Genomic DNA, 55,895 nt, shown 5'->3' on the forward strand with positions numbered 1-55,895 from the left:
TGGCGGTACCATCGAACTGGGCTCGCGGCGCGATGGTGGCTTTGCCTTCGACAATGAATGTCCGCCGTACGCCTGTTACGTGCCGCCGTTCGCCATCGATTCCGTGCCCGTGTCGAACGCCCAGTTTGCGGAATTCGTTGCCGACGGCGGCTACCAGAACCGCCAGTACTGGAGTGCTGCCGGCAGCGCCTGGCTGATGCAGCAGGAACGTTCGTCGCCGCTGTACTGGCGGCGCGACGGCATGCGCTGGCGCACGGTCAGGTTTGGCAAGCCGATGACCTTGCCGGCGCAGGAAGCCGTGCGCCACATCAACCTGTATGAGGCGCAGGCCTATTGCGCCTGGGTGGGCCGCCGCCTGGCGACGGAGGCGGAATGGGAGTATGCTGCGCTGTCCGGCCATCCGCTGTTCCAGTGGGGCCAGGTGTGGGAATGGACGGCGACGCCATTCGAGCCGTATCCGGGCTTCGTGCCCGATGCCTGGCGCGAGTATTCGGCGCCGTACTTCCTGCAGCATCAAGTGCTGCGCGGCGCTTCGTTCGCCACGCCGCCGCGCCTGGTTTCGCCGCGCATGCGCGCCTTCCAGGCCCCGGCGCACGGCGCGGGCTTCACGGGCTTGCGCACCTGCGCCTGGTAGGACCGCAACCATTTCAGGATTTCTTTTGAGTATAGATAACGCCCCGCAATTCATTCCCAAGCGCATCACGCCCACGGCCGAGCAAGTCGCCATCCAGACGGCGCAAAAGAAAGTCGTGCTGATCGATGCGAATGCGGGCGCGGCCAAGACGACCACCCTGGCCCTGCGCCTGGCCGAAGCCTTGCACCGGGGCCGCGCGCCCGAGCGCATGCTGGCCCTGGTGTTTACGGAAGCGGCGCGCGTGGCCCTGCGCCAGCGCCTGCTGGAGGTGGGCGTGCCGCTCGGCGTCGTCAAGCGGCTGACCGTCGACACCTTCGACGCCTTTGCCGCCAAGGTGCTGTTGCAGCTGGAAAACATGCAAGTGGCGTTCATGCGCAGCGATGAAGAGCTGCGCCCCGTGGCCTGGGAAGCGCTGGAAGTGGTTTCCGAGAAATACGCTCACCGTTACCCGCTGGAAATCAACACGACCAACGGGGCCATCGCCGAATTCTTGAAGTTGCAATTGCGCACCAAGGCGCGCCTGGACTTTCAAAATCCCGACTTCGAGAGCAATTCCCTCGATGACAACTTGGAGCTGCTGGGCATGTCGCGCACGCATTATCTGTGGCTGCGCGAATACGAAGGCTTGCGCGGCGCCGACACGGGCGACATCCAGTTCCGCGCCCCGTTCGACGCCACCTACGACCTGGTGCGCATGCTCGACGGCGACGAGCCGCTGCGCCAGCAGTTGCCGGCCTTCCAGATCATCGTGGCCGATGAATTGCACGACTTGAACGAAGCGTCGTTCCGCCTGCTGACCATGTTGATACGCCGTGGCAACGCGTTTTTTTGCGGCGCCGGTGACAAGGATCAAGTCATTTACACCTGGTCGGGCGCCGACCACCGCTTTTTGCGCCAGCGTTTCGAGCAGGAATTTCCCGCCCTGCAGCGCCTGCCGCTGACGGCGTCCTACCGCTACGGCCCGCAGCTGGCGCAGGCCGTGGGCGTGCTGAAGAACAAGGCCAGCGTGTCGGCCCTGTCGCGCGCCACCCACATCGAGCTGTTCGAATATGACCATGCGCAGCCGCAGGCCTGCAGCGCCCAGCTGATCGCCGCGCTCGAACACGCGCATGCGGGCACCACGGCCATCTTGCTGCGCGACCGCGACCAGGCCATCCGCGTGGAAACGGCGCTGTTCCAGAGCGGCATCGCGTATGGCCTGGTGGACATGAACAGCTATCTGCTGAGCCAAGAAGTGCTGATGCTGCGCGGCATGGTCGCCATCGCCCGCAAGGATTTACATGCGATCAAGAGCGGCCCGCGCCGCGGCGAGATACTCGAAGCCCTGGTGGCCTTCGCGGAAATCCCGTTTACGCGCACGGAGTTGCAGCAAGCCAAGGCCGACGTGGCCAACTATCCCGACTTGCTGGAAGGCTTCTTGACGAACCAGCTGGCCAAGTCGCACAACCAGGACAAGGCGGCGCTGACCCTGGCCGCCGTCGACTACCTGCGCGCGCTGCCGCCCGATGCCCTGGCGGGTGACGCGCTGCAGCACATCTTTGGCCGGATGCAGCTGGAACAGACGGCGCGCCGCATCTATGTCGATCCGGCCCAGGCGCGGGTGGTGGCCCGTTCCCTGCACGGCTTCATTGCCGTGTGCCGCGAGGCGGGCGTGGCGCTGGGCGGCTTTGCCGGCTGGCTGGGCGAGATGGAAGAGGCCGTTACCGTGACCAGCGGCAAGGCCAAGCTGGTGATCGCCTGCATCGACCAGATCAAGGGTCTCGAATACCACCACGTGATCTTGCCCTACTTGGCTGTCGATGAATTTCCGCGCAGCAAGACCGACCCGCTGGAAGAGGAAAACCGTTTCTATGTGGCCGCCACGCGGGCGCGCGACAGGCTGACCTTGCTGACGCCGCAAGACCCCGCCTACCAGAGCCGCTACATTGCCGCCCTGCAGCTGAAAAGCAATATTGTTGCGCCCAAGTCATAAATCTTTTGCCATGCGGCTGCTTTTTGTGAAAGACGAAAGCGGGCATACTGGGCTGGTGTGATTGACAGCAATCTAACCAGACAGGAGCAACTATGAAAGTGTTTTTAACGGGCGCAGCAGGTTTCATCGGCAGTTCCATCGCGGCGGGCCTCGTGCGCGCCGGCCATCAGGTCACGGGCCTCGTGCGCAAGCCGGAGCAGGTGGCCGAGCTGGCCACCATCGGCGTGCAAGGCATCGTCGGCACGCTCAATGACCGCGAACTGCTCATCGAGCAGGCGAGGGCGGCCGACGCCGTCATCAATGCGGCCAGCAGCGACCACCGGGGCGCCGTGGAAGCCATGCTCGACGCGCTGGCCGGCACGAACAAGCCGTTCTTGCACACCAGCGGCTCGTCCATCGTGGGCGACGCCTCGGGCGGCGAGGGCACGGAACGGATCTATGAGGAAGACAAGCTGCCGGCGCCGACGGCCGACAAGGCGGCCCGCGTCGCCATCGACGAGCTGGTGCTGGCCAGCGCCGACAAGGGCGTGCGCGCCAGCGTGCTGTGCAATACCCTGATCTACGGTCACGGCGCCTTGCCGCGCGACAGCGTGCAATTGCCCCGCTTATTGAAACAGGCGCGCAAGAGCGGCATCGTGCGCCACGTGGGGCCGGGCCGCAATATCTGGTCGAACGTGCACATCGGCGACGTCGTCAGCCTGTACCTGCTGGCGCTGGACAAGTCGCCCGCCGGCACGTTTTACTTTGTCGAATCGGGCGAGGCGGCCTTCCGCGACATGACGGCGGCCATCGCCGGGGCGCTGGACCTGGGTCCGGCCCAGGACTGGCCGTTGCCGGAAGCGATTGCCGAATGGGGCTACGAGATGGCGTCGTATGGCCTCGGTTCGAACAGCCGCGTGCGCGGCGAGCGGGCGCGCACGTTGCTGGGCTGGCAGCCGCAAGGGCCTTCCGTGCTGGCCTGGATCGAGCACGATATGCTCAACCCGCCGCACGCCATCGCCGTTTGATGCAGCTCAGCAAAACCGCATCTGTGTGCGCTAGCGAACGGTGCTATTGGGCGATCGGGAGTATGATGTCCTTGCTTGGTTGAGACGCACTGCCGTGAAGTTGGCGGCATGTTCGATCTTCCAGCAGGTCAGCCGGTCGCCTCAAGGATCGGCACCAGATTCTCCCGCATGGCATCCGGGCCGGCAGCACGCCCGATACCCTGCGCAGCAGCAGTTCTCCGGCGTTAAATCTTGTATTAACCCCTTGCGGGCCGGCGTTTGCCGGCCTTTTTTTTCGCCACCGCCTGCGTGCCCGCCATTGACCGTTCCCCAGCCGCCATTCGCCGAACAGGCGTTTCCCCGCGCGGCGATTGCGCGTATCTTTACGATCAACCAACACCAAGAGGGGCTCTCGTGAAACCTGAACATGCGTATTGCCGCCGCACCCAGCTCCTGTGGGGGCTGTTGCTCATCGCCCTGGGCGGCGTCATCCTGCTGGACCGGCTCGATGTGATCATACTGCGCGATTATTATTCCTTATGGCATTACTGGCCGCTGCTGCTGCTCGTCTTCGGCTTGAACAAATTGCTGGCACCGGTGTCGGCCAGGCAAATATTAAGTGGCTTGTGGCTGATTTTCTTCGCCGCCTGGTGGTATGTTTCGTATGAGGAACTTTGGGGCTTGAGTTTCTATTCCAGCTGGCCCGCCCTGTTGATCGCCTGGGGCGTGGGGCTGGTGCTGGAACCGCTGTTGAACAAGCATTTTATTGCTTACCGGGAGTCCGAGCATGAAAAATAAACCGCAGCTGCATTCGCCCTCGCAGATCGTGCTGGGCGTGATCGTCATCGGCCTGGGGCTGCTGTTCCTGCTCGACAACCTCGGCTTCATCAATGTGCGCTACACCTTCCGTTTCTGGCCCACGGCCCTGATCGTCTTCGGCTTGCTGAAGCTGTCGCAAAGCCGCAGCGCCAACGGTTACCTGCTGGGCGGCATGCTGGTGCTGCTGGGCGTGGCCTGGAGCCTCAAGCACATGGGCATCTTCTACATGAACTGGGACATGCTGTGGCCCTTGTTGATCATTGCCGTGGGCGTGGCGGTGGTGTCGAAGTCCTTGCCCGGCGCGCAGCAGCGCCAGCGGCGCCGGCGCTTTGCGGCGCGTGGCCCGCAGGCCGCGCCGCCGGACCAGTCCCGCCAGGCCGGGCATGGCCCCGTTTCGCTGGACAAGGGCGGCGAGGCGGCCGGGCCCGATGCCGCGGGCGCGGGCGCGGCCGACGACGACAGCATCATCGAGGTGACGGCCATCCTCGGCGGCTACGTACGGCGCGTGTCGTCCAAGCTTTTCAAGGGGGGCGACATCAATGTCATCATGGCCGGCTGCGAGATCGACTTGCGCCAGGCCTCGATCGAAGGCGAGGCCGTGCTGAACGTGTTTGCCATGTGCGGCGGCATCACCATCAAGATTCCGCCCGACTGGAGCGTGATCCTGCAGGGCACGCCCATCCTGGGCGGTTTCGAGGAAAAGACCATCGTGCCGCCGAACCAGGACAAGCGCCTGTACGTGACGGGCTACGCCATCATGGGCGGCCTGGAAATCCGCAACTAGGCGCGCATGCCGGGGGCCTTGTCGAGGCGGCGCGGCGCCGTCGTGTTATTGCTGGTCTGCCTCGCGCTGGGCCTGGCCCTGGCTTTTGTTTTGGCCAGGGTGGCCCATGCGCCCTGGCTCAATGCCATCCTGCTGGTGGTGCCCGCCACCCTGGTGTATGCGATCGGCACGGGCTTTTCCGCCTTTTACCTGTGCCGCGCCTATCCCTTGCACGCCCGCCATCCGCTGGCGATTGCCGGTGTGATGGCCGTGGCGGCCCTGTTCGCGGGCTTGCTGTGGGCCACCTTGCTGCAGTTTCTCAACAGCGTCAGCCTGCTGCCCGACGTGCACTGGCTGGGCGTGCACCTGGGGCCATCGCTGCTGGCCCTGTTCTTCGGCCTGGGCGTGCTGCTGTATTGCCTGGCCGCCGCCGTGCATTACCTGTTGCTGGAATTCGTGCGCGCCAGGATGGCCGAGCAGCGGGGCCTGGAAGCGCAGCTGATGGCGCAGGAAGCGCAGCTGCGCATGCTGCGCACGCAGATCGATCCACATTTCCTGTTCAACAGCCTGAACTCCATCAGCGCCCTGACGTCCATCAATGCGGCCGGTGCGCGCCAGATGACGGTGCAGCTGGCCAGCTTCTTTCGCCAGAGCCTCAGCATGGAGGCGCACAAGAACATCACGCTGCGCCAGGAACTGGCCCTGATCCGCCACTTCCTGGCTATCGAGCAGGTGCGTTTCGGCGAGCGCCTGCAGGTCGAGGAAACCGTCGCGGACGACGCGCTCGACTGCCTGCTGCCACCCATGCTGATACAGCCGCTGGTGGAAAATGCCGTCAAGCACGGCATTTGCGGCTTGACCCAGGGCGGCCTGATCGCCATCGAGGCCCGGCGCGTGGGCAGCCTGCTGCAGATCGCCGTGCGCAATCCCGTTGACGCGGATCAAGGACTGGCCCGTGGCCAGGGGCTGGGCCTGGAAAATGTGCGCCAGCGCCTGGCCAGCGCCCATGGCCACGAGGCCAGCGTGCACTGGGCCAGGCGCGGCGCGCGCTTCGAGGTGATGATTTCCATGCCGGCGCAGACCGGTCACGTGGAGGAATGAGTATGCAGGCAAGAATGCGGGTCGCCATCGTCGACGATGAAGCGCTGGCGCGCAGCGTGCTGCGCGAATACCTGGCGCGCCATGACGATATCGACATCGTGGCCGAATGCGCGAACGGCTTCGACGCCGTCAAGGCCATCGCGGAACTGGAACCGGAACTGGTGTTCCTCGACATCCAGATGCCGCGCCTGGACGGTTTTGAAGTGGCCGAGCTGATCGGCGCGAAGACAAGGTTGATCTTTGTCACGGCCTACGACCAGTACGCCTTGAAGGCGTTCGAATGCCATGCGCTCGATTATCTGCTGAAACCGTTCAGCGAACAGCGCTTCGAGCAGGCGCTGGCCCATGCGCGCGCCAACCGCAGCGCGCCCGCGCAGTTGACTGCTGTGCAAACGCTGGCGCGCGAGGCGGCCACGCGCGCCGCGCCCCTGGACCGCGTGCTGATACGCGACGGCGCCAAGGTCCACGTGATCGCCTGCGCGCGCATCGACTATGTCGAGGCGCAGGACGATTACATCAGCATCCGTTCCGAGGGCAAGTCCTACCTGAAAAGCCAGACCTTGGCGGAACTGGAAAGCCAGCTCGACCCCGCCAAGTTCCTGCGCGTGCACCGCTCGTATCTGCTCAATATCGACGGCATCCGCCGCATCGAGGCGGCGACGAAAGACAGCCACGTGGCCATCTTGCGCGATGACACGAGGATACCCGTGAGCAAGGCGGGCTACCAGAAGCTGAAGTTACTGGTTGGCTAGCTGCACATCCCACCACGTGGGCAGGAGCTGGCGGATTTCCGGGCGCGAAAAACGGTCGTCGATCAGATAGACGACGCCCTTGTCCGACTGGGTACGGATGACCCTGCCCGCCGCCTGCACCACCTTTTGCATGCCCGGATATAAATACGTGTAGTCGTAGCCGGAACCGAAGAGTTCGCCCATGCGCTGGCGGATCTGCTCGTTGACGGGATTGATCTGCGGCAAACCGAGGGTGGCGATGAAGGCGCCGATCAGGCGGGCACCGGGCAAGTCGATGCCTTCGCCAAAGGCGCCACCGAGCACGGCAAAGCCGATGCCGCGCGTGTCCAGGCCGAAACGGCCCAAAAATTGCGCGCGCGCCGCGTCGTCCATACGGCGCGGCTGCTGCCAGAGGGGCACGTCCGGATAGTGCTGGGCGAACAGATGGGCCGTCTTTTCCATGTAATCGAAGCTGCTGAAGAAGGCCAGGTAGTTGCCCGGCGTTTCCGCGTATTGCTTCGCCATCAGTTGCGCGATGGGCAGCAGCGAAGCGGCGCGGTGCTGGTAGCGCGTGGAAATGCCGTCGGCCACGCGCACCGACAGTTGTTCCGCCTGGAATGGCGATTCCACGTCGACCCAGGCCGTGTCGGCCGGCATGCCCAGCGTGTCGCTGTAGTAATTCCACGGACTCAGGGTGGCGGAAAACAGGGCCGTGCTGTGGCTGGCCGCGAAGCGTTCCTTGAGAAACGGCGCCGGCACGATGTTGCGGATGCAGACGGTGGAGCCCGTGTCCGTTTTGCTGACGTCGAACAGCGAATGCGCGCCAAAGCTTTCCGCCAGGCGGTTGATCAGCAGCACGTCGAAATAAAAGCGCTGCAAGTCTTCGTCCAGCGCGGCGGCGTGCTCGGCCATGTAGTCGCCGATGGCCGTCGCCACGCCTTGCAGGGCGCCAAAGAACTTGTCGGGCAAGGCCGCATGCACGTGGTAGTCGCCAACCTGCTCTTTTAGTAATGCTGTCCACTGGCGCGACAGGCGGTCCAGCGGTTTCTTCAACGCTTCGGGGGCGAACTTGCGCAGCATTTTCAGGTCGATCTGCGCCAGCTCGGCCGAATACATGCTGCGCGCGCGCGACACCATATTGTGCGCTTCGTCGACCAGCACGTTGACTTTCCAGTCGTGGGCCAGGGTCATGCCGTACAGCATGGCGCTGAGGTCGAAATAATAATTGTAGTCGCCGATGACGACGTCGCTCCAGCGCGCCAGTTCCATGCCCAGGTAATATGGGCAAATACCCTGCTGCAAGGCGATGGCACGCACGGCTTCCTTGTCCAATATCAAGCCGCTGGCCAGCGCCACTGCGCGCGCCAGCGGCAAACGGTCGTAGAATCCCTTGGCCAGCGGACACGATTCGCCATGGCAGGCTTTGTCGGGATGCTCGCAGGCGCTGCTCTTGGCGCTCAGTTCGAGCACGCGCAGCGGCAGCAGCGGCGCGCTGTTTTTCAGGATGGCGCAGGCGTCGAGCGCCATCTGCCGGCCCGGCACCTTGGCGGCCAGGAAAAACAGTTTGTCGAGGCCATGCGCGGCCGTGGCTTTCAACATGGGAAACAGGCTGCCCACCGTCTTGCCGATGCCGGTCGGCGCCTGCGCCAGCAAGCCGCAGCCGCGGCTGCTGGCCTTGTACATGGCCTCGGCCAGCTGGCGCTGGCCCGGGCGGAAGTTGGCATGGGGAAAGGCCATGGCCGTGAGCTGCGCGTCGCGGCTGGCGCGGTGCGCCATTTCCTGTTCGGCCCAGTCGAGGAACAGGGCGCAATGCTGCTCGAAGAACAGACGCAGCGCCTCGGCCGTGCATTCCTCGTGCATCAGCGTTTCCTTCTGGCTCACGATGTCGAAATACACGAGCGCCACGCGCAGCATGGGCAAGTTCAGTTGCTGGCACAGCAAATGGCCGTAGATGCGCGCCTGCGCCCAGTGCAGCTGGCGGTGGTTGGCGGGCATGGCGTCCAGGTCGCCCCGGTAGGTCTTGATTTCTTCCAGCTGGCGGCGTGCCGGGTCGTAGCCGTCGGCGCGCCCGCGCACATGCAGGGAGCCGAAGTCGCCGCACAGGCTGATTTCGCGCTGGTAATCGTCGTCGCGCCGGCCCGTGACAGTGGCGTGGCCGGCCATGCCTTCCTGCGCCGTGGGCGAGGGGGTAAAACGCAAGTCCAGGTCGCCCACCTTGGCGGTGAACTCGCACAGGGCGCGCACGGCGATCGTGTATTTCATGCGCCCTCCCATTGCAGGTAGCACACGCTGACGGGCATGGTGTGCTGGGCGCAATAGGCGATCCAGCGCAGCTGGTTGTCTTGCAGGCGGTCGCCCGGACCCTTGACTTCGATCATGCGGTAGCGCCGTTCCGCCGGCCAGAACTGGATCAGATCAGGCAAGCCGCTGCGGTTGCTTTTGATATCGAGCAAGATGCGTTCGAATGCGCGTCGCAGGTGGGCGGCCGGCATGCAGGCCAGCGCCAGGTCCAGCAAGCCGTCGCCCAGCACATCCCAGCTGACAAACGGCGAGACGATGCCGTGCTTGGCGGCCAGCGTGGCGCGGATGGCGGCGTGGTAGCTGCCGTCGTCCAGCCGCGCCAGACAGGCGGCGAAGTCCTTGCTGCGGCGCAAATGAAAATCCGCGCTGTGCAGGTCAGCCGGGCCACGGTGGAACGGGTGGAAGAAGGCGCCCGGTATGGCCTTGAAGATGGCGGGCCAGCACAGCAGGCCAAACAGCGAGTTGATCAGGGTGTTTTCCACGTAGTACACGGGCGCGTCGTCCTGCATCAGATGCTGCTGCACCACGCCTTCCACGTAGCATGCTTCGCCGGGATATGGCAGCCGCAGGTCGATGCGCTCGACGCTGGCGGGGGCGCTGGGCGCCTGTTTTGCATGGCCCAGCTTGCGCCGCAAGCGCGGGGCCATGCGCAGCAGCAATTGCTGTTCCGCCTCGCTTTCCGGCGCGGCCAGGGCGAGCGTCAGCCGGTCGTAGGCCGCCTGCGGCTGCTCGTCTTTCTCCAGCACGCGGATGGCGCGGCCCCGGGCGCCCGGATAGCGGCAATCGGCATAGGCGCGGTAGGCGGCCGGCCAGTCCTGGCATTTTTCCAGGTGCTGGGCGATCTGGAAGCGCAGCTTGTCGCGCCGGCCAGCCAGCCAGGTATTGTCCTGGGACAAGGGGAGCGCGGCCAGTTCCTGCAGCACCTCGTCGGCCGGCGCGCTGTCGTTGTAGCGTTCGCGGCACTGGTGCAGCACTGCATAGTGCTCGACATCCTGGCGCGTGCGAAAACCGCGCGAGGCGGGCGAGAATTCCACTTTTTCATACTGGTACACACCGAGGTCGGACAGCACGAATTCCGACCAGTCCTGGTGATAGTTGCCAAAATAAATCAGGCGCAATCGGTCGCACAGGGCCTGGTTGGCGATGCGGTACAGCACGTCGCCGGAGGCAGGGTGCCAGGCGGAGAACGGTCTGTTTTCCGTATGCTGCTCGCGCAAGGCATGCAATTGCTCGGCCTTGCGCGCCGCCTTCAGGGGGGCGGCGAGGTCGAATGCCTGGGCGATTTCCGCTTTCAGCAGTTGCTCGAACAGCTCGTCGAGCGCAATGACGGGATCGGCTTCCACCCATGCCAGGGCCAGCAAGGGCAGGGCGGCCGCGCGCGTGTCGCCGATTTCCGGATAATTGAGCTTGCTGGCGCGAAACAGACAGCCCTTGCGCATGACGAGGCGCACGAACAGCGCGCGCGAGGCCTGCGGCAGGGCGCCGAAGTCGGCGATGAAGCGCGTTTCCTCAAGACTCAGCAGATCGGCGTAACGCGCGGCTATCCAGCTCAGCACGTCCTGGAAATTATCCAGATAGTACAGGGGATTTTCCAGGACTCTCAGCATGGGAATATCAATAGGGCAAATTGCAAGGTGATGGCTTTTACTGTGTTTATATACAGTTTAAACCTTCCGCCGCCGCTTGCCCAGCGGTTTTATCTTCCGCCAGCCGTGCTGTAGGCAAAACAGCTGTCGAACTTTTCGTAAGGAATGCATTCCGCGCGCAGCCTGGCCAGTTCCATATCGGTCAGCAAGCCCCGGTGCGCTTGCTTGCGTCCTTTCGGCAGCACCACCTCGTAATCGACGATATCCCTGGCCAGCAGCGTGTGCAGTATCTGCGCCTGTTCCGGCGGCAGGTAGCGCGCATGGGTGAGCAGGGTTTTTTCCAGCTGTTCCCTGAATTCCTCGTCGCTGACCTCGTTGTAGGTATCCTGGTCGGCCATGCTATTCAATAACATGTGAAACAGGAAGTCCTGCAGGTTCTTCGCCAGGTACTGGGCTGCATCCTGGTCGTGCCACAGCAGCACGACGGGCATCTCGCCGTTCTGTTCGCCTGACGCGAAAAAGCAGTAGTGGTCGCCCGCGCCCGTTTGCGCGAACGGGATGAAGCGGAGGGCGGGATCGACCTGCCGGTAATCGTCCGCATCGTGCAGCGCCGCCAGTTCGTCGGCAACGGCCTTGATATTGAGCAATTCGAAATCATCGGCATGCAGCAGCAGGGTGGGTTGATCCTTCAATGTGGGATAGACCAGCTTGTACCAGTCGGTACCGTATTCGCCCACGTCCAGCATGCCGTCGCGCTCCAGCTGCCGGTACAGCGCGGGATAGGCGAAACCGTGTTGCCGTTCAATTTCTGACAGTGTCATGTGTGTCCTGTTCAACGTGATTCATGCGGGCATGATAGCCGAGGCGATGGCGCGTCCGGCAGCAATGATGGCGGTAATTAATAAACATTTCAGTTTACTTATCTGGCATGAGCACGTAGTCTTGCCAGACACTATCGATCGAGTTCGCATGAAAAACATCATCCTGATTTCCGCCGCCTGCCTGCTGGCGCTGCTGTCGACCATCGGCGCCTCGCTGCCTTACCCGATTTTGCCGCCCCTGTTCGCGGCCGAGGCGCCGAACGCCTTCAACAATTTCCTCGGCTTGCCGTCAAAATTGCTGTTCGGCCTGGCGCTGACCATCAACCCGCTGGGCTTGCTGATCGGCTCGGCCCTGCTGGGGCCCTTGTCCGACCGCTACGGCCGCCGCCCCTTGCTGATGCGCACGGCCGTGGGCGCCGCCATCGGCCACGCCATCACGGCCTGGGCGCTGGTGATCCAGTCGTATCCGCTGTTCATCGTCGCCCGTTTCATCACCGGTTTGCTGGAAGGAAATGGCGCCGTGGCGCGCGCCATGCTGGCCGACCAGCTGACGGGGCCGCTGCGCCTGCGCGCCATGTCCTGGCTGAACGGGGCGTTTTACCTGGGCTGGCTGGTGGGACCTATCCTGGCGGGCGCGACCCTGGGCTGGGGCGTGACGGTGCCGTTCTGGATTGCCGCCGCCGCCCTGATGCTCGTCGCCGTGCTGGTGGCCGTCGGCTTGCCGCGCGAAACGCCTTCGCTCTTGACGACGTCGTGGTGGCAGGTGGCGCGCGACCGCCATTCGCTGAACCTGCTGCGCCACGAGGAGCTGCGCACCCTGTTCATCGTGCAGCTGGCGCTGACCTGCGGCGTGGCCAGCTTCTATGAGTTCTATCCGCTGTGGCTGGTCGAGACGGCCAACTACGATGCGCAAGCGATCGCCTGGGTGAACGTGGGGCTGTGCGGCACGATGACGGTCACATCCCTGCTGGCGGGCGGTCCCAGCCGCCATGCGCCGCTGCTGCGCGCCAGCTGGTATGCCTGCGGCGTGGCCTTGGCCGTCGGGATTTTGGCGCTGGGTAATATCTGGGTGGGCATCGCCGCCATTGTGCTGTTCGGCATCCCGAACGCGCTGTACAACACGGTGATACAGGGCTGGTGCGCCGAGCGCTTCAGCGCGCACGGCCAGGGTGCCGTGATGGGCTTGCTGGCCACCACCTTTTGCATCGCCAACATTGTCGTGGCCTTGAGCGGCTCCGTGCTGACCCTGATCGATACGCGGCTGATCCTGATAGCGGGCGCCATGTCGGCCGCCTGGGCCGCCTGGCGCATGGCGGCCTGGCGCCGCCAGCTGGCCGGCGCCGTTGATGCGAAGGCCGTCGCATGAGCGCGGGCACGTCCGGGCAGACGCTGTTCCTGCTGAAGATGCGGGGGCCGCAGACGGCGCAGCAACTGGCCGCCTTGCTCGATATCACCTCCATGGGCGCGCGGCGCCAGCTCGAGGCGGCGCACGACAAGGGCCTGGTGGCCTTCGAGGACGTGGCCGACAAGGTGGGACGCCCGTCGCGGCGCTGGGCGCTGACGCGGGAGGGACATGCGCGCTTTCCCGACCGCCATGCCGACCTGACCCTGGAATTGATCGCGCAAGTGAGCACCCTGTTCGGCGAGGAGGGACTGCATCAACTGATCGGCGCGCGCGAGCGCGGCAGCGAGGCGGCCTATGGCAAGCTGGTCGATCCCCGGCTTGCGCTGGCGCAAAGAGTGGACAGCCTGGCGCGGGCGCGCGATGGCGAGGGCTACATGGCCCATGCGGAGCCGCAGGACGATGGCAGTGTCTTGCTGGTGGAAAACCATTGCCCGATCTGTGCGGCCGCCACGGCCTGCCAGAATTTCTGCCGCTCGGAGCTGGCCATCTTTCAGCGGGTATTGGGGGACGATTGCACGGTGGCGCGCAGCGAGCATCTGCTGGAGGGGGGAAGGCGCTGCGTGTACCGGATCGTGCCGGTGGATGCGTCGTCGGCCGGGCTGTAGGCCGGCTTAGCGCTGCGCGCGTAACCCGACATCACCATTGGCGCCAACAATGCATCCGATTAGCGCGGCGTTGCCGCGCTAATCGGACCTGCATCTTATTTCTTGGCCGCTTTCGGCTTGGCCGCAGGTGCCGCCTTTTCAGCCGCAGCCTGTGCGCCGGCCGTGGCTTTTTCCGTGGCCTGCGCTACTTGCGCGCTGGCCTTGGCGATCTGCTCTTCCACGGTCTTTACCGCCTGCTGCGTGGCCTTGGTCACTTGTTCGTAGCCGAGGAAGGCGTTGTCGATGGCGGCCTTGACGATGGCCACGGCGTTTTCCGAGCCCGGCGGCACGTTTTTCGTGACGTCGTAGATCAGCGCGCTTAAATTGCTTTTCGCCTCGGCCACGTGGGCTTCGGCGGCCGTCGTGAAATCCGTGTGGATTTCCTTGATGATGTCGTCGAGCTGCTGCTTGTAGGCCTTGGCGCCGGCCACGCCCGGTTGCAGCTGGGCGGCGGCGGCGGCCATGGCGGCCTTCGGATCCTTGGCCTGGCTGATTTCCTTGCTGGCGGCAATGCCATCCTCGATGCCGGACTTGGCGGTGGCCATGTTCAGCGCCAGCACTTGCTCCACGCCTTGCACGGCCTTGGTGGTGAGGGTGTTGAAGGTCATCAGCTGGAATTCGAACAGGGCCTTGGTGGCCGATGCGAATTGTTCGGGATTGGTAAACATGTGGTCTCCTCGGTTTGAATAGATACGTTCTTATCGTTCCATACTCTTTCGACGCCGCATTGCCATCGCTTGCAGTCAAGCCGGTTGCCCCGTGTTGTTATGACCCCATTATTTAGCAAGCGCCGGTTTTTCGCAACGGCTATCTTTGTACGGGCCCGAGGCCAGTTCCCAGCCAAATCCCAGCGTCGATTGCGCGCATGACAGGGTGCCGTCGACCTTGCTGCGCCACAGGTACCAGGGGGCGGGGCCGGCCGCTGCGGCGGCGCAGGCGGCCAGCAGGCCGGCGGCGATCAGGTGTTTCATGGTGATGTGATCCGAAAAGTAAGGCCAGTGCGCATTGTAGCGCCATGCCCGTCAGGGGGCGTCCGGCGTCGTCGAGCGGGGCGCCACGGCAGGCAGCTGCACGGTGAACGTGGTGCCCTGCGGGCTGCTGGTGGCGTCGATATGCCCGCCCAGCACGCCCGTGACGATGTTGTGCGCCACGTGCAGTCCCAGGCCCGAGCCGCCCGAACCGAGCTTGGTGGTGAAGAAGGGGTCGTAGATATGCGTGAGGTCGTCGGCGGAGATGCCCACGCCCGTGTCGGCCACGGACACGGTGATGCCCTGGCCGTCGTCGCTGGCGCGCGCGGCGACGGTGATGCTGCCGCCGCTGCGCCCGTCGAAGGCATGGCGCAGGCAGTTTTCCACCAGGTTGCCGAGCACCTGGCCCAGCGGGCCGGGGTAGCTGTCCATGGCCAGGCCGTCCGGCACGTCCTGCGTCAGGCTGACGCCGGCGGCCTTCAATGGCGTCGACATCGGCAGCATCAGTTCGCCCACGAACTGGCGCAGCAGGAAGCTGCGGCGCTGCGAGCTGGCGCGGTCGACGGCGATCTGCTTGAAGCTCGATACCAGGTCGGCGGCCCGCTGCAGATTGCGCAGCATGATGGCGTCCGCCTCGCCCGCCTGGCTCAGGTAGCTTTCCAGTTCCGAGCGGCGCAGGCCGTCGAGGAAGCTGGCCTGGATCTCGCGCGTGCGCTCGGCCATGGTGGTGGCCACCACCAGGCCGTTGCCGATCGGCGTATTGAGTTCGTGCGCGATGCCGGCCACCAGCGCGCCGAGCGCGGCCAGCTTGTCGCGCCGCACCAGTTCTTCCTGCGTGATGGACAGGTTTTCCAGCGCGGCGGCCAGTTCGCGGTTGGCTTGTTCCGATTGCTCCTTGGCCAGGGTCAGGGCCGCCGTGCGCTCGGCCACCAGTTCTTCCAGGTGGGCGCGGTGGCGCTGCAACTCGCGCTCGTGGCGCATGCGGCCGATGGCGATGCCGGCCAGGTCGGTGGCCGAGTCGATCAGGGCCAGGTCTTGCGCATCGGGGCTGCGCACGTCGCGGTAATACATGGCAAACGAGCCGAGCACGGTGCCGTCCTGGCCGAAGATGGGGCGCGACCAGCAGGCGCGCAGGCCGAACGGCGCGGCCAGTTCGCGGTAGGGTGCCCACAGCGGGTCGTGCATGATGTCGCTGACGATCACCTGCTCGCGGCGGAACATGGCGGTGCCGCAGGAACCCACGCCGGGGCCGATCTCCACGCCTTCGAGCAGGGCCATGTAGTCGGGCGGCAGGCTGGGGCCGGCCGCGCTGTGCATGTGGCGCCCGTCGTCGTCGAGCAGCATGATGGAACAATACACGCCGCGCGACTGGCCCTCGATCAGCAGCAGCAGCTGGTTCAGCGTGGGGATCAGCGGCGCGCCCTTGGCCACCATTTCCAGCAAGGTGCGCTGGCCCGAACGCATGGCTTCGGCGAGGTTGCGTTCAGTCAAGTCGATGATGCGCGCATGCACGAGCTGGCGGCCCGGCACGGACAGGCGCATCAAACGGATTTCGCATTCGATGGGGTGGCCGTCGCGGTGGCAGCAGGTGGCGCGGAAGACGACGATCTTGCCCTGCAAGGTATCGCGTATCTTTTCTTCCAGCAACTGGGGCGAAGACAGGCCATCGTCCTGTTTCCTGGGAAACAGCGGTTCCATGCCGCCCTGCAGCAATTGGGGCAGGGGCAGGCCGAACAGCTCTTCGGCCAGGTGGTTGGCGTCGATCAGCAGGCTGTTGTCGATGTCGAACAGCAGCACGGCGTCGGGCGAGCCGGCCAGGATCGAGTGGTAATTGACTTCCAGCGTCTGCGGATGCAGCGGGCGCGGCGGCGCGGCCGGATGGGACGCCGGGGCCTCCGCCTTGTGCAGCGCCAGTTCCATGAGGATTTTTTCCGCCACGTCGCGCGCATTGAACGGCATCTTGATGTAGTCGGAGGCGCCGGCGCCCACACTGCGGCCTTGTTCCTCGGCGCTGGGGGTGGACGACATCAGCAGCAGGGGCACGCCGTGGCGCCCGCCCGCATTGCGCAGGCGCATGCAGGTGGCGCCGATGTTCGTGCCGGCCAGGGCCGTGTCGAGCAGGATCAGGTCCGTGCCGCCGGCCGCCAGTTCCACGCCTTCATCGATATCGCCGGCCAGGCCCGTGCCTAGGTTATGCCGGTCCAGCACATACAGCAGTTCGCGCACATCGTTCGGCGAACTGCTGACCAGCAGCACCTTGGCCCGGTCGGCGATGGAGGATATCAACTGATTCATGGTGTCGCGTCCCTTGCGCGTATCGTGAAGCTAGTATTACATCAAGGCAAGAAGGAGTAAACGATAATTGCTGATTACTAAAAGCAATCTGCTCACGCCGCGTCTTGCACGGCCGGTGCCGCCGGCAGGGCCGCGCGCGCCTGTTCGATGCGCGGATAATTATCCTCTATCCAGTCGACCAGCACGGCCAGCCGTTCGGCCGCTTCGCGCCCCAGCGGCGTGAGGCTGTATTCCACCTTCGGCGGAATCACCAGGTAGGCCTGGCGCAGCACGAAGCCGTCGCCGGCCAGCGCTTCTAGGGTTTGCGCCAGCATCTTTTCGCTGACGCCGCCCACTTCGCGGCGCAGTTCGCTGAAGCGCCGCGTGCCGCTCAGCAGCAGCACCAGCACCAGCACGGCCCAGCGGCTGGTGAGATGGCTGAGCACGGCGCGCGATGGGCAGGTGGCCGCCAGCAGGTGCGCGCCCTGCTGTTGCCGGGCGAGGGCGGCGCGCAGGCTGGCGCCGGGAGTGTCTGTGGGCATGATGGTTGGCCTGGAAAAGTTCAATTCATACTTACCAAAAGGTACGTACTTACAATAAGTAAGTAATAGGCCTATTATAGGGATTTAGCCGTCAACCCCCAAGGAGAAATCATGATCGTCATTACCGGTGCCACAGGCAAGCTGGGCCAGCACGTCATCGCCAGCCTGCTGAAATCCGTCCCCGCGTCGAGCATCATCGCCGCCGTGCGCAACCCGGCCAAGGCGCAAGACCTGGCCGCCAAGGGCGTGCAAGTGCGCCAGGCCGACTACAACGACGGCGCCAGCCTCGACGCGGCCTTCAAGGGCGCCACGAAGATCCTGCTGATTTCGTCGAGCGAAGTGGGCCAGCGCGCGCAGCAGCACCAGAATGTCGTCGATGCGGCCAAGCGCGCCGGCGTTTCCCTGCTGGCCTATACCAGCGTGCTGCGCGCCGACACCTCGCCGCTGGGCCTGGCCGCCGAACACGTGATCACGGAAGCGGCGATTCGCGCTTCCGGCTTGCCATACTCGTTCCTGCGCAACGGCTGGTACCTGGAAAACCATACGGAACACCTGGCGCCCGTGCTCGATCATGGCGTGGTGCTGGGCGCGGCGCAAGACGGGCGTTTCTCGTCGGCCGCGCGTCTTGACTATGCCGCCGCCGCCGCCGCCGTGCTGGTCGCGGACCAGCCGCAAGCCATCTATGAACTCGCTGGCGACCACGGCTTTACCCTGGCCGAGTACGCGGCCGAAGTGGCGCGCCAGTCGGGCAAGGCGATCGTCTACAAGGATATGCCGCAGGCGGACTTCAAGGCGGCGCTGGTGAGCGTGGGCGTGCCGGAAGGCTTTGCCGACTTGCTGGCCGATTCCGATGCGGGCGCGGCCAAGGGTGGCCTGGAAGACAACGACAGGCAATTGAGCGCGCTGATAGGCCGTCCGACGACGAGCCTGCTTGAGGCCGTCAAGGCGGCGCTGGGCAAATAAGGGGAGGGTGCCGCAGCTTGGGTAGAGCGCGCGGCATTCTGGAATGAAAAAAGCCGCAAACTCGTGAAAGTTTGCGGCTTTTTTGCGAATTTTGGTAATGGTGCCCACGAAGGGACTCGAACCCCTACACCCGAAGGCACATGGACCTGAACCATGCGCGTCTACCAATTCCGCCACGTGGGCACTGATGCTGCTACTGCTCTATCTCACTACTGTACTGCTTTATTGCGGACTACAACGAAAACGACTCGTTGCTGGTGGTGCCCACGAAGGGACTCGAACCCCTACACCCGAAGGCACATGGACCTGAACCATGCGCGTCTACCAATTCCGCCACGTGGGCATTGTGCTGCGTTTGCTGCTTGTTGCTGTCTGCTGCATGTTCTGCAGCGACGGACAAAATAATAAGGGTTGGCGCGCATTCGGTCAATGAACATTTTGCTCTTTTCTTCAAGAAACACCCTTTTCGGCTGAAAAAAGGTGTTTCACTATGAGAAATGGCTTGAGGCTGCCTGTTTTTTCAGCGTATTCAGCGTCGTTGCTGCAGTGCCAGCAGCATCAGTGCCAGGCACAGCAGGGAGAGGGTGCCCGGCGCGGGGATGGCTGCCAGGTCGACGTCCCAGCCGATGGCGTCGAGCGCGATCAGGTCGTTGGCGCGCAGGCGCAGCCGCTCGCCGTACGCCACCGTCGGGTCCATGATGCCCAGGCCGCGCTGGTCGCGCCAGTGGCTGGCCTGGTCGCCGTCGCCGTGGAAGCTGCCATTGGCAAACAGCGGCCCGCGCGTGACGCCGCCGTCGAGCGAGAAATACTTGTCGCGGTTGTCGGCCGTCCAGTCGATCACGCCGGCCGCGGCGCTCTCGGCCGAGTAGCGGAACAGGTCCAGTCCCGACACGTAGGTAAATTCCGTGTCGTCGTAGGGTCCGCCCAGCGGCGGCGAGTTGAAGTCGAGGATGTCCACGCCGCTGAGAAAGCCCAGCGCATGGCCGATTTCATGCATGGCCACGCCGATGAAGTCGATGCTGTTGGCGCCGATGCCATTGCCGGGATCGAAATCGAAATTGAAATCGCTGTTGAACTGGATGAAGCCGTCGCAATTGCCGATGCAGCCGGGCAGCGACTGCGGTGGCGGCACCAGGCCGATGGCCTTGGCCTCGGCATTGCTCAGATAGAGGACGCTGTTATTGTCGTCGCCATTGTTGTCGACATAGGGCAGGGCGCTGCCGGGGCCGTTGGGATTGTTGGCCGTGCGGTTGAGCAGCATGCCGAAACTGTTGCCTGCTGGTAAATGCGCGAGCGCCCGCTGGTCGATGGCGGAGGTGGCGTCGGCGGCGAGGGCGCCGCGAAAGTCGCGGTAGGCATAGAACGACTCCGACGAGCCCGTTTGTCCGAGGATGTTGCCGCCCAGCGAATTGAAGCCCACCGTCAAGTCCAGCGTGACGTTGTCCTTCAACACGCGCGACCAGCGCGCGGCCGCCGCCTGGAATCCCTGCTGCGCCTGCAACGAGGTACCAGGCACATAGTGCAGATTGAACAGGGGCGAGGCGATGGTGCTGGCAGGCAGGATCAAGGCGAGGACGGTGACGAGGCGTTTCATGGCGGCGCTCCAGGAGTGGCGATGCCATCCTGCAGGCAAGAAGCGTGCTCAGCTTTAAAATCAGGGACTTGGCGCTGGTGCGGCCTGCAACTGTCAAGAATGCCGACAGCATCGCTTGGCGCCGGAAATGAAAAAAGCCGCAAACTCGTGAAAGTTTGCGGCCTTTTTGCGAATTAGGTAATGGTGCCCACGAAGGGACTCGAACCCCTACACCCGAAGGCACATGGACCTGAACCATGCGCGTCTACCAATTCCGCCACGTGGGCACTGATGCTGCTTGCTGCTTGTCGCTGCGTGTTCTGCAGCGAGGACAAAATCATAAGGGCTGGCGCGCATTCGGTCAATCAACATTTTGCACTTTTCTTCAAGAAATACCCTTTTCACCTGAAAACAGGCACTTCCCTATGAAAGGGAGGATGGATCTGCCTGTTTTTTCGGCAAAAACAGGCGTTTGGCGTTTATTGCGGCAGGGTGATGGTTTGCGTGCCTATCTGCAGCAGGCGTCCGCCAGGCACCGGCTGCAAGGTGGTTGGCACCGATTTGCAGCCGATGTCGAGCACGATCAGGAACTCTGCCGCCATGGCGGGAGCCGTCTTGATGTAAGCGGCATGCTGCTGGCTGGCTTCGAGGGGCGGATTGGGGGCGCTATAGCCGGACAATTGCTCCTCGTCCGGCCGCAGGGATTGCAGGCAAAGCGAAGCCGTGCCATTTTCGATGCTGGCCCGGCCATTCGGGTAAAGGTACAAGGTAGTGAGCGCATGGATGTTCCATTCGAAAGTGCGGGCTGTTGCGGAATTCAGCTTGTCGAGTACTACCACCACGTCGTTCTGGCGCGAATACCATACCTGGCGCCTGGCCAGGCTCAGGTCGTTGCTGTAGGCGGCGCTGGCATCGCCTTCCACGTAATCGAGGTCGGTGCCGTGCGTGAAGGCCGTGATCTTGCCGTTCTTGTAGCGCGTCTCGTAATGGCCGTCGACAAGTTGGCCTTTTCCGCCATCAAATGTGATGGCGTTATGCGCGCGCGACTGGCGGTACCAGCTTTTCGAGAGCGGCGATGCATAGTAGTCCTGGTACCCGGCTTCGATCAGCAGTGGCTTGTTGCCGCTGTTGATGACCAGGCTGTTTTGATCGCCGTGGCTGTGATTGAAGGCTCCAAACGGACTCGATTTGAAGTAGACGGACGTGCGGGCAGCATTGCTGATGTCGCTATGCATGGCCGCCCAGCCAATGCTGGGAAAGAGCATGGCGTTGGGCGGTGCTGCGGGGGCGACCGTATCGGCGGGAAGCGGGTAGGGCGCCTGCAGCAGGGTGATGGGATTTTCCTGCGCGCCTGGCTGGCTGCTGTACCAGGCGGCCGCTGGCGTGGCTTGCCGCGCTACATAGGCCTTCAGGAGCGCCGGGTCCGGTTTGCTTTCATGGACATCGCCGAAGACATGGCGGGGCGCGTTCGGTGGAATGAACTGCATGAAATAATGGGAGAATCCCGCCGCCCAGGGTTTGTTGAACAGGTTGACGCCAGTGGCTTCGGCCAGCGGCTGCCATAATTGCATTTGCATGTCGGTGGTGTACTGGCCATACGCCGAGCCGTTGGCAAAGCCGCCTTCCGGGCCACTCCAGACGTGGACGATATGCATGTACGAGCGCACGGCGAAGTTGAACCAGGCTTGCGCTTCCGGTCTGGCATCGAGCAGCAGGGTTGAGGTGGCGGCAAGGTAACCGAGCGCCTCGACGCCGTGCGAGTCCATGGGGGACTGGTCCAGACGTCCGCCGGCGATGGACAGGTCTGCATAAATCGGTGTCAGCCGCTGCGCGGCGACCGACAGCCAGTGCGCGCGGCGAGGTGCGTCCAGATCCAGCCACAGAAAATCGGCGCCCTTCGCAAGTACCAGGGCAATCATGCGCGCGACCTGATCCTGCGCCTTATAGCTGGTGGGGCCCTCCGGATTCAGCGCGGCCAACTGGTCGCCGCGCAGTATGGCTTCGTCCAGATATCTGCGTTCCTGTGTCAGGCGAAACAGGAGGGCGGCCGCTTCCATCTGCCGGATCACGGCGCCGGCGGCATCGGCAATGCGGTTGTACTGGCCGCTATCGTTGGGCTGGGTCCACAGGCCATCGTGGACGCTGGCCACGGCGGTGGTATTCAGATTGACCTCACTCACGAGGCGGTTCAGGAAGGGGCGCCGTTTGCTGTTCATGGCGGCATCCCAGGCGCTTGCTTGCGCAAAGGAGGTTGGCAACTGGCGCGGGCGCGGGTGGGCTCGCACGGTGGCCGCCAGCTCGGACGATTCGGGAACGACAAAAGTGCGTGAATTGCTGTCGATGGTAAATGGCCGCTTATTGGACCAGTCGGGGGACGTCGAGAGAGGGCTCACGCGCCATTCATAATTGCCTGGCGGCAGTGCGCTTGACGGCAGCAGGAAGTTGCGCGAAACGGTGTGGGTGCTTGCCGTGCCCCCGGCCGGCACAATCTCCACGACATATTGCGCGGGATAGCTGGCATGGCGCGGCCAGGCAAAGGAAGGGGGATTTTGCACCTGCAAAGTCACCTGTTCGGGCGCCGGTTTGACGATTTCAGGGCTGCTGGAACGGGTGGTCACCCAGTCCGCCGCCTGGCTGGTGCCAGCGCCAAGGCTCAATGCAATGAGGCTGCTGAAAAAAATCCGCGTGTGTTTGCCAGGCCTGCACGTCATGACGTCTCTCCGTAATACGGTTGCCAGCCACGCGCGATGCGCGGCATGGGGAGATGTCAATATACTATTAAATAGAGTGCAAATGTTCTTTTTTGATAATTTTCTTGGGCGGTCGATGTGCTGCCCCGGAAATGAAAAAAGCCGCAAACTCGTGAAAGTTTGCGGCTTTTTTGCGAATTAGGTAATGGTGCCCACGAAGGGACTCGAACCCCTACACCCGAAGGCACATGGACCTGAACCATGCGCGTCTACCAATTCCGCCACGTGGGCACTGATGCTGCTTGTTGCTTTACTGCTCGAGTACTTGTTACAAAATAACTTCGCAACAATTCTGCTATTATAGCGGCTTGAAGAGTTTTGCGCCAGATGAGCTTTCGCTCCATACTGCACATCAACCCTGTACCGCTTTCCTGCAACTGCATTCCCGTGAAGGTTTGTCGCTGCAAGAGACAAGGATTATAGAGCAATATTTGCCGAAGTCAAATGCATTGCGCAGCTTTTCTCCTTTTTTTCATCGGCGGGCGTCTTGTACTGTTTCCGACACGCTGTCCGTTAGGCAAACCAAGGCGTCCTCCGGTACACTACCGCACATCACCGTGTCAATATTGACGGTGATGTCATCGGTCTTTGTCTTCCGTTTGATCACTGTCAATAACAACTATAGAAATACTTTTGAGCCAAAATACCCACACCATCCCCAGCCGGGAGGACATTCTCGGCATATTCCGCAGCGTCAACGCGCCTCTCGATCCGCAGTCTCTCGGGAAAACGCTGCAAGTGCATGCCGATTCCATGGATGTCCTGGTCCGTCGCCTGAAGGCGATGGAACGCGACGGCCAGCTCAAGTCTGATGCCGGCGGTGTTTTCAGCCTGGCCGACCAGAGCGCGCTTGTCGCCGGCCGCGTCATGAGCCACCGCGACGGCTTCGGCTTCGTCATTCCCGATGACGCCAGCGCCGACTTGTTCCTGCCCGAGAAAGAAATGCAGAAAGTACTGCATGGCGACAAGGTCATGGCCCGCATCGTCGGCACGGACCGCCGCGGCCGCCCGGAAGGCACGATCGTCGAAGTCACCTACCGCGCCAATACCCACGTCATCGGCCGTTTGATCCAGGAAAACGGCACCTGGGTCGTGGCGCCGGAAGACCAGCGCATCGGCCAGGACATCCTCGTTACCGGTTCGGTCGGCAAGGCAAAAGCCGGCCAGATCGTCAGCGTCGAGCTGACCGAGCAGCCGATGCGCTTCAAGCAGCCAGTCGGCAAGATCGTCGAAGTGCTCGGCGCCCTGGACGATCCCGGCATGGAAATCGAGATTGCCGTACGCAAATTCAACGTGCCGCACATCTTTTCCGCCGCCGCCCTGAAACAGGCGGAAAAACTGCCGTTCGAAGTGCGCGCCGCCGACCTGAAAGAGCGTGTCGACCTGCGCGACGTGCCATTGGTGACCATCGATGGCGAGGACGCGCGCGATTTCGACGATGCCGTGTATTGCGAACCCGTCAAGGTTGGCCGCGCCAACTGCTTCCGCCTGATCGTGGCGATTGCCGACGTCAGCCATTACGTGAAGCCGAACGACGCGCTCGATATCGACGCGCTCGAACGCAGCACCTCGGTCTACTTCCCGCGCCGCGTGATCCCGATGCTGCCGGAAAAGCTGTCGAACGGCCTGTGCTCGCTGAACCCGGCCGTCGACCGTTTGACCCTCGTCTGCGACGCCGTCGTCAGCGACAAGGGCGAACTCAAGGCCTACCAGTTCTACCCGGCCGTGATCCACTCGGCCGCGCGCCTCACGTATGACGAAGTCGCTGCCGTGCTGGGCAACACCAAGGGACCCGAAGCGGCACGCCGCGCGGACATCCTGCCGCACTTGCAGAACCTGGAAGCCGTCTACCGCGCCTTGCTGAAAGCGCGCACGGAGCGGGGCGCCATCGACTTCGAGACGACGGAAACGTATATCGTCTGCAATAGCGCCGGCAAGATCGAAAAGATCATTCCCCGCACGCGCAACGAAGCGCACAAGATCATCGAAGAGTGCATGCTGGCGGCCAACGTCTGCGCGGCCGATTTGTTGCTGCGCAACAAGCATCCAGGCACCTACCGCATCCACGCCAGCCCGACCAAGGAAAAGCTCACGCAAGTGCGCACCTTCCTCAAGCAGGTGGGCCTGAACCTGACGGGCGGCGACACGCCATCGGCCTCCGATTACCAGACCCTGATGCAGCAGATCAAGGCGCGTCCCGACGCGGCGCTGCTGCAGACGATGCTGCTGCGCTCGATGCAGCAAGCCGTCTACAGCCCGGACAATATCGGCCACTTCGGCCTGGCGTACGAGGCGTATGCCCACTTCACCAGCCCGATCCGCCGCTATCCCGACCTGCTGACGCACCGCGCCATCAAGGCCATCTTGCAAGGCAAGAAATACGAGCCGAAGCTGTCCGATAAGGTCGTGCTGAACACGAATGTGTCGAACGCGACGCGCAAGCAGCAGGCCAAGGACAAGGCCGACGGCAAGCCGAAGAAGACGGACTTGACCATCTGGGACGCGCTGGGCGTGCATTGCTCGGCCAACGAGCGCCGCGCCGACGAAGCGTCGCGCGACGTGGAAGCCTGGCTCAAGTGCTATTTCATGCAAGACAAATTGGGCGAAGAATTCACCGGCACGATCACCGGCGTGACCACCTTCGGCGTCTTCGTACAATTGGACACCCTGTTTGTCGAAGGCCTGGTGCACGTCACCGAGCTCGGCACCGACTACTTCCAGTACGACGACGCGCGCCATGAATTGCGTGGCGAACGCACGGGCAAGCGTTATCAATTGACGGACCGCCTGACGGTGCAAGTGGCAAGAGTCGACCTGGAAACGCGCAAGATCGACCTGCGCCTGGTCACCGATGCGGAACTGGCGGGCGAAGAAGCGCCGGCCAAGCAGTCTGGCGGCAAGCGCAAGGGCGAAAAGAAATCGATGGTCAAGCCCGGTCCTGCGACCGAGCAGCGCCATGAGATCAAGGCCGGCGGCAACAACGGAGGCAAACCCGGCAATGGTTCCGGCGGCCGTGCCAATGGCACCAAGCCTGCCGCCAAGGCGCAAGCCAAGGCAGCGCCGAAGGCGGCAGCCCCCAAGGCAGCCGAGCCGAAGCGCAGCAAAAAACCAGCCGCGGCACCTGCCGCGGCGGCACCACGAGCAGCAAAAACTGTATCTGCATCAAAAACAAGCAAGAAGAAACGATAAATAATGAAGAATAAAATGATTTTCGGCTTCCACGCCGTCACCTCGCGTCTGCGTCATGAAGCGTCGTCCGTGGAAGAAATTTTCGTCGATGCCAGCCGCGTCGACGGCCGCATGAAGGACATGATCGCCGCCGCCAAGTCGGCCGGCGTGCGCGTCATGCCGGTCGACTCGTCGCGTCTCGATAAAATCGTCGGCACGCGCCGCCACCAGGGCGTGATCGCGTTTGCCTCGCAACTGTCGCTGGCGCGCAACCTCGACGAATTGCTGGACGCCGTGGACGGCCCGCCGCTGCTGCTCATTCTCGACGGCATCACCGATCCGCACAACCTGGGCGCCTGCCTGCGCGTGGCCGACGGTGTCGGCGCCCACGCGGTGATCGTGCCGAAGGACCGCGCCGTGGGCCTCAACGCCACGGCCGCGAAAGTGGCCAGCGGCGCCGCCGAAACCGTGCCGTACATCACCGTGACGAACCTGGCGCGCACCATGCGCGAACTCAAGGAACGCGGCATCTGGCTGATCGGCACCTCGGACGACGGCGAAAAAGGCCTGTACGAAGCCGATTTCACGGGTCCGACGGCCCTCGTCATGGGGTCCGAAGGCGAAGGCATGCGCCGCCTGACGCGCGATACCTGCGACATCCTCGTCAATATCCCGATGTTCGGCTCCGTCGAGAGCCTGAACGTGTCGGTCGCTTCCGGCGTCTGTCTCTACGAAGCGCGCCGCCAGCGCATCGCGAAAGAAGGCTAAAAAACGTCCAGGGCGGCGTTGCCTTGCCCTGAACGTTTTGTAGCGCTTCTTTGATCCGCCGCCGCCCTTGAGGCGGCGGTTGTTTATCTGCCTCTCCGGCAGCACGCCGCCGAATACGCTACCATTTGCGTTCCACCTTATCCATTTTCATTATGTTCCACCACCTGCGCGAAGACATCAACAGCATCATCGAACGTGACCCCGCCGCCCGCAATGGCTGGGAGGTGCTGACCTGTTATCCGGGCCTGCACGCCATCGTCATGCACGGCTGGGCGCACTGGTGCTGGACGCGGCACATGAAGTGGGTGGGGCGCTTCATTTCCTACCTTGCCCGCATCATCACGGGCATCGAGATCCACCCGGGCGCCACCATCGGCCGCCGCGTCTTCATCGACCACGGTTTCGGCGTGGTGATCGGCGAGACGGCCGTCGTCGGCGACGATTGCACCATCTACCAGGGCGTCACTCTGGGCGGCACCTCGCTGCACAGCGGCGCCAAGCGTCATCCGACCCTGGAGCGCGGCGTCATCGTCGGCGCCGGCGCGCAGGTGCTGGGCAGTTTTACCGTGGGCGAGTACGCCAAGGTGGGGTCGAACGCGGTGCTGTTGAAACCGGTGCCGTCCGGCGCCACGGCCGTGGGCAACCCGGCGCACATCGTGCAAAAGGATGTCAACGCGCTGCGCGAAGGCAGCACGGCGCACCTGTTCGCCGCGTATGGGGTCACGCCCAACGGCGACGATCCGCTGTCGAAGGCCTTGCAGGGCCTGATCACGCACGCCGTGGCGCAGGAACAGCGCATCGAGACCATCCTCGCCACCCTGAAGGCGGCCGGTATTTGCTGCCAGGCCGTGCCCGAATGTGATAAATTTGATTCCGAGCAAATGAACAAGCTGGTCGATTAAGGATACAGGCATGACGACAGACGTAAACGCAGCAGAAATGAATACCGACAATCCGAATCTGCTCGACCCCTTCGAGATCCGCGTGCTGGCCGTGCTGGCCGAAAAGGAAGCGCTGACGCCGGACAGCTATCCGCTGTCGCTCAACGCGCTGACCAATGGCTGCAATCAATTGTCCAGCCGCGACCCCGTCATGGCCCTGTCCGAGGAAACCGTCTACGACGTGCTGCAGCGCTTGATGCAGCGCAAGTTCGTCAACGGCATCACGCAGGCCGGCGCCCGGGTCGCCAAGTACGAGCACCGCATGCGCATCAAGTGGTCGCTCGAGCAGGACAAGCTGGCCATCCTGACGATCCTGATGCTGCGCGGCCTGCAGACGGCCGGCGAGATCCGCAGCCGCAGCGGCCGCGTGCATGAATTCAAGTCGGTGGCGGAAGTGGAGTCGGGCCTGCAGTTCCTGATCGACAAGTATCCGCCGCTGGTGGCCAAGCTGGCCGTGGCCCCCGGCGCGAAAGAGCCGCGCTATGGCCACTTGCTGGGCGGCGCGGAAGCGCTGGCGCAGAGCGAGACGGCGGCCGGCTATGCGGGCGCCGTCAGCGCGCCGCAGCAGGGCAGCCGCGTGGCCCAGCTGGAACAGGAAGTGCTGCAATTGCGCAGCGACTTCGATGGCCTGGCGGCGCAGTTCGAGGCGTTCCGCAAACAGTTCGAGTGATCCCGCCTCCGCCGCTCCCTGTCGGTCCGGCCGCGTTTCCGGTATCATTCGGCATGAACAAGATTTCTTTCCAACCGTTTGTTATTGGGGTCGCCGGCGGCAGCGGCAGCGGCAAGTCCACCGTATCGCAGCAGGTGCTGGCGTCCTTTGGCGCCGACATGGTTTCGGTCGTGATGCAGGACGACTACTACCGCGACCAGACCCATCTCTCCCCTGAAGTGCGCCGCGAGCAGAATTACGACCATCCGCAGGCCTTCGAGTGGCCTCTGCTGGTGCAGCACATCCAGGCCTTGCGCAATGGCGAAGCGATCGAGATGCCGGAGTACGACTTCACGCTGCACAATCGCTCCAGCAGGACCATTGCGGTCAAGCCGGCCCCCGTGATCGTGATCGAGGGCCTGTTTGCCTTGTATGACGCGGACTTGCGCGACATGATGTCGCTGAAGATCTTTGTCGACACCGCCTCCGACGTGCGCTTCATCCGCCGCATGCAACGCGATATCACCGAACGTGGCCGTTCCGTGGAAAGCGTCATCGAGCAGTATCTGGAAACAGTGCGCCCGATGCACAAGCAATTCATCGAGCCGACCAAGCGCAATGCCGATGTCATCTTGCCGCATGGCGCCAATGGTCCCGCGGTCGACATGATTACCGCCAAGGTGGCGAGCGTCATCGGCCAATTGAAACGGGCCTGATTCCAGCCTGCGCCTGCCGCGCGCATGCGCAGGCCGGATCCCGCTTGCCAGACCGTTTGCACCTGGCCCGTGCGCCGCATCCCTCTCGGCCGTCAACGCAATATTTCCAATGGGCAAGTCCGCATCCTGGTGGCGCGCATGAAAAACGCCCCGGCAAGGCGGGGCGTGGGAGCGGGGAGGAAGCTCAGCCTTCTTCACGCCAGCCGCGCAGGCGGATGGCGGCGTAGATCATGGCGGCGCCGGCCGCCGCTCCCAGCCAGGCGGCCGGCATGGCCAGGCTGGACCAGGAGTTGGCGAAGATGTCGATGCGCGCCATGTGCGAGCCGGCTTCCATGCTGTTCATGTGCGGCAACAGTCCCGGCTCGAAGAGGTACCAGCTGCCTGGAATGGTGCCCAGCAGGGCGCGCGAGATCACGTTCATTTGTATCCAGCCGATGTCCGCTTCGGTCATGCTCAGCTTGCCGACCCAGACGGTCAGGATCAGCAGCAGCAGTGGCACGCCTAACGCCCAGAACAGGACCTTCGAGCGTGTCCAGCTCGACACCATCAGCAACCAGCCCACGGTGGGCAAGGCCCACAGGCAATATACGGGGATCAGGCCGAACAGGCGCAGCGGTCCCAGGTACAAGCCCGGCGCGGCCAGCAGTTCCGTAAAGACGTAGATGCCGTTGAACGCCAGCACGCCGCTCAGTATCAGGATCAGCGCCAGCGAGGTAAGGCAGGCTGCGGCGACCACGATCAGTGGCGTGACGACGATGGCGATGGCCAGCTTCGACAGCACCGTCTGCGCGTCGGAGACGGGCAGCGACTTCCAGAACAGCAGGCTGCGGTCGCGGCGGTCGTCATACAGGGCGCTCAGGCAATAGAAAAATACCAGGAAGCCCAGGGTCAGGAACAGCGGCGCGGCCACATAGGTATAGTTGTTGGCGACGGTGTCGATGATTTCCGCCCGGCGCGGGCTCAGGGTCCGGGTGTTGAAGACGGCGCTCCAGGACATTTCTTCGCCGTTGATGATCAGCGCCGTGCGCATCTTGAGTTTGGCGACGGCGCCTGCCGTCATCAGGGCGGCCAGCACCGTCATGACGATGCCGATGATGGCGGGCGTCCACAGCAGCATGGCCTTGTGTTCCCATAATTCGCGCCGGATCAGCCATTTCATCTTGTTCACAGGAGTAATGCTCATTGGTACGATCCTTTCATGGTCGCGACAAACAGGTCCGCCAGGCTCGGCGTGCGCAATTCCCCCAGGGTGGCCAGCTGGCTGCGGGCGACGCCATCGAACAGCATCACGGACTTGCCGAATACGCTGCGTTCGCTGATCGGCTGCAGCGCGCGCGCCGGATTCACGTGCTGCGGTCCCACCATCACTTCGATGTAGCGTTCGCCCACCTCTTCCATCGACGAGGCGAGCACGATCTTGCCGTCGCGAATGAACATCAGGTCGCTGAGGATGTGCTCGACTTCTTCGATCTGGTGCGTGGTGATGATGATGGTCTTGTTCTCGTCGAAATAATCTTCCAGCAGGTTCTGGTAAAACTGCTTGCGGTACAGGATGTCGAGGCCCAGGGTGGGCTCATCGAGCACCAGCAGCCTGGCGTCGATGGCCATCACCAGCGCCAGGTGCAGTTGCACGACCATGCCTTTCGACATGCTCTTGACCCGCATCTTCGGCGCCAGCTTGGTGTGCGCCAGGTAGCGCTCGGCCTTGCTGCGGTCGAAGCGCGGATGCACGCCGGCGACAAAATCGATCGCGTCGCGCACGCGCAGCCAGCCGGGCAGGATGGCCACGTCGGCGATGAAGCACACATCCTCCATCAGCGCGTCGCGCTGCAGGCGCGGGTCGCGTCCCAGCACGGACAGTTCGCCCTCGAAGCCCGTCAGGCCCAGGATGGCTTTCAGGGTGGTGGTCTTGCCCGAGCCATTCGGTCCGATCAGCCCGACGATGCGCCCCGGCGCGATATCGAAGCTGATGCCGTTGAGGGCCGCCTGCTTGCCATAGTGCTTGCGCAAGCCGCGCGCGCTGACGACGCTATCGTTGTTCAATTCAGTCATGCGTCTTCTCCTTCCAGGCCATCCTGCCGGCTGGCCAGCAGCAATTGTTCCAGGTCCAGTCCCAGGCGCGTGATGCGCTCCAGCATGGCTGGCCACTCTTCGCGCATGAAGCGCTCGCGTTCGCTTGCCAGCAGTTTGTCGCGGGCGCCTTCCAAGACGTACATACCGAGTCCCCTTCGTTTTTCCACCAGCGTTTCGTCGACCAGTTCCTGGTAGGCGCGCGATACGGTAATGGGATTCAATTGATAGTCGGCGGCCACCTGGCGCACCGACGGCAGGGCGTCGCCGGACTGCAGCACGCCGTCGAGCATCATGCCCACCACCTTGGCCTTGAGCTGGCGGTAGATGGGGCTGTTGTCGTTCCATTCGGCGCTCATGGGATGCGCTCCGGCAGTGGCGAGACGGCGCGGCGGAAGATGGGTGCTGTATGCATCGGGGCTCCGTGACATGGTTAATTGGTGTTGTAGTTAACTATAACACTAAGACTCAAAAAATCAACAGCTATTTTCAGGCCAGCCGCGACTGCAAGTCCAGCGCGTTGAACAGGGCGGCGCCGGCAGCCGTGTTGTCGAAGATGCACCAGCTGCCTGAGTGCGCCGGTGCCGCCAGTTCGCCAGCCAGGTCCGCCAGGCAATCGGGCGGATAGTCCGAATAGTAGATTCTCGGGCTGCCGTGCAGGCGCAGGTAGGCCAGTTCCGTGGTCGGCACATGCGGGCCCGGCTGGCCGGCGGGCGGATCGGCGCGCACGCGGGTGATGCGCAGCATCGTTAACAGCTCGGTCGCGTCCGCCTCGAACCAGCTGGCATGGCGCGCTTCGCAAGCGAGCATGCCATCGAAGCGCTGGCGCAGCGCATGAAAGAATGCGGCCGCCACGTGCGCATCGAAACGCAGGCTGGGCGGCAGCTGCACCAGCACGCAGCCCAGCTTATTCCCCAGTTGCATGACTTCTCCCGCAAAGCGCTCGAGTTCGGCTTCGCCATCGCGCAAACGCCGCTCGTGCGTGATGCTGCGCGGCAATTTCACGCTGAAGCGGAAGTGCTCGGGAACGCTGGCGGCCCAGCGCGCATACGTGGCGGGTTGGTGCGGGCGGTAGAAGGAGCTGTTGATTTCCACGCAGTCCAGCACCTGGGCATAGCGCTGCAGGTGGCTGCCCTCGAGGGGGAAGTGGCTGGCGGCGGCGCTGGAAAGGCTCCAGCCGGCCGTGCCGATGTAGACAGTATGCATGGCGCCATTACAGCAAAGCCCGGCTGGCGTGGCTGTCGGACAAGTTCCCGTGGCGCTGTCGGCGCAGCGCTAGTCGATGATCTCGCCGTTCAGGTCATGGCGCGTGATGTTGCCGCGCGCATCGATGGCGATCCAGCCGCCGCGTTGCGGTTCCACATCACATTCCCAGTCCGGCAAGACATAGCGCAAGGTTTCGTCGACTTTATGCAGGGCAGGGCGGTGCGTATGGCCGTGGATCATCACGGTGCTCGCGTGTTCGGCAAACACCTGTGCCACGGCGTCGGGCGTGACATCCATGATATCCATGGATTTTTCGCCATTGTGCTCGCGGCTGCTCTTGCGCAAGCCGTCGATGATGGCCTTGCGCTGCGCCAGCGGCATTGACAGGAACTGCTGTTGCCAGGCGGGCTGGCGCACCATGGCGCGAAATTCCATGTAGTTGACGTCTTTCGTGCATTCGGCGTCGCCGTGCAGCAGGACGATGCGCCGGCCGGCAATCGTGGCCACGTGCGGTTCGCTGAGCAGGGTGGCGCCGGCGGCGGCGGCAAAGCCGGAGCCGACAAGAAAGTCGCGGTTGCCGGCGATCCAGTAGACACGCACGCCAGCATCGCTGACGGCGCGGATGGCGGCCGTCATGCGCGCATTGAACGGGTCTTCCAGGTCATCGTCGCCGGCCCAGTATTCGAACAGGTCGCCCAACAGATACAGGGCCTGCGCATATTGCGCATGATGTTGTAAAAAAGAAAGAAAGGCGGCGCTGGTGCGCGGATGCGAGCTCTGCAGATGCAGGTCGGAAATGAAGAGTGCGGCAGGCATTGTCATCGTTCAACGCTCCCAAAAAGTGACGTGCATGGAGAGGCGAAAAACGCTGCAATGCCTGTTATTCATGATGCCAAAGCCTGATTACGCGGCTTCGACTTTCTCGATGACAACGTCCGTTACCGGCACGTCGGCGAACATGCCGGCGCGCGAGGTTTTCACGGCGCGGATGGCGTCGACGACTTCCTTGCCTTCGGTGACTTTACCGAACACGGCGTAGCCCCAGCCGTCCTGGCCCGGGTAGTCGAGGAAGCTGTTGTTCTTGATGTTGATGAAGAACTGGGCCGATGCCGAGTGCGGATCCGACGTGCGGGCCATGGCCAGCGTGTAGGTATCGTTTTTCAGGCCGTTCTTGGCTTCGTTTTCCACGGTGGCATCAGCAGGCTTTTGTTTCATGCCTGGCTCGAAACCGCCGCCCTGGATCATGAAGCCGTCGATGACGCGGTGGAAAATCGTGTTGTTATAGTGGCCGGCGTTCATGTAGGCGAGGAAGTTGGCAACCGTTTTCGGCGCTTTGTCGGCGTCCAGCTCAGCGGTGATCTTGCCCAGATTGGTGGTGATGATGACGGAGGTCATGATGATCCTTAATAAATTGGATGAATAATTGATTCAGCGGCGCCAGGCAGGCCGGCGCCGCAAAAACGCTATTTTACAGTTTTGCGGGCGCTGTCTTGAGTAAAGTCGCCGATTCGATCACCACGGGCGTGACGGGCACGTTCTGGTGCGGTCCCTTGTCCGCCACGGGCACGGCCTTGATCTTGTCGACCACGTCCATGCCGCTGACGACTTTGCCGAACACCGTATAGCCGAAGCCGTCGCGGCCAGGGTAGTCGAGCGCGCCGTTATTGCCGACATTGATGAAAAACTGCGAGGTGGCCGAATGCGGGTCGCCCGAGCGCGCCATGGCGATGCTGTAGGTGACGTTCTGCAAGCCGTTTTGCGCTTCATTCTGGATCGGCGCCTTGGTGGCTTTCTGTTTCATGTTCTTGTCGAAGCCGCCGCCCTGTATCATGAAGCCATCGATGACGCGGTGAAACACGGTGCCCTTGTAGTAACCGCTCTTAACGTACTGCAAGAAATTGGCCACGCTTTTCGGGGCTTTTTCCTGGTCCAGTTCCAGCACGATCTCGCCCAAGCTGGTCTTCAGGGCCACGTGCGGCGTGGGGTCGATGGCAGGCGCCGGAGCGGCCGCCACGACCGCGCTGCCCAGGGTCAGGCCGGCAAACAGGGTGCAAAAGCGGGCCAGGAAAGACAGGCGTTTCGATTTGATTTCTTGCATGAAGGCGTCCTTGATCGTTATTTTTCTCTAAACTTGCTTTAATTGTAAAGAACTGAAAATTCGGTTGAACATCGTAAAAACCTGATCCATATCGGGCCAGTATGGTTTTTATCAATGTTATACTTGACCGCTAAGGCCCCAATTCTAACAAACAAGAACAACAATATAGCGGCTCGACCAGTTTTCGGCGCACACGGCAGTTCGGTGGCGCGGCACCCCCGGTGTCCGCGCCTGTCTGTCGTTTTGCCAGCCTGGCGGCCGCTCCACTTGCAAAGTACGATGAGCAATCTAAAGATTTACAACACCCTGGCTCGCGAGAAGCAGGTATTCGTCCCGCTGGAAGCGGGCAAGGTACGCATGTACGTGTGCGGCATGACCATCTACGATTATTGCCATATCGGCCATGCGCGCATGATGATGGCCTTCGACGTCATCTACCGCTGGCTGAAGGCGTCCGGTTTCGACGTCACCTATGTGCGCAACATTACGGACATCGACGACAAGATCATCCGCCGCGCCGTGGAAAACGGCGAGACGATTTCCCAGCTGACAACGCGTTTCACCCAGTACATGGATGAAGACACGGCCGCGCTGGGCATCCTGACGCCCGACCATACGCCGCGCGCCACCGAATACGTGCCGCAGATGCTGCGCCTGATCGAGCAGCTGGAAGCGAAGGACCTGGCTTACCAGGGCGCGGATGGCGACGTGAACTATGCCGTGCGCAATTTCCCCCACTACGGCAAGCTGTCGGGCAAGTCGCTCGACGACCTGCGCGCGGGCGAGCGCGTCGACGTGAACACGGGCAAGCGCGATCCGCTCGACTTCGTGCTGTGGAAGTCGTCGAAGGAATCCGAGCCGGACGAAGTCAAATGGGACTCGAAATGGGGCAAAGGCCGCCCGGGCTGGCATATCGAGTGCTCGGCCATGTCCTGCGCCTTGCTCGGCGAACAGTTCGACATCCATGGCGGCGGCGCGGACTTGCAATTTCCGCACCACGAAAACGAGATCGCCCAATCCGAAGGCGCGTTCGGCCATACCAGCGTCAATTACTGGATACATAATGGTTTCGTGCGCCTGGACAATGAAAAGATGTCCAAGTCGCTCGGTAACTTCTTTACCATCCGCGAAGTGCTGCAAAAGTTCGATGCCGAAGTGATCCGCTTCTTCATCCTGCGCGCGCACTACCGCAGCCCCCTGAACTACTCGGATGTGCACTTGGACGACGCGCGTTTGTCGCTGACGCGCCTGTACACGGCGCTGGCCGACGTGGCGCTGGAAGCGGGCGCCATCGACTGGAGCGAAGCCCATGCCGTGCGCGTGCGCGACGCCATGGACGACGATTTCAACACGCCGCTGGCCGTGGCGGCCCTGTTCGACCTGGCGACGGAAGTCAACAAGAGCAAGTCGCCGGCCCTGGCGCGCCAATTGAAGGGCCTGGCGGGCGTGTTCGGCTTGCTGGAACGCACGCCGCAGCAATTCCTGCAAGCGACCGTCGGCGCCGCCGCCGCTGGGCAGGACGAGGCTGCCGGCATCGAGACGGCCATCGCGGCGCGCAGCGCGGCGAAGAAGGCGCGCGACTTTGCCCAGTCCGACAAGATCCGCGCCGAATTGCTGGCCGCTGGCATCGTTCTCGAAGACAAGCCTGACGGCTCGACCAACTGGCGCCGCGCATGATGGCGACGTCCAGGGAAAACGGGGAAGCACCCAAAGTGGCGGACTTGGCGCAAGTGATCCAGGTGCCGCACTACTGGGAAGAGGCGAAGATCGAGCTGATGAAGCGCGACCGCATCATGAAAAAGCTCATCCCGCAATTTGGCGACCTGCACCTGGTCGGCCACAGCGACCCGTTTACCACCCTGGCCCGTTCGCTGGTAGGCCAGCAGATCACGCCCAAGGCGGCTGATGCCGCCTGGAAAAAGCTCTTGCTGGCCTGCCCGAAATGCACGCCTACGCAAGTGCTGAAGGCGGGCGCCGAGCAGTTGTCCGCCTGCGGTTTGTCCAAGCGCAAGACCGAATACATCCTCGACCTGGCCGACCATTTCAAGGCCAAGCGCGTGCACGCCAGCCAGTGGGACCAGATGGATGACGAAGCCGTCATCGCCGAACTGGTGCAGATCCGCGGCATCGGCCGCTGGACAGCGGAGATGTTTTTGATATTTAATCTGTTACGGCCGAATGTGCTGCCGCTCGACGACCCCGGTTTGATCCAGGGCATCAGCGTCAATTATTTCTCCGGCGAACCCGTTTCCCGCAGCGATGCGCGCGAAGTTTCCGCCAATTGGGAACCGTGGCGCACCGTGGCAACCTGGTATTTGTGGCGCAGTCTCGACCCCGCAGCCGCCCCTGCCGCATCCGATGCAGCCCCCGGCGCACCAGCCGGTACGGTAAAATAAACATAGATAGCGCCGCGCGCCCTGGCGCCGTGGCCGGTAAAACCTGGAGGTACAATGACTAAAACGACTTTCCTCAATTTTGAACAGCCGATCGCGGAACTCGATTCCAAGATCGAAGAGTTGCGTTTCGTGCAAGATGATTCGGCCGTCGACATCTCGGAAGAGATCGACCGCCTGGCCAAGAAGAGCCAGCAGCTGACCAAGGATATCTACGCCAAGCTGACGCCTTGGCAAGTGGCGCAGATCGCGCGCCACCCGCAACGCCCCTACACCATGGATTACGTGAATGAAATCTTTACCGATTTCCACGAATTGCATGGCGACCGCAGCTACGCGGACGATCTGTCCGTCGTCGGCGGCCTGGCCCGCTTCAACGGCCAGCCGTGCATGGTCATCGGCCACCAGAAGGGCCGCGACACGAAAGAGCGCGCCATGCGCAATTTCGGCATGCCGAAGCCGGAAGGCTACCGCAAGGCCATGCGCCTGATGAAAGTGGCGGAAAAGTTCAACTTGCCCATCTTCACCTTCGTCGACACGCCGGGCGCCTTCCCCGGCATCGATGCGGAAGAGCGCGGCCAGTCGGAAGCCATCGGCCACAACCTGTACGTGATGGCCGAGCTGAAAGTGCCGCTGATCGCCACCATCATCGGTGAAGGCGGTTCCGGCGGCGCGCTGGCCATTGCCGTGGGCGACGCCGTGCTGATGCTGCAATACTCGACCTATGCCGTGATCTCGCCGGAAGGCTGCGCCTCGATCCTGTGGAAGAGCGCCGAGCGCGCCGCCGACGCGGCCGAAGCGCTGGGCCTGACCGCCCACCGCCTGAAAGCCATGGGCCTGATCGACAAGATCATCAACGAACCGCTGGGCGGCGCCCACCGCGATCCGAAGCAGATGGCGACCTTGCTGAAACGCGCACTGGCCGACACCCTGCGCCAGTTCCACGGCATGAAAACCAAGGACCTGCTGGCCGCGCGCCATGAAAAACTGCTGAGCTACGGCAAGTTCAAGGAAACCACGCCGAGCGAGTAAGCCAGCGCAGGTCGACGTGGGTCGACGTGGGTCGGCGTAGGTCGGCTTAGCGCAGCGTAAGCCGACAAGACGTAAGTCGACAAGACGTAAGCCGACAAGACGTAAGCCGACAAGACGTAAGCCGACAAGACGTAAGCCGACAAGACGTAAGTCGACAAGACAGTAAAACACCAGGGACAGTCCGCTAAACGACACCATCCGTTTAGCCGCCTGTCCCTCTTTGCATTCCCGGAGTCCTGATTGAAAAAACAACAAACCGCCACCGTCGCCGATATCTTCGCCCGCGCCCTGGACGCCTGTGCGCCGCCAGCCGGCAGCACCGTCGGCATCGCCCTGAGCGGCGGCCTCGATTCCGCGGCCCTGCTGCACCTGGCGCATGCCTGGGCGCAAGAGCACGGCGTGGCCTTGCACGCGTTTCACGTGCACCATGGCCTGAGCCCGAACGCCGATGCCTGGCTGCTCCACTGCGCGCAATTGTGCGCCGGCTTGGGCATCGCCTTCGAGGCGCGCCGTGTCACCCTGGAAAAGAATGCGAAGACGGGCACGGAAGAAGCGGCCCGCAAGCGCCGTTACGCGGCCCTGGGCGAGCTGTGCGCCGCGCACGGCGTGCGCCTGCTGCTGACAGCCCACCATCAGGATGACCAGGCCGAGACGGTGCTGCTGCAACTGCTGCGCGGCTCCGGCACGGCGGGCTTGTCGGGCATGGATGGCGCCAACAGCGCCCCTGAGCTGCTGGGCAACCCGGACCTGGTGATGGCGCGCCCGCTGCTGCCCGTGGCGCGCAGGCAACTCGAAGCGTATGTGGCGCAACATGCGATCGCGCACATCCACGATGAATCGAACGACGATCCCCGCTTTGCCCGCAATGCCCTGCGGCATCAGGTGATGCCCGTACTGGCGCAGGCCTTTCCCGGCTTCCAGGAACGCTTCGCCCGCAGCGCCCAGCATGCGCAATCGGCGCAGCGCCTGCTCACGGAGCTGGCGACGCAGGATCTGGCAGCGTGCCTCGATGGCGACTGCATCGAACTGGCGAAATTGCGGGAATTAAGCGCGGACCGCTGCTACAACCTGCTGCGCCACTGGTTCGGCACGCGCGGCTTGCGCATGCCGTCGACGGCGTGGCTGGTGGAAATGCTGGCGCAATTGCTGGAAGCGCGGCCCGATGCGCAACTGCTGGTCACGCATCCCGAATGCCACGTGCGGCGCCACCGCGACCGGCTGTACCTGACGCCGAAGCTGAATGACCTGGCCGGCATGCGCGAGCGTGACGATGCGGGCATTCCCGGCCTGGAAAAAGCCGGCCAGCAATTTACGTGGCAGGGCGAGGCCAGCCTGGCCTTTCCCGCGTATGGCGGCGTGCTGCATTTCGATGCGGTGGAAGCGGGCGGCCAGGGTATCGATATTGCCTGGCTGCAAGCACAGACCCTGACCATCGATTTCCGCCAGGGCGGCGAGCGCCTGAAGCTGGCCTTGAACCGTCCCACCAAGAGCTTGAAATACCATTATCAGGCGTTTGACGTGCCCGCTTGGGAGCGTGAACGCCTGCCCCTTGTCTGTGCGGCGCAACAATTGCTGTATGCGGCCGGTATCGGTCTCGACTGCCATTGTCTGAGTCTGCTGGAGCGTCCCCGCGTGGCCTTGCGCTGGCAGTCCTGCTGAGCGCAGGGGCGGCCGCCACGGCCACTCTCGGGGTGGCCGGCAAGTGGCTGTCCATGCGCCCCCGACTGCATGGATTGGTTATTTCCATATGTGTAATTGGTATGAGCTAATGCGCTTTTTAGCTTGTTATTTTGCATTGCGGCATGTAGAGTAAAGCCCTCCTTTTTTATTCTTCTTGAGCGGAAACTTCACTCTTATGGCTTTAATCGTCCACAAATATGGCGGTACGTCGATGGGCTCGACTGACCGTATCAAGAATGTCGCCAAGCGCGTTGCCAAGTGGCACGACGCTGGGCATCAAATCGTGGTGGTGCCATCCGCCATGTCGGGCGAAACCAACCGCCTGATTGGACTGGCCAAGGAAATCATGGATCAACCCGATCCCCGTGAACTTGACATGATCGCCTCGACAGGCGAACAGGTGTCCGTCGGCCTATTGTCGATGGCACTGCTGGCGATCGGCAAACAAGCCGTATCCTATGCTGGCTGGCAAGTCGCGATCAAGACCGATTCCGCCTTTACCAAGGCACGCATCCAGTCGATCGATGACGAAAAGGTCAAGCGCGACCTCGATGCGGGCAAGATTGTCATCATTACCGGTTTCCAGGGCGTCGACGAACACGACAATATCGCGACGCTGGGCCGCGGCGGTTCCGACACCTCGGCCGTGGCGATCGCCGCGGCCATGAAGGCGGCCGAGTGCCTGATCTTCACGGACGTCGACGGCGTCTACACGACCGACCCGCGCGTGGTCTCCGAGGCGCGCCGCCTGAAGACCATCACCTTTGAAGAAATGCTGGAACTGGCTTCGCTGGGCTCCAAGGTGCTGCAAACGCGTTCGGTGGAATTTGCCGGCAACTACCGCGTTCCCACGCGCGTGCTGTCGTCGCTGACCGACCCGATGTTGCCGCTGGAAATAGAAGCCAATTCAGGCACCCTGATTTCGTTTGAGGAAGATACAAACATGGAACAAGCAGTCATCTCCGGCATCGCCTTCAACCGCGATGAAGCCAAAATCACCGTGCTCGGCGTGCCCGACCGTCCAGGCGTGGCCTACCACATCCTGGGACCGGTGGCGGACGCGAATATCGAAGTCGACATGATCATACAGAATCAGTCGGTCGACGGTAAAACGGACTTCACCTTCACCGTCTCGCGCGGCGAATACACGCGCGCGCTGGCCGTGCTGGAAGCGAACCGCGAATCGCTGGGCGCGGCCAGCATCACGGGCGACGCGAAAGTGTCGAAGCTGTCCGTCGTCGGCGTGGGCATGCGCAGCCACGTGGGCGTCGCATCGCAGATGTTCCGCACCTTGTCGGAAGAGGGCATCAACATCATGATGATCTCCACTTCCGAGATCAAGATTTCCGTCCTGATCGATGAAAAGTACATGGAACTGGCCGTGCGCGCGCTGCATAAAGCGTTCGAGCTGGAAAAAGCTTAAATATCTAAAAATATTGCCCCACGCCCTTGACCAAAGGGGGGGCAATCGATATTATGACGTTCGTCGCTGCAGCGCAGTTAGCTACAGAGACATAGTTGAGTAATCAGCTAGGAGACGTGGCCGAGTGGCCGAAGGCACATCCCTGCTAAGGATGCATACGGCTTATACCTGTATCGTGGGTTCGAATCCCACCGTCTCCGCCAGAATCAAATAAAAAAGCCTCCCCTGCGGGAGGCTTTTTTATTTGTCTGGACGGAACGGTGGGATTCGAAGACGGAGCGCCCTGAAGGGCGCGCAGGCTCTCCGAATCGCCCATCTGCCGCGCTGCGCGCGACCCCGTTGGCCGCGCAGCGGCCAATGCCGTCCCCTCATCTCAGGCAGTAGCGGCCAGTAGAGGCCAGCGCATGCGCCGGCCTCTGCGGGCGCCTGCGCCAACCGTTGCTCAGCAAGAGATTCTTTTTCACGCCCATGCCTCCCAACGTCCTTAAAAAATTGCATAATCCACAAATGCCGCACAGAAATTTCATTCTGGCCAGTGCGGCATATGCCAGCGACAGTGAGGCATGGTCCGGATTACCGAGGGGATACGCAAATGCAGCTACTTCGCCAAGTAAAACTGTCGCGCCGGCTGGCCTTGTTGGTCGCCATCTTTTCGCTGGGCTTGATCGTGTATGGCGGCTGGTCGCTGCGCGTGCTGCACGAATTGAAGGTCAACGGTCCCGTGTACCAGCGCATCGTGCAGGGCAAGGACCTGGTGGCCGACGTGCTGCCGCCGCCGGAATACATACTCGAATCCTACTTGGTCGCCTTCCAGCTGATGGCGTCCGACGACAGGGGCGCGCAAGACAAGCTGGTCGAACGCCTGAAGGCCTTGAAGGCCGACTACGATACGCGCCACCAGTTCTGGCGCACCCAGGGTCTCGACCGCGATATCGCCGATGCCTTGCTGGCGCAGGCGCATGCTCCTGCCGTGGCATTCTATGACACGGCATTCGCGCGTTTCATTCCGGCGCTGCAGGCGCAGGACAAGGCGGGCGTGGCCACTGCCATGGCGGCCATGGCGGCCAGCTACGACAGCCATCTGGCGGCCATCAACCGCGTCGTCGACATGACCAGCAAGCGTTCGGCCGCGTTCGAGACCGAGTCGGCCGACAGTGCGCGCTCGGCGACCGTGCTGCTGGCGGGTTTGCTGCTGGCATCGCTGGGCGTCAGCATCGCGGGCGCTGTGCTGATCACCCGCAGCATTACCGGTCCCTTGCAGGAGGCGCTCAAGGCCGCGCAGATGGTGGCGGCCGGCGACTTGACCAATCGCGTGGACAACCGTTTTTCCGACGAACCCGGTCAATTGCTGCAGGCGCTCGAAGCGATGAATGGCAGCCTGTCGCGCACCGTGGGGCAGGTGCGGATCAGCACGGAAAGCATTACCGTTGCTTCGCGCGAAATCGCCGCCGGCAATTTCGACCTGTCGTCGCGCACGGAAGCGCAAGCCAGTTCGCTGGAGGAAACGGCATCCGCGATGAAAGAGCTGACCAGCACGGTAAAGCAGAATGCCGACAATGCACGGCAGGCCAATCAGCTGGTGGTGTCGGCGTCGGAATTTGCCGTGCAAGGCGGACAGGTGGTCGAGCGCGTGGTCGATACCATGGGCGCCATCAATGCCAGCTCGCGCAAGATCGTCGATATTGTCGATGTGATCGACGGCATCGCCTTCCAGACGAATATCCTGGCCCTGAATGCGGCAGTCGAGGCGGCCAGGGCGGGCGAGCAGGGACGCGGTTTCGCCGTGGTGGCCAGCGAAGTGCGCAGCCTGGCGCAACGCTCCGCCGGTGCCGCGCGTGAAATCAAGGCCATGATCGGCGATTCGGTCGGGCGCGTCGATGCGGGCAGCAAGCTGGTGGACGAGGCGGGCGCCACGATGGAGAAGATCGTGACATCCGTCAAGCAGGTGGTCGACTTGATGAGCGAAATCGCCGCCGCCAGCCAGGAGCAGAGCCTGGGCATCGAGCAGGTCAACCAGGCCATCACGCAGATGGATGAGGTCACGCAGCAGAACGCCGCCCTGGTCGAAGAGGCGGCCGCTGCTGCCGGCAGCCTGGAAGAGCAGGCGGCCAGCCTGGTGCGGGAAGTGGGGGTGTTCAAGCTCGATGCCCATGCGCTTGCCTTGCCGGCGCGCGCCTGACGCCGTTTGCCGCCGCCTTGCCTGACGTGCGCAGCGGGCGACGCTGCCGCATGCGGTACAGTGGCGTGCCGGTCGATGCCACCGTGGCCTTGCCTGCGCGCCAATTCACTGCTATGGAAACAATATGAATACAACACATCGTGCAGTCGCCGCGGCCCTGTGCGCCAGCCTGTCGCCCGCCATGGCGGCGTCCAGCCCGGCCGCGCCGCCGTTCCTTGATGTGCTCGCCTATCAGTACGCCAATTGTGTCCAGCCTGCCTATCACCAGGCCGACCTGCTGGTACAGGATGGGGCGGGGCGCTACCAGATCGACGTCAAGGGGGCGGCCTACACGGTCGAACTGCAGGAACGCATGGGCTTTTCGCTGCAGGCGGGCATAGGCGGTCCCGTGGCGGCCGTCGTCAAGCTGGACCGGCCGCCACAGGGACAGTTCGCTGAGCAGGCGCGCTGGCGCGAGCGCTGGCTGGGCGACGTGGCCGAGCGCAGCGGCGTGGCGCTGGACGAGCGGGCGCTTGCGAACGGCGCGCGCCTGCTGACTGTCAACAAGGGCGAGATCAAGGGTAACTATGTGGGGCAGTCCCTGCTGTTCGATCCGGCACGGCAGTTGTTCATCGATATCGCGTGGCCGAACACGCTGGATATCTATCGCGGCCCCGATGCCCTGCGGCAGGTGCGGCAAGTGCAGGACGATGTCTGGCAACGCATGCTGTCCTGCCCGCCGGCCGCGTGAAGCCGGTCGCCTTCGCATATCCCTGCTGCGTGCACGTGCATACACAAATAATAATGATTCTCATTTATAATTCGGAGCTATGGGGGTGCAATGGGCTGGCGCCATGGCGCCACGGGTGGCGAAGGAGGGCATGATGGGCAGTGTGTATGGCAACGAGGACGCGATCGCGCATGAGCATCGTGTGCTGATGGGCGAATATGGCCGCGCGCAGGTGCGCTGCAGTGCGCAGCTGGCGGCGCAGGCGGCCCGCATCGCGCAGCTGGAGTCGGCATTGATGCGCGCGCGGGCGCAGGTCGTGATCCGCGATACGCGGCTGGCGCTGGCGCGCGAGGACCTGGCGGCACTGGCGGCCAGCGTGCCGGGCTTGCCGACGCGGGCGAGGCTGGCCCGCAAGGTCGAGTGGCTCAGCGAAAGAGTGCAGGACTTGATGCGCGAATTGTTGCGCCTGCAGTGGCTGCCGGCGCCTTCCGCCGTGCCTTTGCCTGCCTTGCAGGCCGACGTGCGCGAAAAAGCCGTGCTGTATGTGGGCAGCTATTTGACCCGGGATGCGGGCCAGGCTGCGGACGGCGCGCATATGGCGCAGCAGGCCGTCGAGCAGGCCGGCGGGCGCTTCCTCCACCATGCGGGTGGCGATGGCGGGGCCGACGACGCGGCGGCGCTGGAAGCGGACCTGGTGGCGGCCGACCTGGTGATTTGCCAGACGGGTTGCGTCAGCCACGATGCCTACTGGCGCGTGCACGACCATTGCAAGCGCACGGGCAAGCAGTGCGTGCTGGTGGACCAGCCGCAAGCCATGCATTTCGTGCGCAAGGAGGCGCTGGCCGATTTTTGATGCCGGATTAACGCACGCTTAATCCGCATGGGCCACAATGGCCGTCCATTCGATGTCATAGCGAGCGCCCATGCTGTCCCTGCAAATCGGCCCCCTGGCCCTGCCCACGGGCCTGGTCCTGTTGTTCGTTTCCCTGTGCGTCGCCTACGGCACGGCGTGGTGGCTGCGGAAGTACCGCCAGTTGCCGGACGCCGGGCCCCTCGTTTCCGACCTGCTGATTGCCGGCCTGCTGGCGGCGCGGCTGGCGTTCGTGCTGCGCTGGCACGAACAGTATCTGGCCGCTCCCTGGTCCATCATCAATATTCGCGACGGCGGCTTCATGGCGTCGGCCGGCATCGCCGCCGCGCTGGCCATGGCCGCGTGGCGCTGCCGGCGTCCCGCCATGGCGGCCCTGCGCCGGCCGCTGGCTGTCAGCGTGGCCTGCGGCGTGCTGGCCTGGGGCGTGTTGAGCGTAGGCATTGGGCTGGCGTACGACAAGCCGGCGGCCTTGCCGGCCGTGGCGCTGCGGACGCTGGACGGCACGTCCACCAGCCTGGCGGCGCTGGCCGGCGGCAAGCCCATGGTGGTCAACCTGTGGGCCAGCTGGTGCCCGCCATGCCGGCGCGAGATGCCCGTGCTGGCCGCCGCGCAGCAGGCACGCGCCGATATCGTGTTTGTGTATGCCAACCAGCGCGAGGATGCGGCGGCCGCCAACGCTTTCCTGGGCAGGAGCGGCGTGGCCTTGCGCAATGTGGTGCTCGACGGCGAGGCGGCGCTGGGCAAGGCGGCCGGCTCCTCGGCCCTGCCCACCACCCTGTTCTATGATGCGCGGGGGCGCCTGGTCGATACGCACCTGGGCGAATTGTCCGACGCCTCGCTGGCCAGCAAGCTGCAGAAGATCGCGCCGCCCTGACGCACATGCCCTGATCAGGCAGCCGCCATCGTTCGCGATGCGCGGCATTTTTTACGCCTGGCCGCCGGCCGGCTCTTTTCTGATAGTATACCCCCCTATAGTATTTATCGGAGTGAATCATGGGCCACACGGCGCACAACAAGACCAGGCTGCTCAATCGCGTCAAACGCATCCGCGGCCAGGTGGAAGGTTTGGAGCGGGGGCTGGAAGAGGGCCGCGACTGCGGCGAGGTGCTGCAACTGATCGCCGCCGTGCGCGGCGCCGTGAATGGCCTGATGGCCGAGGTCATCGAGGAGCACTTGCGCGAGCATGTCGCCAGTCCCGATATCTCCGGCGAGGAGCGGGCCAGGGGCGCCGACGACATCGCGGGCATCCTGCGCACCTACCTCAAATAAGGAGAACGCCATGAAAACGCACTCCCTCAGCGAAGACCTCTCCGCCTGGCAGCACGAACACGTGTTTGGCGCCGCCAGCGACAAGGCGGAACACCGCGCGCGCATCGTCATGTGGATCACCCTGGCCACCATGGTGCTGGAAATCGTCGCCGGCTGGTGGTACAACTCCATGGCCTTGCTGGCCGATGGCTGGCATATGAGCTCGCACGCGCTGGCCATCGGCCTGGCCGCGTTTGCGTATGCGGCCGCGCGCCGCTACGCGCGCGACCCCCGCTTCGCCTTCGGCACGTGGAAAATCGAGGTGCTGGCCGGCTATACCAGCGCCATCCTGCTGCTGGGCGTGGCCGTGCTGATGGTGGCGGCCTCCGTCGAGCGCCTGTTCTCGCCGCAGCCCATCCACTATCCGCAGGCGATGGCGGTGGCGGCTTTTGGCCTGGCAGTCAACCTGGTGTGCGCGCTGGTCCTCGGCGGGCACCACGACCACGATCACGATCACCATCATGGCCATGGGCATGACCATCACGATCATCATGGCCATGGCGAAGACCTGAACATGAAGGCCGCGTATATCCACGTGCTGGCCGACGCCGCCACCTCCGTGCTGGCCATCGTGGCGCTGGCCGGCGCGTGGGCTTACGGCTGGCAGTGGCTCGATCCCGTGATGGGCGTTGCTGGCGCCGTGCTGGTGGCGCTGTGGGCAAAAAAGCTGATGCTGGACACGGGCAAGGTCTTGCTGGACCGGGAAATGGACCACCCGGTGGTGGCGGAAATCCGCGAAGCCGTGGAGGTGGAAAACGCCGGCGACACGCCGCGCATCGTCGACCTGCACGTGTGGCGAGTCGGCAAGCAGCTGTATTCGTGCGCCTTGTCCGTCGTCAGCCGCGACGCCGGCCTGACGGCGGCACAGCTGCGCGCGCGCATCGGCATACACGAGGAAATTGTCCACAGCACCATCGAGATTATTCGCCGGCCTTGACAATGATGGCGAAAAAAGCCCGCTGATACGGGGCGTAGGCAGTATACTGTCGGCTTTTACAGCACGCGCTGTTCACCAGACAGAGAAGAAAATGAGCACATTACCACCATGCCCGCAATGCAAGTCCGAATTCACGTACGAAGATGGCAGCCAGTTGATCTGCCCTGAATGCGCGCATGAATGGTCGGCCACGGCTGCAGAAGCGGTGGAAGAGGGCGCCAAGGTGTACCGCGATTCGGCCGGCAATATCCTGCAGGACGGCGACACGGTCAGCGTCATCAAGGACTTGAAATTGAAGGGCGGCGGCGGTGTCGTCAAGATGGGCACCAAGGTCAAGAACATCCGCCTGGTCGACAGCGACCACGATATCGACTGCAAGATCGACGGCTTCGGTTCCATGAGCCTCAAAACCGAGTTCGTCAAGAAGGTGTAAGGCTTTTACCTGTAACACGGCGCGCCGGCTTCCTTCCTGCGCGCCGTTTTTTTATTCGGAATCCATGCAAATCGATCATCTGCGCCAGCGCCTGCGCGCCCTGGGCGCCAAGCCCCTGCACGAACAGCGCGTGCTGCGCGACTGGATACAGGCGCAGCCGCACGACCAGGGACGGCGCCGCGCCGCAGACTTTTTGCCGCTGCCCGTGCGCGAGGCCTTGCCGGCGCTCGACCTCGAATTGCAGGGCATGCTGAAACTGCTCAGCACCCATCCGGGCGCCGACGGTTCCGCGCGCCTGCTGGTGGGGCTGCACGATGGTCAGACGGTGGAAAGCGTGCTGCTGCCGCGCGACGGCCTGTGCGTGTCGAGCCAGGTTGGTTGCGCCGTCGGCTGCCAGTTCTGCATGACGGGCCGCGACGGCTTGATCCGGCAAGTCACCAGCGGCGAGATCGTGGCGCAGGTGGTGCTGGCGCGCACCCTGCGGCCCGTGAAAAAAGTCGTCTTCATGGGCATGGGCGAACCGGCGCATAACTTGAACAATGTGATGGAAGCGATCGAACTGCTGGGCACCGAGGGCAATATCGGCCACAAGAACCTCGTGTTTTCCACCGTGGGCGACCCGCGCGCCTTCGAGCGCCTGCCGCGGGGGCGGGTCAAGCCGGCGCTGGCGCTGTCGCTGCACACCACCAAGCCCGAGCTGCGCGAACAGCTGCTGCCGCGCGCGCCCAAATTATCCCCGCGTGAACTGGTGGATTTCGGCGAGTCGTATGCGCGCCTGACCGGCTACCCGGTGCAGTATCAATGGACCTTGCTGGAAGGCGTCAACGATGGCGACGACGAGATGGATGGCATCGTCGCGCTATTGCAGGGCAAGTACGCCGTGCTCAACATGATCCCGTATAACACGATCGACGACTTGCCGTTCCGGCGCCCCAGCTGGGACAAGGCGCGCGCCATTGCCGCCGCCCTGCACGCGCGCGGCGTACTGACCAAGCTGCGCGATTCGGCCGGGCAGGACGTGGAGGGCGGCTGCGGGCAGTTGCGGGCGCGCGAAGCCAAGGGCAAGGTCATTCCCATCCGTACCAGCGTGACGGCGTAGGTCGGATTAGCGAAGCGTAATCCGACATTCGCCCATACGTCAACAATGGTGTCGGATTACGCGGTGCCCGCTAATCCGACCTACTCGGTTCACACCCCACCGAGCAAATCGTTTTCATTCAGGATCGCAAACGCGATCTCGGGATGCGCCGCCAGGCAGCGCCGCACGGCGGCCGGGATGGCGGCGCGCGTCTTGCGGCACAGGCCGGGCCGTTCCAGCAGGCGGATCTGGAAGCCGCGCACGGTGCGCACTTCGCCGCTGCCCGGCGCGATCTGCAGTTCCACGTCGAGGTTGGCCTTCAAGCGCCGCTGCAGCTGCTTCAGCTGCGCATACGTGGCGATGCCGTCGATATGCGCGAGCAGGCGCTTTTCCTCCGTCAGGTTCAGGCGCAGGATGGCGAGGTCCGCCAGCGGATCGTGCAGCAGGCAGTCGCGTTCGCAGTCGCACAGCTGCGGCGGGCACTCCTTGCGGACTTCAAAGTCGACGATGCGCATGCGCGGTTTCCAGGGCCAGGAAAGGATGCAGCAAGTATCGTCCGCCGCCTGGCGCGTGTCAATCGGCGCGCCGCCGGTCAGCGCGGGCTGACGATCAGGCGCCAGCGGATTGCGCCCTGCTCGCTGCTGTGCTGATGGTGGTTTTGCGGCGGCATGACGTGGCCTTCCGTCGACACGATCTCGTGCGCGCAGCCGTCGCAGCGGTAGATGCCCGAATACGGCACGGCTTCGCCGGGCGAGGTCAGTTCATCGAAACGCGGGTGCATGGAGCGGGCCACGTAGCTGGGGTTCTTGTAGTCGGCCATGGGTTCCTCGGAAAGTGGGCAGGTCCCCATTCTGGCACACAATCGCGTGCGGGCTTGACCGCGTGTCTTGGCGTGCGCGCCGCCCTGTGTTGTAATGTTGATCATCCCGATTGAGTACGCAAGGCCATGAGAACCCGTATCAAGATTTGCTGCATCGCTTCCATCGACGAAGCGCAATTGGCCATTGCCGCCGGCGCCGACGCGCTGGGCCTGGTGGCGGCCATGCCGTCCGGCCCCGGCCCGATTCCCGACGCGCACATCGCGCAGATTACCGACTGGGTGCCGCCGCCCGTGGCCACGTTCCTGCTGACGTCCGAGACGACGGCGCAGGCCATCGCCGAACACGTGCGCGCCACGCAGCCGTCCACCGTGCAGATCGTCGGCCATATCGACCCGCGTGAGGCGCAGGAACTGGCGCGCCTGCTGCCGCACGTGCGGCGCGTGCAGGTGATCCACGTGGAAGGCCCCGAGGCGTTGGCGCTGATCCCCGCCTACGCGCCCCATGTGCACGCCTTCTTGCTCGATTCGGGCCGCCCGGGCGCCTTGGTTCCGGAACTGGGCGGTACGGGCCGCACGCACGACTGGTCCGTCAGCGCGCGCTTCGTGCGCGCCAGCCCCCGTCCCGTCTTCCTGGCCGGTGGCCTCGATGCGAACAACGTGATGGAGGCGCTGCGCCAGGTGCGCCCCTACGGCATCGACCTGTGCTCGCGCGTGCGCACGGACGGCAAGCTCGATGTCATGAAGCTGGCCTTGCTGATGGCGGCCGTGCGCGACGTGGATGCGGCGCTGTACGCCGAAGGTTAATCCGTTATTGTCAATGTGTTCATCTCGCGCACGAACGCTTCCGTAAACGCGGCCACCATGCCGCCCGCCGCGCGCGGCGAGATCAGGCCGACGACGGAATGCGATTCCTCGTCCGGCAGGGCGACAAACCGCACGCCGGGCGGCGCCGCCAGGCGCATGCTGGCGGGGACGATGGCGATGCCCATATTGGCCTCGATCAGGTTCAGCTGCGAGGTCTTGCGCGACAGGGCGCGCGCCGCCTTCGGAAAGAAGCCCTGCGCCAGGCACAGGCCCGCCACCAGGTAACTGAGGCCACCGCGATCCTTGTGCGGGATCGAGACGAACGCTTCGTCGCGCAGGGCGGCAATCGTCGTGCGCTCCAGCGCGGCCAGCGGCGAGGCGGCCGACACGGCCACCACCAGCTTTTCCGCAAACAGTTCGCGCACGACGATATTGGCGTGCTTGCGCAAGGTGGGCAGGCGCACCAGGCCCAGGTCGGCGCGGCCTTCCTCGATGTCAAACGCCTGGTTTTCCGACGAACCCTTCGATACGTCCAGCGTAACACCGGGAAACTGCGCCAGCAGCCGGTTCAGCACGGCGCCGATGGCGGGCGTGAGGGTGACGGAGCTTGAATGCAGCAGGCGGATGATGCCTTGTGCGCCTTGTCCCACGTGGCGCGTCTGGCGCACGGTTTCATCGATGTCTTCCAGGATGCGTTTGGCCCGATCATAAAAGACCTGTCCGGCCGGCGTGAGTTCGATATGGCGCGCGTCGCGCGTGAGCAGCAGGGCCTGCACCTCGCCCTCGAGCTCCTTGATCTGCCGGCTCAGCGCCGATTGCGCGATGTACAGCTTTTCCGCCGCGCGCGAATAGCTGCCCGCATCGACGACTTCGACAAAATAGCGGAACTGTCTGATGGAAATCAATCGTATGCCTTTTCGAGATTGGTGACTGCCTGATTTGATATTAGCCTGGACTCCGCATGCACGCTACAGTGCATTGGTCTGCTGTCACTGCAAAGGAAAGACCATGCTGGAATTGCTCGGGGTGCTGGGAGTACTTGTCAGTATTATCGTAAAACTGATTTTCGTCCAGATCGGCGGCGCGGCCGAGGGCAAGGAGGACTAATATGCCAGCGTCGCCACATACGGTGCCTGCAACGCCAGCGTTTTCAGGCGGCAGGCCGGTGCGGCCCCATTCCACTCCGCCAGCGGCAGCCCCGCGCACTTGAGCGCCGCCTCGCGCGTCGTCCACGCCTGCGCCAGGGCCAAGGGGCGCTGCGCATAGGGCAAGGCGGCCAGTTCTGCGGCTGCCTGCGGCCCCAGGTAGTCGCGCGCCAGATCGAACCAGTCGGCAATGTCCTGCACGCGCATCACGTCGATGCCGACAGCGCCATGCAGATGGACGGCGGCCAGCGACATGCCTTCGTCATGCGTGAATGACAAACTTGCCGCGCGGCCGGCCAGCAGCAAGCGGGGAGGGGTGCCCGGCGTCGATTCCACCGAAATCGATTCGATATCCATCTTCAGCCACTGCGCCGCCGCTGCCCGCACGGCGGCGCGGATGCGCAAGCGGGCCTCCAAGCGCGGCAGCACGGCGGCAATGCCGATCACCAGCACGCCGTCGCCCGCCCACAGCACGGTGGCATCCATCAGCTGCGATCAGCTACGCAAAGGCGCGGCCGGGCAGCCGGCCCAGTTGCTGCCGGCGGGGATGTGCTCGCCCTTCATCACCAGGGTCAGCGGTCCCAGGCGCGCATTGTCGCCCACCCTGGCGCTGTACAGCACGGAGCTGCGCGGCCCCATGTAGACGCGCTGGCCGATCTCCACGTGGTCGATCTTCATCACGCGGTCTTCGAACAGATGCGTCTGCGGGCAGGTGAGGGCGTTCAATTCGCTGTAGTCGCCGATGTGCACGCAGTCGAATTCCGTGATGTCCGTCGTGTCCATGTAGACGCCGCGGCCGATCTTGCAGCCGAACAGGCGGAAAGCCAGCGGCAGCCACGGCGTGCCGCGCAGGTAGCGCATGAAGTTGGGCACGGCGATGCCTTCATACAGGTTCGTCACGCCTTCCGAAATCCACACGAATGGCGTCCACATGGGCGCCGCGTGCTTGCGGTAGCGTCCCAGCAGCAGCCACTTGAACAGCACCACCACCAAAAAATTGCCGATGCCGTAGGCGATGCCGGCAATGGCCAGGTCGCCCACCACTTCGCCCCAGCGCCCGGCGCCCGCGATCGGCATCACGTCCAGCACCAGCGTATAGCCGACGGCGATCACCACCGCGTGCGGCGCGACGATGCGGAAGGCTTCGATCAGGCTGCGGCCCAGGCGGCGCAGCATGGATGGCTTGAAGGTCAGGTGCTCGGCAAAGCCGCTGACCTGTTCGCGCGCGGGCAGGTGCATGGGCGGGGAGCCCAGCCAGGTGTCGCCGCTGTGCATCTGCTCATTGCGCGGCGCGTGCGTGTGCACGCCGATCAGCACGTGCTCGGGCAGCACGGTGCCGTCCGGGATATAGCTGCCGTTGCCGACAAAGCTGCGGTGCGAGATGATAGTGGGGCGCATGGTCATCCAGCCGCCGTCGATCTGCTCGTCGCCCAGCATGACGGCGTCGGCGATGAAGGTGTCGTCGCCCAGGGTCAGCATGTCGGGCACCACGCCCAGCGCCGTGGAAATCTCGGCGCCCTTGCCCACCTTGGCGCCCAGCAGACGGTACCAGTATGGCGCGTAGACGGTGGCGTAGATGCCGTGCAGGACGTTCAGGCTCGATTCCTGGATATGGCTGACCAGCCACTTGGCGCAATAGATATTGCTGTGCACGGGCGAGCTGCCCGGTTTCAGGCGGGGCAGCGCGCCCCAGCGGATGGCGGCCGACAGCAGGGCGGTCAGCACGATCAGCACGGCGCTGGCGGGGAAGGCCAGCAGGAAGTAACGGGCCAGCTGTGTCGTCACGTCGCGCCCCTGCAGCCACGGCATCATTTCGCGCTCGTCGAACCAGTCGATCAGCACGAAGCTGGGGAAGACGGGCATGAAGAACAGCACGGCGATCAGGACCATGCCAAAGCAGAAGAACAGGGTTTCGCCCGTCAGGCGCAGGCGCGAGACGGCGGGGCGCGGCGGCTGGCTGGAAGGATCAAACGCTTTGACATCGCGCGCGGGCGAGCCAGTCCAGACCCTGCCGGCGGGCACCGAAGCGCCATCGGCCAGCGCCGATTGTCCCTCCAGGTGGCCGAAGGCGCCTACTTTGGTATTGCCTTCCAAAATCGCGTAAGAGCTGATGCAGGCATCGTCGCCGATGCTGATCTGGCCCAGCAGCAGACGGCCCCGTTCCACGCGGGCGTTTTCAAAGTTGACGGCATTGCCCACGCTGACGTTGTCGCCGATGGACAGCAGGTCTGGCGCGCGCAGGGTCATCGAGCCGATGACCACTTCCTTGCCCACTTTCGCGCCCAGCGCGCGCAGCCACCAGCTGTTCAGGGACGAGCCGCTGAGCAGATACGCGGGCGCCGATTCGACCAGGCGGTCGGCCAGCCACCAGCGGTAGTATGTCAGCCCCCAGAGCGGATAGCTGCCCGGCTTCAGGCGCCCGGCGATCAGCCACTTGCCGGCAATCGCAATGGCAAATTCGGCCAGGGTGGCGAGCAAGAACACGCCGATCGAGGCGGCGATGGCGCGCGGTACGGTGTCGCCCGTGTCGCCCGTGAAGAAGTGGTAGGTGAAGAAGGGCGCCATCCACTGCGCCATGCGCAGGGTGACGAGGCCCGGCACGGCCGCCGCCTGGGCCGCGCCGCAGATCCAGCGCTTCAGGGCGGACGGCGGCGTCCATGGCGCTTCCGGCGTGGCCAGCGCGGGCGCTTCACCCAGCACGGCGGCGATCTTGCCGATCTGCCGGTTCTGGTAGATGTCGCGCACCGTCATGTGGGCGTAGGCCGGATCGGCGCGCAGGGCGGATGCCAGGCGGGCGGCCAGGAAGGAGTGGCCACCGAGGTCGCTGAAGAAATCCAGCTGGCGCAGGATGGCCTGGCCCGGGAACAGCTTGGCCAGCGCCGCGAACAGCGCCGCTTCGGCCGGCGTTTCCGGCACGTCCGATACACCCGCCTCGCCGGCCGGCGGCGTCGAGAGCGGCATGGCTTTCAAGGCCTTCCTGTCGATCTTGCCCGAGGTGAGGCGCGGCATCAGCGGCAGCAATTCAAAACGGCCCGGCACCATATATGGCGGCAAGTGCAGGTTCAGGGCTGCGCGCAGGGTTTTTGCCGCCAGCGCCTCGTCGGACGCCTCGTCGCTGCCGACGATATACGCGACCAGCTGGTCGATGCCGTCATCCTTGCGCAGCAGGACGGCCACCGTGCCCACGCCCGGCTGCTGCGCCAGCACGGCTTCGATTTCGCCCAGCTCCACGCGGAAGCCGCGTATCTTGACCTGGTCGTCGGCGCGGCCCAGGCACAGCACCTGGCCGCCCGCATCGATGCGGGCCAGGTCGCCCGTGCGGTACAGGCGCGCGTCATCGTCGCTGGTCGCCCAAGGGTTGGGCAGGAATTTTTCCACCGTCAGGTCGGGCCGGCCCAGGTAGCCTTCGGCCAGGCCGGGGCCGATGATGCACAATTCTCCCGTTTCGCCGCGCGCCAGCAATGTCAAGGGACGGTTCTCGCCCGGCTCGGCCACCTGCAGCACCAGCAAACCATAGTTGGGCAGCGGCGTGCCGATGGTGACGGGCACGCCGGGCTGCAGGCGCGCCAGGCTGCACGAGACGGTCGCTTCCGTCGGGCCATAGGTGTTGAACATGGCGCGGCCCGGGCGCGACCAGCGCTCGACGAGGGATTCGGGGCACATCTCGCCACCCAGGTTGATCAAACGCAAACTGGGCACTTCTTCCGCGAACAGGGCCAGCAGGGTCGGCACGGCGTGGAGAACGGTGACCTTGTTGTCGGCCAGCGCGCGCGGCAAGGCTTCCGGATCGCCCGAGATCTCCTTCGGTCCCAGCCACAGGGTGGCGCCCACCAGGTAGGCGATCCAGATTTCCTCGAACGACATGTCGAAGGCGACGGAAAAGCCCTGGTAGACGGTGTCGTCTTGCGTCACTTCCAGCACGGCGTTTTCGCTGCGCAGGAAGTGGCAGATGCTGCGCTGATTGATCAATATGCCTTTTGGCTTGCCCGTCGAGCCGGACGTGTAGATGACGTACGCCGGGTGTTCTGGCAGCACGGCGCCGCGCGCGGGCAGCAGTTCGCCCGGCGCGGCGGGTGCCAGCAGGCTTTCCGCCGTCCACACGGGACGCTGGACGCCAGCCTGCTCCAGGCGCGGCGCGAACTGCGCGCAGCTGACGACGCCAGCGCCATTGGCGTCATCGAGGCACACTTGCAGGCGTTCGACGGGCGTGTCTTCATCGACGGGCAGCCAGGCGGCGCCCGCCTTGGCGATGGCCGCCTGCATCAGCAGCAGAGGGGCGCCGCGCGGCAGCCACAGTCCGACGATGTCGCCGGGCTTGACGCCGGCCGCCACCAGGCGCGACGCGGCCAGGCCAGCCTGCGCATCGAGTTCGGCATAGCTGATGCGGCGCGCGCCGTCGATCAGGGCGATGTGCTGCGGGCAGCGGCGCGCCGTCGCTTCGAGCAGGTCGGCCAGCACTTCCTCGCGCAGCAGATCCGGTCGCGGCGGGCCGTACAGGATGTCGGCGTGGGTGGAAGGGATGCCTGGACTGGCTGCGGTGAAATCGTTCATGGATGACGCTTATCTGTAATGCTGTGTGAGGAATCTGACGGGCTGCGCATGGTGCGCGGCACAGTTGATACCTTACAGCACGC

The 55,895-nt window shown here is 63.8% G+C and carries 51 protein-coding genes and 5 tRNA genes (1 of these 56 running past the window's edge); 30 read left to right on the plus strand and 26 right to left on the minus strand.

All coding sequences use genetic code 11. From position 1 onward, the window contains the following. From senA to AC3RCJ_RS11220, 7 genes are all read left to right on the plus strand, one after another. On the plus strand, positions 1-634 hold the 3' portion of the coding sequence (gene senA / locus AC3RCJ_RS11190; RefSeq protein ID WP_492964011.1) for a selenoneine synthase SenA. 563 nt of this gene lie to the left of the window's left edge; 634 of the gene's 1,197 nt are visible here — the last part of the coding sequence; the start codon falls outside the window, past its left edge; it ends in the stop codon at positions 632-634. 25 nt (positions 635-659) lie between these two features. Continuing rightward, entirely contained in the window at positions 660-2,606 is a 1,947-nt protein-coding gene (locus AC3RCJ_RS11195; protein ID WP_492964012.1) for a UvrD-helicase domain-containing protein, read from the plus strand. A gap of 92 nt (positions 2,607-2,698) precedes the next feature. After that, the gene (locus AC3RCJ_RS11200) at positions 2,699-3,613 is read left to right on the plus strand and encodes an NAD-dependent epimerase/dehydratase family protein (protein WP_492964013.1); all 915 of its coding nucleotides are present in this window, start codon (positions 2,699-2,701) and stop codon (positions 3,611-3,613) included. 393 nt (positions 3,614-4,006) lie between these two features. Further along, complete coding sequence (locus tag AC3RCJ_RS11205) at positions 4,007-4,390, plus strand: LiaF transmembrane domain-containing protein (RefSeq protein WP_492964014.1); 384 nt, start codon at positions 4,007-4,009, stop codon at positions 4,388-4,390. Then, complete coding sequence (locus AC3RCJ_RS11210; RefSeq protein ID WP_492964015.1) at positions 4,380-5,195, plus strand: LiaI-LiaF-like domain-containing protein; 816 nt, start codon at positions 4,380-4,382, stop codon at positions 5,193-5,195. Before AC3RCJ_RS11205 ends, AC3RCJ_RS11210 begins: the two co-directional genes overlap by 11 nt. 6 nt (positions 5,196-5,201) lie before the next feature. Further along, positions 5,202-6,275: a sensor histidine kinase gene (locus tag AC3RCJ_RS11215; RefSeq protein WP_492964016.1), complete on the plus strand. Its 1,074-nt coding sequence runs from the start codon at positions 5,202-5,204 to the stop codon at positions 6,273-6,275. Between the two features lie 14 nt (positions 6,276-6,289). Then, a complete protein-coding gene (locus AC3RCJ_RS11220) occupies positions 6,290-7,027 on the plus strand; it encodes a LytR/AlgR family response regulator transcription factor (protein WP_492964027.1) in 738 nt (245 codons plus the stop codon). Here the strand turns inward: AC3RCJ_RS11220 and AC3RCJ_RS11225 are convergent. From AC3RCJ_RS11225 to AC3RCJ_RS11235, 3 genes are all read right to left on the minus strand, one after another. Continuing rightward, positions 7,013-9,268: an ATP-dependent DNA helicase gene (locus AC3RCJ_RS11225; RefSeq protein WP_492964017.1), complete on the minus strand. Its 2,256-nt coding sequence runs from the start codon at positions 9,266-9,268 to the stop codon at positions 7,013-7,015. The genes AC3RCJ_RS11220 and AC3RCJ_RS11225 overlap by 15 nt on opposite strands. Beyond that, the gene (locus AC3RCJ_RS11230) at positions 9,265-10,914 is read right to left on the minus strand and encodes a VRR-NUC domain-containing protein (RefSeq protein WP_492964018.1); all 1,650 of its coding nucleotides are present in this window, start codon (positions 10,912-10,914) and stop codon (positions 9,265-9,267) included. The genes AC3RCJ_RS11225 and AC3RCJ_RS11230 overlap by 4 nt, the downstream gene beginning before the upstream one ends. Positions 10,915-11,003: 89 nt before the next feature. Continuing rightward, positions 11,004-11,714: an SMI1/KNR4 family protein gene (locus AC3RCJ_RS11235; RefSeq protein WP_492964019.1), complete on the minus strand. Its 711-nt coding sequence runs from the start codon at positions 11,712-11,714 to the stop codon at positions 11,004-11,006. A gap of 148 nt (positions 11,715-11,862) precedes the next feature. Here AC3RCJ_RS11235 and AC3RCJ_RS11240 point away from each other — a divergent pair, with 148 nt between their 5' ends. Together AC3RCJ_RS11240 and AC3RCJ_RS11245 are read left to right on the plus strand one after the other, a co-directional pair. Further along, positions 11,863-13,080: an MFS transporter gene (locus AC3RCJ_RS11240; protein ID WP_492964020.1), complete on the plus strand. Its 1,218-nt coding sequence runs from the start codon at positions 11,863-11,865 to the stop codon at positions 13,078-13,080. Continuing rightward, positions 13,077-13,724 (plus strand): helix-turn-helix transcriptional regulator, encoded by a 648-nt coding sequence (locus tag AC3RCJ_RS11245; protein WP_492964021.1) that lies wholly within the window; start codon positions 13,077-13,079, stop codon positions 13,722-13,724. Before AC3RCJ_RS11240 ends, AC3RCJ_RS11245 begins: the two co-directional genes overlap by 4 nt. A gap of 95 nt (positions 13,725-13,819) precedes the next feature. Here AC3RCJ_RS11245 and phaP read toward each other — a convergent pair whose 3' ends face one another. From phaP to AC3RCJ_RS11265, 4 genes are all read right to left on the minus strand, one after another. After that, complete coding sequence (gene phaP / locus AC3RCJ_RS11250; protein ID WP_492964022.1) at positions 13,820-14,431, minus strand: TIGR01841 family phasin; 612 nt, start codon at positions 14,429-14,431, stop codon at positions 13,820-13,822. A 108-nt stretch (positions 14,432-14,539) separates the two neighbouring features. After that, positions 14,540-14,734 (minus strand): hypothetical protein, encoded by a 195-nt coding sequence (locus AC3RCJ_RS11255; protein WP_492964023.1) that lies wholly within the window; start codon positions 14,732-14,734, stop codon positions 14,540-14,542. A 51-nt stretch (positions 14,735-14,785) separates the two neighbouring features. Continuing rightward, positions 14,786-17,026 (minus strand): ATP-binding protein, encoded by a 2,241-nt coding sequence (locus tag AC3RCJ_RS11260; RefSeq protein ID WP_492964024.1) that lies wholly within the window; start codon positions 17,024-17,026, stop codon positions 14,786-14,788. Between the two features lie 92 nt (positions 17,027-17,118). Continuing rightward, entirely contained in the window at positions 17,119-17,547 is a 429-nt protein-coding gene (locus AC3RCJ_RS11265) for a winged helix-turn-helix transcriptional regulator (protein ID WP_492964025.1), read from the minus strand. A gap of 111 nt (positions 17,548-17,658) precedes the next feature. Between AC3RCJ_RS11265 and AC3RCJ_RS11270 the strand changes: the two genes are divergently transcribed. Next, positions 17,659-18,510, plus strand: a complete 852-nt coding sequence (locus AC3RCJ_RS11270) for an SDR family oxidoreductase (protein WP_492964026.1) — start codon at positions 17,659-17,661, stop codon at positions 18,508-18,510. Between the two features lie 98 nt (positions 18,511-18,608). Here AC3RCJ_RS11270 and AC3RCJ_RS11275 read toward each other — a convergent pair. From AC3RCJ_RS11275 to AC3RCJ_RS11300, 6 genes are all read right to left on the minus strand, one after another. Further along, a tRNA-Leu gene (locus AC3RCJ_RS11275) sits at positions 18,609-18,693 on the minus strand. A 75-nt stretch (positions 18,694-18,768) separates the two neighbouring features. Continuing rightward, a tRNA-Leu gene (locus tag AC3RCJ_RS11280) sits at positions 18,769-18,853 on the minus strand. A gap of 186 nt (positions 18,854-19,039) precedes the next feature. Then, a complete protein-coding gene (locus tag AC3RCJ_RS11285) occupies positions 19,040-20,104 on the minus strand; it encodes an NF038122 family metalloprotease (RefSeq protein WP_492959982.1) in 1,065 nt (354 codons plus the stop codon). A gap of 181 nt (positions 20,105-20,285) precedes the next feature. Further along, positions 20,286-20,370, minus strand: a tRNA-Leu gene (locus AC3RCJ_RS11290). Positions 20,371-20,562: 192 nt separating this feature from the next. After that, positions 20,563-22,740, minus strand: a complete 2,178-nt coding sequence (locus AC3RCJ_RS11295; protein ID WP_492959984.1) for a heparinase II/III domain-containing protein — start codon at positions 22,738-22,740, stop codon at positions 20,563-20,565. 239 nt (positions 22,741-22,979) lie between these two features. After that, positions 22,980-23,064, minus strand: a tRNA-Leu gene (locus AC3RCJ_RS11300). A 402-nt stretch (positions 23,065-23,466) separates the two neighbouring features. Between AC3RCJ_RS11300 and rnr the strand changes: the two genes are divergently transcribed. The 5 genes from rnr (at position 23,467) to udk (ending at position 29,075) form a co-directional block, all read left to right on the plus strand. Continuing rightward, positions 23,467-26,022, plus strand: coding sequence for a ribonuclease R (gene rnr / locus AC3RCJ_RS11305; RefSeq protein ID WP_492959986.1), 2,556 nt, complete (start codon positions 23,467-23,469; stop codon positions 26,020-26,022). A 3-nt stretch (positions 26,023-26,025) separates the two neighbouring features. Further along, positions 26,026-26,769, plus strand: a complete 744-nt coding sequence (gene rlmB / locus AC3RCJ_RS11310) for a 23S rRNA (guanosine(2251)-2'-O)-methyltransferase RlmB (protein WP_492959988.1) — start codon at positions 26,026-26,028, stop codon at positions 26,767-26,769. 152 nt (positions 26,770-26,921) lie between these two features. Next, a complete protein-coding gene (gene cysE, locus AC3RCJ_RS11315; protein ID WP_492959990.1) occupies positions 26,922-27,671 on the plus strand; it encodes a serine O-acetyltransferase in 750 nt (249 codons plus the stop codon). Positions 27,672-27,681: 10 nt separating this feature from the next. Continuing rightward, a complete protein-coding gene (locus AC3RCJ_RS11320) occupies positions 27,682-28,380 on the plus strand; it encodes a YceH family protein (RefSeq protein WP_492959992.1) in 699 nt (232 codons plus the stop codon). 53 nt (positions 28,381-28,433) lie between these two features. Then, a complete protein-coding gene (gene udk, locus AC3RCJ_RS11325) occupies positions 28,434-29,075 on the plus strand; it encodes a uridine kinase (RefSeq protein WP_492959994.1) in 642 nt (213 codons plus the stop codon). 184 nt (positions 29,076-29,259) lie between these two features. Here the strand turns inward: udk and AC3RCJ_RS11330 are convergent, their stop codons facing one another. The 7 genes from AC3RCJ_RS11330 to AC3RCJ_RS11360 form a co-directional block, all read right to left on the minus strand. Then, complete coding sequence (locus AC3RCJ_RS11330; RefSeq protein WP_492959996.1) at positions 29,260-30,258, minus strand: hypothetical protein; 999 nt, start codon at positions 30,256-30,258, stop codon at positions 29,260-29,262. Then, positions 30,255-31,127 carry an ABC transporter ATP-binding protein gene (locus AC3RCJ_RS11335; RefSeq protein WP_492959998.1) on the minus strand — a complete coding sequence of 291 codons (873 nt, stop codon included), beginning with the start codon at positions 31,125-31,127 and terminating at the stop codon, positions 30,255-30,257. The genes AC3RCJ_RS11330 and AC3RCJ_RS11335 overlap by 4 nt, the downstream gene beginning before the upstream one ends. Beyond that, positions 31,124-31,504, minus strand: coding sequence for a GntR family transcriptional regulator (locus tag AC3RCJ_RS11340; protein WP_492960000.1), 381 nt, complete (start codon positions 31,502-31,504; stop codon positions 31,124-31,126). Before AC3RCJ_RS11340 ends, AC3RCJ_RS11335 begins: the two co-directional genes overlap by 4 nt. A gap of 130 nt (positions 31,505-31,634) precedes the next feature. After that, positions 31,635-32,351, minus strand: a complete 717-nt coding sequence (locus tag AC3RCJ_RS11345; RefSeq protein WP_492960001.1) for a DUF72 domain-containing protein — start codon at positions 32,349-32,351, stop codon at positions 31,635-31,637. 69 nt (positions 32,352-32,420) lie between these two features. Continuing rightward, positions 32,421-33,167: a UDP-2,3-diacylglucosamine diphosphatase gene (locus AC3RCJ_RS11350; RefSeq protein ID WP_492960002.1), complete on the minus strand. Its 747-nt coding sequence runs from the start codon at positions 33,165-33,167 to the stop codon at positions 32,421-32,423. An 87-nt stretch (positions 33,168-33,254) separates the two neighbouring features. Further along, on the minus strand, positions 33,255-33,746 hold the full coding sequence (locus AC3RCJ_RS11355; protein ID WP_492960004.1) for a peptidylprolyl isomerase: 492 nt from the start codon (positions 33,744-33,746) through the stop codon (positions 33,255-33,257). A 73-nt stretch (positions 33,747-33,819) separates the two neighbouring features. Continuing rightward, on the minus strand, positions 33,820-34,416 hold the full coding sequence (locus AC3RCJ_RS11360) for a peptidylprolyl isomerase (RefSeq protein WP_492960243.1): 597 nt from the start codon (positions 34,414-34,416) through the stop codon (positions 33,820-33,822). A gap of 312 nt (positions 34,417-34,728) precedes the next feature. Here AC3RCJ_RS11360 and cysS point away from each other — a divergent pair, with 312 nt between their 5' ends. Genes cysS through AC3RCJ_RS11375 form a run of 3 tightly spaced genes read left to right on the plus strand, consistent with a single transcriptional unit; the run spans position 34,729 to position 37,874 of the window. Continuing rightward, complete coding sequence (cysS, locus tag AC3RCJ_RS11365) at positions 34,729-36,126, plus strand: cysteine--tRNA ligase (RefSeq protein WP_492960006.1); 1,398 nt, start codon at positions 34,729-34,731, stop codon at positions 36,124-36,126. Further along, positions 36,123-36,845, plus strand: a complete 723-nt coding sequence (locus tag AC3RCJ_RS11370) for a DNA-3-methyladenine glycosylase family protein (RefSeq protein ID WP_492960008.1) — start codon at positions 36,123-36,125, stop codon at positions 36,843-36,845. Before cysS ends, AC3RCJ_RS11370 begins: the two co-directional genes overlap by 4 nt. A gap of 54 nt (positions 36,846-36,899) precedes the next feature. Continuing rightward, complete coding sequence (locus AC3RCJ_RS11375) at positions 36,900-37,874, plus strand: acetyl-CoA carboxylase carboxyltransferase subunit alpha (RefSeq protein ID WP_065308858.1); 975 nt, start codon at positions 36,900-36,902, stop codon at positions 37,872-37,874. Positions 37,875-37,920: 46 nt separating this feature from the next. On the opposite strand, the gene AC3RCJ_RS11380 is transcribed toward AC3RCJ_RS11375, so the two are convergent. After that, entirely contained in the window at positions 37,921-38,037 is a 117-nt protein-coding gene (locus AC3RCJ_RS11380; protein WP_492960245.1) for a pentapeptide repeat-containing protein, read from the minus strand. A gap of 77 nt (positions 38,038-38,114) precedes the next feature. Between AC3RCJ_RS11380 and tilS the strand changes: the two genes are divergently transcribed. The 11 genes from tilS to AC3RCJ_RS11435 all read left to right on the plus strand — a co-directional run bounded on the left by tilS (position 38,115) and on the right by AC3RCJ_RS11435 (position 48,513). Continuing rightward, on the plus strand, positions 38,115-39,533 hold the full coding sequence (gene tilS / locus AC3RCJ_RS11385; protein WP_492960010.1) for a tRNA lysidine(34) synthetase TilS: 1,419 nt from the start codon (positions 38,115-38,117) through the stop codon (positions 39,531-39,533). Positions 39,534-39,729: 196 nt separating this feature from the next. Beyond that, on the plus strand, positions 39,730-40,977 hold the full coding sequence (locus AC3RCJ_RS11390) for an aspartate kinase (RefSeq protein ID WP_035817435.1): 1,248 nt from the start codon (positions 39,730-39,732) through the stop codon (positions 40,975-40,977). A gap of 110 nt (positions 40,978-41,087) precedes the next feature. Further along, a tRNA-Ser gene (locus AC3RCJ_RS11395) sits at positions 41,088-41,180 on the plus strand. A 389-nt stretch (positions 41,181-41,569) separates the two neighbouring features. Further along, positions 41,570-43,156, plus strand: coding sequence for a methyl-accepting chemotaxis protein (locus tag AC3RCJ_RS11400; RefSeq protein ID WP_492960012.1), 1,587 nt, complete (start codon positions 41,570-41,572; stop codon positions 43,154-43,156). Between the two features lie 124 nt (positions 43,157-43,280). Further along, positions 43,281-43,886 (plus strand): hypothetical protein, encoded by a 606-nt coding sequence (locus tag AC3RCJ_RS11405; RefSeq protein ID WP_492960014.1) that lies wholly within the window; start codon positions 43,281-43,283, stop codon positions 43,884-43,886. 274 nt (positions 43,887-44,160) lie between these two features. Further along, complete coding sequence (locus AC3RCJ_RS11410) at positions 44,161-44,718, plus strand: DUF2325 domain-containing protein (protein WP_492960247.1); 558 nt, start codon at positions 44,161-44,163, stop codon at positions 44,716-44,718. A 70-nt stretch (positions 44,719-44,788) separates the two neighbouring features. Beyond that, positions 44,789-45,610, plus strand: coding sequence for a TlpA family protein disulfide reductase (locus AC3RCJ_RS11415; RefSeq protein ID WP_492960016.1), 822 nt, complete (start codon positions 44,789-44,791; stop codon positions 45,608-45,610). A gap of 119 nt (positions 45,611-45,729) precedes the next feature. Continuing rightward, positions 45,730-46,005, plus strand: coding sequence for a metal/formaldehyde-sensitive transcriptional repressor (locus AC3RCJ_RS11420; RefSeq protein ID WP_070311924.1), 276 nt, complete (start codon positions 45,730-45,732; stop codon positions 46,003-46,005). Positions 46,006-46,015: 10 nt separating this feature from the next. Beyond that, positions 46,016-46,981, plus strand: a complete 966-nt coding sequence (dmeF, locus tag AC3RCJ_RS11425; protein ID WP_492960018.1) for a CDF family Co(II)/Ni(II) efflux transporter DmeF — start codon at positions 46,016-46,018, stop codon at positions 46,979-46,981. Positions 46,982-47,072: 91 nt separating this feature from the next. Next, entirely contained in the window at positions 47,073-47,414 is a 342-nt protein-coding gene (locus AC3RCJ_RS11430; protein WP_092712606.1) for a zinc ribbon domain-containing protein YjdM, read from the plus strand. 64 nt (positions 47,415-47,478) lie between these two features. After that, positions 47,479-48,513 carry an RNA methyltransferase gene (locus AC3RCJ_RS11435; protein WP_492960020.1) on the plus strand — a complete coding sequence of 345 codons (1,035 nt, stop codon included), beginning with the start codon at positions 47,479-47,481 and terminating at the stop codon, positions 48,511-48,513. Positions 48,514-48,602: 89 nt separating this feature from the next. Here AC3RCJ_RS11435 and AC3RCJ_RS11440 read toward each other — a convergent pair whose 3' ends face one another. Together AC3RCJ_RS11440 and AC3RCJ_RS11445 are read right to left on the minus strand one after the other, a co-directional pair. Continuing rightward, positions 48,603-49,007: a hypothetical protein gene (locus AC3RCJ_RS11440; protein ID WP_492960022.1), complete on the minus strand. Its 405-nt coding sequence runs from the start codon at positions 49,005-49,007 to the stop codon at positions 48,603-48,605. A gap of 77 nt (positions 49,008-49,084) precedes the next feature. After that, the gene (locus AC3RCJ_RS11445; protein ID WP_070218305.1) at positions 49,085-49,312 is read right to left on the minus strand and encodes a hypothetical protein; all 228 of its coding nucleotides are present in this window, start codon (positions 49,310-49,312) and stop codon (positions 49,085-49,087) included. 126 nt (positions 49,313-49,438) lie between these two features. Here AC3RCJ_RS11445 and AC3RCJ_RS11450 point away from each other — a divergent pair, with 126 nt between their 5' ends. Beyond that, positions 49,439-50,116, plus strand: coding sequence for a phosphoribosylanthranilate isomerase (locus tag AC3RCJ_RS11450; RefSeq protein WP_492960024.1), 678 nt, complete (start codon positions 49,439-49,441; stop codon positions 50,114-50,116). Here the strand turns inward: AC3RCJ_RS11450 and AC3RCJ_RS11455 are convergent. The 3 genes from AC3RCJ_RS11455 to AC3RCJ_RS11465 all read right to left on the minus strand — a co-directional run bounded on the left by AC3RCJ_RS11455 (position 50,113) and on the right by AC3RCJ_RS11465 (position 55,812). Continuing rightward, entirely contained in the window at positions 50,113-51,021 is a 909-nt protein-coding gene (locus AC3RCJ_RS11455) for a LysR family transcriptional regulator (RefSeq protein WP_492960026.1), read from the minus strand. The two genes, AC3RCJ_RS11450 and AC3RCJ_RS11455, sit on opposite strands and share 4 nt — an antisense overlap. A 198-nt stretch (positions 51,022-51,219) precedes the next feature. Next, positions 51,220-51,747, minus strand: coding sequence for a 4'-phosphopantetheinyl transferase family protein (locus AC3RCJ_RS11460; protein ID WP_492960028.1), 528 nt, complete (start codon positions 51,745-51,747; stop codon positions 51,220-51,222). 9 nt (positions 51,748-51,756) lie between these two features. Then, entirely contained in the window at positions 51,757-55,812 is a 4,056-nt protein-coding gene (locus AC3RCJ_RS11465) for a Pls/PosA family non-ribosomal peptide synthetase (protein WP_492960030.1), read from the minus strand. Positions 55,813-55,895 lie beyond the last annotated feature (83 nt).

Source organism: Janthinobacterium sp. GW822-FHT07H11 (genome assembly GCF_058798615.1).

What these genes read in the sequence shown, in the direction of transcription:
- AC3RCJ_RS11255 (WP_492964023.1), bottom strand. Translation starts at nt 14,734, where the DNA reads ATGAAACACCTGATCGCCGCCGGCCTGCTGGCCGCCTGCGCCGCCGCA.
- AC3RCJ_RS11390 (WP_035817435.1), top strand. Translation starts at nt 39,730, where the DNA reads ATGGCTTTAATCGTCCACAAATATGGCGGTACGTCGATGGGCTCGACT.
- AC3RCJ_RS11225 (WP_492964017.1), bottom strand. Translation starts at nt 9,268, where the DNA reads ATGAAATACACGATCGCCGTGCGCGCCCTGTGCGAGTTCACCGCCAAG.
- AC3RCJ_RS11265 (WP_492964025.1), bottom strand. Translation starts at nt 17,547, where the DNA reads ATGCCCACAGACACTCCCGGCGCCAGCCTGCGCGCCGCCCTCGCCCGG.
- AC3RCJ_RS11320 (WP_492959992.1), top strand. Translation starts at nt 27,682, where the DNA reads ATGACGACAGACGTAAACGCAGCAGAAATGAATACCGACAATCCGAAT.
- AC3RCJ_RS11410 (WP_492960247.1), top strand. Translation starts at nt 44,161, where the DNA reads ATGCGCGCGCGGGCGCAGGTCGTGATCCGCGATACGCGGCTGGCGCTG.
- AC3RCJ_RS11245 (WP_492964021.1), top strand. Translation starts at nt 13,077, where the DNA reads ATGAGCGCGGGCACGTCCGGGCAGACGCTGTTCCTGCTGAAGATGCGG.
- cysE (WP_492959990.1), top strand. Translation starts at nt 26,922, where the DNA reads ATGTTCCACCACCTGCGCGAAGACATCAACAGCATCATCGAACGTGAC.
- AC3RCJ_RS11220 (WP_492964027.1), top strand. Translation starts at nt 6,290, where the DNA reads ATGCGGGTCGCCATCGTCGACGATGAAGCGCTGGCGCGCAGCGTGCTG.
- AC3RCJ_RS11355 (WP_492960004.1), bottom strand. Translation starts at nt 33,746, where the DNA reads ATGACCTCCGTCATCATCACCACCAATCTGGGCAAGATCACCGCTGAG.
- AC3RCJ_RS11440 (WP_492960022.1), bottom strand. Translation starts at nt 49,007, where the DNA reads ATGCGCATCGTCGACTTTGAAGTCCGCAAGGAGTGCCCGCCGCAGCTG.
- AC3RCJ_RS11330 (WP_492959996.1), bottom strand. Translation starts at nt 30,258, where the DNA reads ATGAGCATTACTCCTGTGAACAAGATGAAATGGCTGATCCGGCGCGAA.
- AC3RCJ_RS11375 (WP_065308858.1), top strand. Translation starts at nt 36,900, where the DNA reads ATGACTAAAACGACTTTCCTCAATTTTGAACAGCCGATCGCGGAACTC.
- AC3RCJ_RS11235 (WP_492964019.1), bottom strand. Translation starts at nt 11,714, where the DNA reads ATGACACTGTCAGAAATTGAACGGCAACACGGTTTCGCCTATCCCGCG.
- AC3RCJ_RS11405 (WP_492960014.1), top strand. Translation starts at nt 43,281, where the DNA reads ATGAATACAACACATCGTGCAGTCGCCGCGGCCCTGTGCGCCAGCCTG.
- AC3RCJ_RS11420 (WP_070311924.1), top strand. Translation starts at nt 45,730, where the DNA reads ATGGGCCACACGGCGCACAACAAGACCAGGCTGCTCAATCGCGTCAAA.
- AC3RCJ_RS11400 (WP_492960012.1), top strand. Translation starts at nt 41,570, where the DNA reads ATGCAGCTACTTCGCCAAGTAAAACTGTCGCGCCGGCTGGCCTTGTTG.
- AC3RCJ_RS11230 (WP_492964018.1), bottom strand. Translation starts at nt 10,914, where the DNA reads ATGCTGAGAGTCCTGGAAAATCCCCTGTACTATCTGGATAATTTCCAG.
- udk (WP_492959994.1), top strand. Translation starts at nt 28,434, where the DNA reads ATGAACAAGATTTCTTTCCAACCGTTTGTTATTGGGGTCGCCGGCGGC.
- AC3RCJ_RS11285 (WP_492959982.1), bottom strand. Translation starts at nt 20,104, where the DNA reads ATGAAACGCCTCGTCACCGTCCTCGCCTTGATCCTGCCTGCCAGCACC.
- AC3RCJ_RS11445 (WP_070218305.1), bottom strand. Translation starts at nt 49,312, where the DNA reads ATGGCCGACTACAAGAACCCCAGCTACGTGGCCCGCTCCATGCACCCG.
- AC3RCJ_RS11260 (WP_492964024.1), bottom strand. Translation starts at nt 17,026, where the DNA reads ATGAATCAGTTGATATCCTCCATCGCCGACCGGGCCAAGGTGCTGCTG.
- AC3RCJ_RS11340 (WP_492960000.1), bottom strand. Translation starts at nt 31,504, where the DNA reads ATGAGCGCCGAATGGAACGACAACAGCCCCATCTACCGCCAGCTCAAG.
- AC3RCJ_RS11350 (WP_492960002.1), bottom strand. Translation starts at nt 33,167, where the DNA reads ATGCCTGCCGCACTCTTCATTTCCGACCTGCATCTGCAGAGCTCGCAT.
- rlmB (WP_492959988.1), top strand. Translation starts at nt 26,026, where the DNA reads ATGAAGAATAAAATGATTTTCGGCTTCCACGCCGTCACCTCGCGTCTG.
- AC3RCJ_RS11335 (WP_492959998.1), bottom strand. Translation starts at nt 31,127, where the DNA reads ATGACTGAATTGAACAACGATAGCGTCGTCAGCGCGCGCGGCTTGCGC.
- AC3RCJ_RS11345 (WP_492960001.1), bottom strand. Translation starts at nt 32,351, where the DNA reads ATGCATACTGTCTACATCGGCACGGCCGGCTGGAGCCTTTCCAGCGCC.
- AC3RCJ_RS11435 (WP_492960020.1), top strand. Translation starts at nt 47,479, where the DNA reads ATGCAAATCGATCATCTGCGCCAGCGCCTGCGCGCCCTGGGCGCCAAG.
- AC3RCJ_RS11240 (WP_492964020.1), top strand. Translation starts at nt 11,863, where the DNA reads ATGAAAAACATCATCCTGATTTCCGCCGCCTGCCTGCTGGCGCTGCTG.
- dmeF (WP_492960018.1), top strand. Translation starts at nt 46,016, where the DNA reads ATGAAAACGCACTCCCTCAGCGAAGACCTCTCCGCCTGGCAGCACGAA.
- AC3RCJ_RS11415 (WP_492960016.1), top strand. Translation starts at nt 44,789, where the DNA reads ATGCTGTCCCTGCAAATCGGCCCCCTGGCCCTGCCCACGGGCCTGGTC.
- AC3RCJ_RS11450 (WP_492960024.1), top strand. Translation starts at nt 49,439, where the DNA reads ATGAGAACCCGTATCAAGATTTGCTGCATCGCTTCCATCGACGAAGCG.
- AC3RCJ_RS11460 (WP_492960028.1), bottom strand. Translation starts at nt 51,747, where the DNA reads ATGGATGCCACCGTGCTGTGGGCGGGCGACGGCGTGCTGGTGATCGGC.
- phaP (WP_492964022.1), bottom strand. Translation starts at nt 14,431, where the DNA reads ATGTTTACCAATCCCGAACAATTCGCATCGGCCACCAAGGCCCTGTTC.
- cysS (WP_492960006.1), top strand. Translation starts at nt 34,729, where the DNA reads ATGAGCAATCTAAAGATTTACAACACCCTGGCTCGCGAGAAGCAGGTA.
- AC3RCJ_RS11215 (WP_492964016.1), top strand. Translation starts at nt 5,202, where the DNA reads ATGCCGGGGGCCTTGTCGAGGCGGCGCGGCGCCGTCGTGTTATTGCTG.
- AC3RCJ_RS11370 (WP_492960008.1), top strand. Translation starts at nt 36,123, where the DNA reads ATGATGGCGACGTCCAGGGAAAACGGGGAAGCACCCAAAGTGGCGGAC.
- AC3RCJ_RS11465 (WP_492960030.1), bottom strand. Translation starts at nt 55,812, where the DNA reads ATGAACGATTTCACCGCAGCCAGTCCAGGCATCCCTTCCACCCACGCC.
- AC3RCJ_RS11270 (WP_492964026.1), top strand. Translation starts at nt 17,659, where the DNA reads ATGATCGTCATTACCGGTGCCACAGGCAAGCTGGGCCAGCACGTCATC.
- AC3RCJ_RS11430 (WP_092712606.1), top strand. Translation starts at nt 47,073, where the DNA reads ATGAGCACATTACCACCATGCCCGCAATGCAAGTCCGAATTCACGTAC.
- AC3RCJ_RS11210 (WP_492964015.1), top strand. Translation starts at nt 4,380, where the DNA reads ATGAAAAATAAACCGCAGCTGCATTCGCCCTCGCAGATCGTGCTGGGC.
- AC3RCJ_RS11200 (WP_492964013.1), top strand. Translation starts at nt 2,699, where the DNA reads ATGAAAGTGTTTTTAACGGGCGCAGCAGGTTTCATCGGCAGTTCCATC.